Genomic DNA, 46,079 nt, shown 5'->3' with positions numbered 1-46,079 from the left:
ACGCTACGAGCGCAAAGCCGACCACTTCCTCGCCTTCACCAGCATCGCCTGCACCCTCATCTGCTACCGCAGACTCGCCAAATGAGACGACTTCTAACTGATCGTTTCAGAATGAGGTTCGGAGTCGTCTCAAGCAGATGATGCTGCAAGCGAGTTGAAGCAGGCCGAGGTGGAGGTCGGCTCGTATCTCGTAGCGGATGCGGAGGCGTTTGAACTGGTGGAGCCAGGCGAAGGTCCGCTCGACGACCCAGCGGGTCTTGCCCAGGCCGGAGCCGTGGGGTGCGCCTTTGCGGGCGATCTTGGGTGTGATGCCGCGGGCCCGGAGAAGGCGGCGGTACTTGTCGTAGTCGTAGCCGCGGTCGGCGAAGAGCCGGCCCGGCCGGTGCCTCGGGCGCCCGCGCGTCCCGCGGATGCGGGGTATCGCGTCCAGCAGCGGCATCAGCTGAGTGACGTCGTGGCGGTTTCCGCTGGTCAGCGAGACGGCCAAGGGAGTTCCGTGGCGGTCGGTGATCAGGTGGTGCTTGCTGCCCGGGCGCGCGCGGTCGACCGGCGAAGGTCCGGTGTGAGCCCCCCTTTGAGGGCCCTGACATGGGAGCCGTCGACTGCCGCGTCGTCCATGTCCAGCAGGCCCGCGGCCCGCAGCTCGGCCAGAAGGACCTCGTGCAGGCGGGGCCAGACACCGGCCTCGGTCCAGTCCCGCAGACGCCGCCAGGCCGTCACACCGCTGCAGCCAACCTGTTCAGCCGGAACATCCCGCCAGCTCACACTCTTGCACAGCACATAAACGATCCCCTGCAACGCAGCCCGGTCATCCGCCGGCAATCGCCCCGGATACCGATGCCGCCGAGGCGGACGAGCAGGCAACAGCGGAGCCACACGTTCCCACAGGTCATCAGGCACAAGATCAGCAGACACCCAACAGATCCTGCCGACACAACACCCAACTGCCAAGCCCCACAACGAATTTCATTCTGAAACGATCAGTAAGATGCTCAAGCGCCAGATGTTCGGCCGCGCAGGCTTTCGACTTCTACGGAAACGTGTCCTGCTGTCGTGCTGACGTCGATACTCGTCGGTCGACGGTGAGGGCTCTGTGACACCGCTGTGTTCAACAGTCGGATGTCGTACTCGGTCCAGCAATCGGAGATCTCGATGCCGACCTCGCTGTTGCAGCGGGCGCACAGCAAGTTCGGCCCGTTGAGCCCGTCCAGTCTGCAACACCCGTAAAGCCGAGACGGGTCCACATGGGGCCGCAGCAGCACACCGTCCAGCGGGTTGATCACCCAGGTGGCAATCGAGCCGGCGGGACCGTACGAGTCTGGGTCACCGGAGAAGAAACCCACCCGCACTGTCGACGGGCCGTACGTGTAGTGCTCTCTTCCCCTCACTGACGGCAGCGGCTTCCACTCACATTGCTCGAGCGGATTCGACAAGGGAGCAGTGCACGACTGACATCTGAAAACGATCAGCACCCTCGACACCCCTCCAGTTCGAACCGCATCCACTGTTGGCATCCAACACTCAAGCTGGCCGAGAGACCAGATGCAGCTTCACGCGTGGGAGTGTCTAATCAACGGCGGATCTGTTGATCATGGAGACGCCAAGTGAGTGAGATGACGATCGAGCAAGAGCCCGTAGTCGAGTCGGTCGATGCGGCCACGTCGGACGAGCAGTTGATCGCGATGCTGGTTGACCGGGCCCGCAGTGAGGGCCTGCAACTGACCGGTGAGGGTGGGCTGTTGCAGCAGCTGACCAAGCGGGTGCTGGAGTCCGCCCTGGAGGGCGAGATCACCGATCACGTCGGTTATGAGAAGCACGATCCTGCCGGGAAGAACAACGGCAACAGCCGCAACGGCACCCGCGCCAAGACAGTGCTGACCGACGTCGGCCCGGTCGAGGTCAGGGTGCCCCGGGACGTGGCCGGGACCTTCGAGCCGCAGATCGTCAAGAAGCGGCAGCGCCGGCTGACCGGGGTGGACGAGATGGTGCTGTCGCTGTCCGCGAAGGGACTCACGCACGGAGAGATCTCCGCACATCTGGCCGAGGTGTATGGGGCCGAGGTGCCCAAGCAGACCATCTCCACGATCAACGACAGCGATAGTGATACCCGGGTCCCCGGTGGTCGTGGCTCGATCACTGACTGACGTCCTGCTGGACTGTCTTCGCCTTGGTCTGTCCGGCCGCCGGGGCCCGTTCCCGAGGCCCCGGCCGGGTGGATCATGACCTCATAGGAGCCTGGCCAGAGGCCCCATCGCTGTCCTGTCTGCCCCACCCGGCTGGAGCCACCTCCGGTCAGGAAGGCACCTCCAGCATGACAGGAACGGACACCGCGGCAGTCGTCGAACACGTAGTGATCGGTGGGGTGGACTCCCATGCCGACACCGTCCACGTCGCCGTGGTAACCGACCGTGGTGGGCAGATCGCCGATGCCGAGTTCCCCACAACGGCCGCCGGATACACGGCTGCTCTGGCCTTCCTGGCTGCTCACGGCACCGTTGCCGAAGTCGGCGTAGAGGGCACGTCGTCCTACGGGTCGGGGTTCACGCGTGCGGCCCGCGAGGCCGGTCTGACCGTGGTCGAGGTCAACCGGCCGGACAAGGCCGAGCGCCGCAGGATCGGCAAGTCCGATCCGATCGACGCCTATGCCGCAGCTCGTGCAGTCGTGTCCGGCCGGGCCACCAGTGCCCCCAAGGGCGATGCCGTCGCCGGGATCCGGGCTCTGCACAACGCGGCACGCTCCGCGATCAAGGCTCGTACGGCCGCGCTGAACCAGATCGGACACATACTGATCACCGCGCCCGACGGTATCCGCGCGAAGTACGAAGTGCTGCGGGGCGACAAGCGTATCGAGGCCCTTCTCCGGCTCCGGGCCGGCAACGACCCCGTCCACGCCCCGGTCCTGACCGCCCTGCGGACGCTCGCCCGACGCGTCCAGAATCTGACCGCTGAACACACCGCTCTGACCGCGGAGTTGGATGCGTTAGTCACGCAGATCAACCCCGGCCTGCGCGCCGCCTACGGCGTCGGACCCGACACCGCTACGCAACTGCTGATCACCGCCGGCGACAACCCCGCCCGCCTACGCACCGAAGCGTCCTTCGCCGCCCTGTGCGGTGTCGCGCCGGTTCCGGCCTCCAGTGGCAAAACCAACCGTCACCGGCTCTCCCGCGGCGGTGACCGCGCCGCGAACGGGGCCCTCTACCGCATCGCGCTCGTCCGCATGCGCCGCGACCAGCGCACCCGTGACTACGTGGAGCGTCAAACCAAGGCCGGCCGGACGAAGAAGGAGATCATCCGGCTGCTCAAACGCGCCATCGCCCGGGAGGTCTTCCGCCTCTTGACCACCGCAGTCGAGGTTCCCGAGATCGCGGGTGCCCACCCGCCAGGCCAAGAACATCACGCTCACCGCCGCAGCGAACCACTTCGGAGTCTGGCCCGCCGTCATCTCCAACATCGAACGGGGACTCCGCCGCGACGACCCTTTCGCCGACGCCTATCGCAGCTGGCTCGCTGCCGCTTGACCAACGATAGGAGCATCAAGGTGATGGAGGGCATGGCCGAATGGCAGAACCGACCGCTGGACCGCGTCTATCCGGTCCTGTTCGTGGATGCCATCAACGTCAAGATCCGGGATGGCCAGGTCGCGAACAGGCCGATCTACGTTGTCATGGCCGTCACGGCCGAGGGCACCCGCGACATCCTCGGCATCTGGGCCGGGGACGGCGGCGAGGGCGCGAAGTACTGGCTGCACGTTTTCACCGAGCTGAAGAACCGCGGCCTGGACGACGTGCTGATGCTGGTCTGCGACGGACTCAAGGGCCTGCCCGAGGCGGTGGAGACCGTCTGGCCTCGCACGATTGTTCAAACATGTGTCGTTCACCTGCTGCGGAACAGCTTCCGTTACGCAGCCCGCCAGGACTGGGACAAGGTCGCCAAGGCACTCAAGCCCGTCTACACCGCTCCCAGCGAGGACGCGGCGACGGAGCGGTTCCTGGAGTTCCAGGAGGCATGGGGCCGCAAGTATCCGGCGATCGTGAAGCTGTGGTCGGACGCCTGGGCCGAGTTCGTGCCCTTCCTCTCCTTCGACGTCGAGATCCGCAAGGTCATCTGCAGCACGAACGCGATCGAGAGCGTCAACGCGCGGATACGCAAAGCCGTTCGCGCTCGCGGCCACTTCCCGTCGGAGACCGCTGCCCTCAAGTGCGTCTACATGGCGCTGATGAGCCTCGACCCGACCGGCAAGGGTCGCAAGAGGTGGACCATGCGCTGGAAGGCACCCCTGAACGCCTTCCAGATCGCCTTCGAAGGCCGGCTCACCCCGGCCAACAACTGAACCTCAACAACCAAGATCAGCCGTTAAGTTGACACACCCGGGCAAGGAGCTCGTGCTGCTGGCCGTCGCAGGGGTGATTGCCGCATTCATCGTGGCGGTGATCAACGGGAGGGGACCCTCTGCGCGCGGGCTGGCCAAGCAGGTCGGCAGGCTGGCCGGGAGCGAGTGAGCACGGTGGGACGCAAGGAGAAGCCGGTCAAGCCGACGATCGTCACGGAGGTCGGCAAGCTAGCCCGCTTCCAGCGGGAGTGGAGGCGCAGAGCGGGCCGGTCGTACGACGACCTCGCCAAGACCACCGGCGTGCCAGCGACCACGCTGCGCAGGGCCGCCTCGGGCACGTGCGTGCCGCGCCTGAAGGTGGTGCGCGCCGTGGTCACGGAGTGCGGCGGGCCGGCTGACGAAGCCTACGAGTTGTGGAAGCGGGCCCGGTACCACCAGCGCCTGCTCGACAAGCCGCGCGACCCGGGTCGGCCGGAAGGGACTCCGGCAGCGGCCGCGCGGTGGTGAGCCTGACGGTGCGCACGGGATCGCGAAAGATCAGCCGTTCGCGTTTCAAGACCCGGAAGTAGGAGCGCAGCACGGAGTGCAGGCGCCGGGCCGGGCTGCCAATGAGGGCTTCAAGGCCTCCTTGATGTGCTCCGTAGTGACTTCGCGGGGATCGGAGATGCTCGCGTCGATCCAGGCAGCGAGCGTGGGCACGACCTCTCGGGTGTAGTTCTCCACCCTCTTCGCGGCCCGGGCCCGGCTGGGCCTGCTGCGATGTCCCAGAGCTGGCACATGACGCGCCGATCGTTTCCCCAGGCCAAGCCGTACGCACAGCCGCCCAACAGCGTCTCGGCGTCTGCCCGTGACGACGCCGTGAGCCAATCAACTGCGGTGCCCGCAGCCATGGACGGGGACGGGGCACAGGGTCCCTTAGGATTCTCGCGATACATGCGTGAATCCCACCAATCGACGGGATTGCAGGTCACAGCGCTTCACATCTTTGGCCAAGTCAGCACTCAACGACGTGATTGCAGCTAATGAAGCCGCAGTTGAAGCGTCCAGCCTGTCTCACTCAATCTACGTGATTGCAGCTGAAGAGGTTCCCCACGGTCAGTTCAGCACCGAGAATCCACACGGCACGGGGCCGCGCGCAGCAGATCGGGACTCGCCGCAGCAAAGTTCTCCTCCGCAAGGGCATGCAGGGGCAGACTGTCGGGTGCGGTCATCGTGCTGATCTCCTTCGACACTTCGAAGATCAGCCGGTGGCCCGTTCGTCTATGCGGGCACCATCCCGATGCCGGGGCAAACCCCCGGATCAAGTTGAACCCGTACACCACTTCCAAGGACGCAACCAGCAGCCCCGAGCCGGGTTCTCACCGGCCGGGGCTGCTGCGATGCCCTGGTACGTGGCAGCGCGGGTCAGCGGACCATTGCCTGGGCCTGCCTGCCCCGCGTTCCAGCAGCGGCTGCAAGCAGGCCACGGCTGTCAGGGGCGGTGACCATACAGACCTTTGCGCCGAGAGACATCGGGGGAACTGAGACGGCGTTGTGGCCGAGGGCCTTCAGAGCGGTGAGTAGTGCGGCGTCCGGGGCGGACTCGATGACCACCGTGTTACGGCGGCGGGCGCGTGGGCTGAAGGACGCCGGGACGTGGTCGGTGTGGAAGTGCGGGATGTCGGTGGCCTGCTGCAGGCTCATCCCGAAGTCCGCCACCGCGAGGAACGACTCCAGCGTCCACTGATCCTGGCGGTCACCGCCGGGTGTGCCGAATGCCAGATACGGCTTGCCATCGCGCAGCGCCACCGACGGGCTCAGCGTGGTACGGGGCCGCCGACCGGGGGCGAGGGAGTTGGGGTGGCCCGGCACCAGCCACATCGTCTGGCCCCGGGTACCCAGCGGGAAGCCCAGGCCGGGTATGACCGGCGAGCTCTTCAGCCAGCCGCCACTGGGCACGGCGGCAACCAGATTGCCCTCCCGGTCGGCAACAGTCACCGTGCAGGTGTCGCCGGGCTTCAGCGAGGCGCGCAGGGCGGCCTGCGGCACGATCGTGGGCAGACCGTTCTGCAACTGGAGGAACCAGTCGCAATCGATGGACGGCATTGGGTTCGGCTTCATGTCCGGCACGAAGCCCGTCCGGCCGGGCAGCTCCGTGTGCACCGGATCCACGGCCGAAGTGGGGCCGATCAGCGCGCGGCGGGCAGCGACGGTGTCCTGGGCAAGCAGCGCGCCAATGATCTCGCGGCCGTCGGGCACATCGCCGTAGTGAGCTTCCCGGTCAGCGAAGGCCAGCTTCGCAGCCTCGGTCAACCTGTGGATGTATTCGGCACCGCCGAAGTCGTACATTGTCAGGTCAATGCCCGCCAGCAGGGCCAACTGCTGAAGGAAGACCGGGCCCTGGGACCACGGCCCGCTCTTGTGGACCTCGAATTCCCGGTACCTGACGGACAGACTCTCCTCGATCGGTACCGTCCACCCGGCCATGTCCTGCCCTGCGAGCAAGCCGCTGTGGTGCCGCCCGGTCGAATCAAGGAACGGCTGACCGACGAAGGCGTCGATGGCCTCAGCCACAAAGCCCTGGTAGAACGCTCGATGCGCGGCCCCTATCTGGCGCTCCCGGTCACCACCGGCCGCCTCGCCGGCCTCGACCAGGCGCCGCATGGTGTAGGCGAGTTCTGGGTAACGCATCAGGTCTCCGGTGACGGGGGCGTTACCAGCGGCGTCCAGATACATCACGCCGGAGCTCGCCCATTCGCCGGCGAAAAGCGGGCGCATCGAGCTGATGGCGCGGGCCGCGTCGGCCACCAGCGGATGGCCCCGTTCTGCGTATCCGACGGCGTCGGTCATGACGTCGCGCAGCGACTTCGTGCCGAAGTCCGCGAGCATGCGTAGCCAAGCGCCAAAAGCGCCGGGAACTGTGGCTGGGAGCAGTCCGGAGCCCGGTATCTGGGTGAGGCCGAGGTCCTGGAAGTGGGCAAGAGTGGCGGCGGCCGGCATTGGGCCCTGGCCGCTGATCACCGAAGTGCGGCCAGAGCGAGCATGGTGGACGACGATGCACGCGTCGCCGCCCAGGCCGTTGGAGTGGGGCTCCACCACGGCCAGAACGAAGCCGGCAGCCACCGCCGCATCGAACGCGTTGCCGCCGTCGTTGAGCGTGGCCATGCCCGCCGCGGTGGCCAGCCAGTGCGAGGCGGACACCGCACCGTGGGTGCCGAGAAGATCGGGGGGACCTGCGATCATCGGGGGGTACTCCCTGAGTCGTTACGTATCGTGACGACGGGGCGTCCGCCAAGTTCGCCGGCCCGTGCGTAACAGCTGCGGACCGAGGCGACGACGGCCGGGCGGACCCCGAGCCGGTCGAACTCCATGAGGCCGTGGATGGCGGCGCCGCCGGGCGACGAGACCCGTTCCCGTAGTACGACGGGATGCTCGCCGGTCTGCGCGATAAGACTGCTGGAGCCGACAAAGGTCTGCACCGCAAGATGGGTCGCAGTAGCTCGGCTCAGACCGAGTGACACGGCGCCCTCGATCACGGCGTCGATGAAGGAGAACAGTAGCGCGGGCGTGCCGCCGCAGACGATGGCAGCGGCGTCGTGCAACGACTCGGAGCAGACCAGCACTTCACCGGCGTCGGACATCAGTTCCGTGACCTGGGCCAACTGCTCCTGGGAGCAGGCGCTGCCAGCGCTGAGCACCGACATGCTCGCGCCCACCAAGGCACCGATATTCGGCATCACCCGGACCACGGCGGTGCCTGCCGGGAGGTGGCTCGCCACAGCGTCCGTGGTCCAGCCGACAACGACAGACACCACAACTGCGCTTGGCTGCAGATGCGGGGCGATCTCTTTGAGGACTCCGGCGCACTGGGCCGGTTTCACAGACACCAGCACCAGGTCCGCGTCCCGTACCGCCTCCGGATTGGAGGTGATCGCCCGAATCTTGTGCCGATCGGCAAGCGCGGCGAGCCGCTCAGGGCTACGCGCGGTCACCGTGACATGCTGGCGCGGCCGACCGGCGGCCAAGGTGGCCGAAGTGATCGCCTCGCCCATGGTGCCGGCACCAAGTACGGCGAGGGTCCCGTACGGGGAGCTGATGCCGACGCCATCAGTCGGATTCTGGGACACGTGAGGTTACCTCCCGAACTTGGCGGAACGCCAGGGGCAATAGGCTGGTGACGACGAAGGTGACAGTGCAGCCGAGGACCAGGGGCAGGAAGCCGATGCCGTCGATGAGGGATCCCGCAATCGCCATGCCAATCGGCAGTGTGGCGAGCGAGACCACATAGTCCCAGGAGGCGACGCGTCCGATCTCTTCCGTAGGGATGTTGTTCTGCAGCGTCGACTCGTAGAGGACCGAATGGAATCCGACGCCGAGGAATCCAACGGCGACAAGGACGAGAACGAACGGCAGCGGGCTGTCGCCCACGAAGCCCAGGACGCATAGCGGGATGGTGAGCGAGGCCAGCCAGGCAATGACCATTGGCTGCCGGACATTCAGCTTCTTCGACAGTTGTACGCCGACGAACGATCCGACGCCCTGGGCACCAACGATCCAGCCGAGGCCGAAGGAGCCGTGCTTCTCGATTCCACCGACCTGCATGAGCGTCAGGGCGACGCCGAAGGCCAGGCTGTGGACCATGGTGCAGAGCATGCAGATGAGCAACCACCGGCGGCGAGCGACGAGACTGGCACCGCTGGTGAAGTCCCGCAGGAAGGAGCCACCCCTGTCAGAGGGGGTAGTCTCCGCGCGAATGAGCTGGATCGAAGCTGCCGAGATCACGAAAGTGGCGGCGTTGACGCCAAGAACGACGATTGGGCCGCCAACAGCGGCCAGTCCGCCGCCGAGCACCGGGCCGGCGAAGGAGGCCACCGTCTTGGCCCCAGCCATCGACGAGTTGAAAGACAGCCGGGTGTCCGGCGTGGTGACCCGTACCTTCAACACAGACAGCGCCGGGAGGAAGACGCCGCCGACACCCCCGTGCAGAAAGAGCAGGACGAGGGTGGTGCCGATGCGTCCGGGGCTGACGAGGCACCACAGGATGCCCAGAGTGAGCAGGGTACGAGCGAGATCGGAGCCGATCATCAGAGCCTGCGGCCGCGTCCGGTCGGCCAGCACTCCACCGAACAGCGTCGCGATCAGCCGACCGGCACCGAACGCGCTCGCCGCCATGCCGACTTCGGTGGCACTTCCGTTATTGAGCACAATGGCGGCCGCGACGGCGACCGGCTGCATGGCATCGCCAATCCAGGACAACAACTGCCCGCGCAGCAACAGCCTCTGATTGCGTCTGTCTTCTGTCTGATTGCGTTCTGCTGCGTCAAGTACCTGTTCTGATCCCACAGTTCTCATTGCTCCCGGTTGGCGCCGGAGGCGGCTTCACGGCGGAGCCTTGCATACTCGGCCAGTCGTGCATGGTCGATCTTTCCGCGGCTGTTGAGCGGGAACGCCGACGTCGCGATAATTCGCCGAGGCACCATGTGCTGCGGCAGGGCCGTCTTGAGCTGGCGCAGCAGCAGCGTGGTGTCAGCCGGTCCGGTGACGAAAGCCACCAGTTCCTTGTCAAACGCGATTTCGACGGCCACCGCCGCTGCATCGTCCACTCCGTCACAATTCCGCAATGCCACCTCGACGTCGACCAGGTCGACCCGGTATCCGGTGATCTTCACCTGTCGGTCGAGGCGCTGCCGGAAGACCAGCCCTGCCTCGGTACGGCAGACCTGGTCACCCGTGCGGTAGTAGAGGTCCGGGCTGGCCGCTCGCTGGGTAGCGGCGTCAACGAGGGCTCCGTCGCCGCCCAGGAAACGACCCACATTGTCCGCGGCGTCGAGATACGACGTCAGCCGCTGCGGCCCCCGTACGCACAGCTCGCCCTTGGTGCCGCTGACGACTTGATGCCCGTCCAGAAGAACCGCGTCCAGCCCAGGGTTGACGGAGCCGATCGGCACGGTGTCGCACTCCTCGCGGGGCCATTCCCCGGGGGAGCGCGGAAGCTCGTAGTAGCTGCAGGCGACGGTAAGTTCGGTAGGGCCGTAGGCGTTGGCGATCCGGGACTGAGGCGCCGCCCGATGCCAGGCGTCGACGGTGTTCCAAGTCAGGGGCTCACCACAGAACATGCTGTGGCGGAGCGTGGGCATCGAGCCGTCGGCCAGTGCACGAGTCCGGACGGCGAGGGTGACCACGGAAGGTACCGAGAACCAGTGTGTCAGCCTCCGCCCGTTCACATACCTTACCGGCATCCGGCGCTCGGCAGCGCTGGGGACCACCACAGTCGCGCCGCTCACCAGCGTTGTCACCATGTCAAAGACCGACAGGTCGAATGTCATCGCGAACTGGTGCGACGCCCGGTCGCCGACCGTGATCCCGGACTGGTCCGCCGACACCGCGCAATACGCGTCGATCGCAGCGTGGCTGATCACAACTCCCTTCGGGGCACCTGTCGACCCGGAGGTGAACAAGATGTAGGCGGGGTCATCCGAGGTGGGCCCTGGGCGCCCGCGTCCCAGCCGGCCTGCTGCAGCGAGTTCGCGCGGCGTCACCATCTGCACGCCCGGCGGGGCAACCGCGGGCCGGTCGGCCGGGATCTCGCCGACCAGCATCGTCGTGACGCCGGCAAGTCGGCAGACCTCCTTCAGATGCTCTTCCCCACTCGACGGAGCCAGCGGGACCACCGGCCGGCCGGAGGCCAGCACCGCCCAATAGGAGACGATCGAGGTGACGGACGGGGGCATGCAGAGAGCGACCGGACTGCCCCCATCGTCAAGAGCGGCAGTCACGGTGGCGACTTGCTCGGCCAGGTCCCTGTAAGAAACCGATTCCCCGTGATCCTCGATCGCGGGATGCCTGGGCCACCGCCCCACCGACTCTCTCAACCGGTCAACGATCGTCAGGCCAGTCATCCGAGACCCCGCTCGCACTCACGGATCACGTCGGCGAGCCGTCCGGAGGCGAAGAGGACCTCGATGGGGAACTCCACCGGATAAGCGGCCTCGACCACCGTCATCAACTCGACGGCGCTCTGGGATTCTCCACCCAGATCGAAGAAGTTGTCGGTCACGGAGATGTCGTCAGGCGGATCCGGGATGACCTTCCGCACGGCGTCGAGAATGTATGCGGCCAGCTCACTCATGGGCTCTTGTCCCGGACCTCCAACCGCGGCTTTCCGCAAGCTTTTCGGACGCATGTCCGTCCAGTTGTCCTCAATGTATTCCAGACATTTCTGCCGAGTGGACTCTCCGAACGCAATCCGCCACCCGGCAGGCACCTCGGCAAACTTGGGCCACAGCGAGTGCTGCTCCTCAGCATTCACCACCACGAGAAAGCGTCCGTCCACGTCGTCGAAGGGATTCTGACTCACCATCACCATCACCATCCTAATTCTGAAATGGCAGACTTCCGAGTTGGGAATCCGCCTCGAAGCAGAGGAAACCGTCGCCCAGAAACCAGGCAGGCACCCTAGCGAGCACTGCCCGTCACACCCTCCCCAAGAGCTCGGCGCAGACCCTGTCCAGGAAATCCTCCATGGCCTGCGGACCGATCACAGAGCGGTCGTAATGGCAGCGCAATTCGCTCCGATCGTCGAAGACGTTCAAATGCACGACGAGCGGCGCCTGCCGGACATCCGCCGCCTCAGCGGCCCGGGCCGTCATGAGGTGCGGCCCGAGCCGGAGCCCGCGACCTTCGTTGACCACAACGAAGGGCATCGTTCGTAGCGGCTGCGCCAAGGTGCCACGCTCCTGGAGCACGGCCTCCACCATCCGAGCGGGGATGAACTCTGCCCGCATCGCCTGCAGCAGCCGCTTCCGCAACATCGCGGCGTCCCGCGCCTGGTCGCCACCGATGTCGCAGACTACGGGCAGAGTGTTGGCCGTAGTCATCACGGCATCGGGGTCTGGCGAGAACATCCGGCCGCGGAAAGGCGAGCGGACGGCAATCCGACCGGTGCTCTCGGGCGAAAGGCTACGAGCCACCGAGCTCAGGACGAGCAGGAAAGGCGAGACGTGCCGACGGCGTGCGATACGGCCGAGCTCCTCCCGGTCGACCTTCGGCAGCGGGCGGACCGCCGAGCCTGCCTCGCCCGGCCTTTCCGGCGGGGTGTAGAAGGGCCGCACTTGTTCAGTGCCCAATTCCCGCTCCCAATAGGCGAACACGGCATCGGCCGAAGCCTCCGCCCGGCTGCGCTGCCACGCCGCAATCGTCCACGGCGGGGTGCACTCCTTGGGCGTGCCAAGTTCCTCTCCGCGCAGCAGACGGTCATAGGCATCGAGCAGCTCGCACAGCACCCGCTCGAGCGCGGTGCCATCGAGAAATACGAAGTCGAGACAGAACGCAAGCTCGGTGCCGTGTCCTGTGGGGACGACCTCGATCCGCAGGGCGCGGCCGGCGTCGTCGTCGAAGGTCGCGGGGCCGATGGCGATGCCGCCGCCCAGCGGCTGAGCCCGGACCGGTGCCGGGCATGGATCGGCGAACTGCTGCCAGCCTTGGGAACCGTGGCGGTGCGTCGACCGCAGTGCAGGGTGGGCTGCGACCACATGATCGTACGCGGCGCACAGGAGGCCAATGTCAACAGGACCAGTCGTGGAGTAGAGAGTCTTCCCACTGCGCGAGGCCCCTGCCAAGCGGGTGGGCTGGGAAAGGTAACTCTCCTGCCAAAGGGTGACCGGACCGGATTGCCCGTTCATGCGGTCGCCTCTGCGATGAACCGACCGCGGGGTTCCAGCACGCAACCGCGTGCGACCTTCGGCATCAGATGTCCCTGCCCGAATACGACGGTGCGCACGCCCATGGCACACGCCAAGTCCACGCTGTTCAAAAAGGTCTGGTGGTAGAGCGTGCGACGGTGCGGATGCACGCCGAGACTGAGAGCGTGCACGCTCATGTAGTCGCCGAGTAGCGTGACAAAGATGTGCGAGACAGGTACGCCGTCCTGGCTCAGCCGGATGACCCGGTGCTCCCCCGGCCGCCTACGAGACTCAGTGAGCCGCCAGGCAGCGATCCGCGGGTGGTCCGGCGTGCCGTTGCCGGCGCGTACGTGCGCCACGCCTTCGGCGGCCGCCCGGGCGACCTCCGGGGTGAGGTCGACAACGCTGCACTCGAGTCCCAGATCGCGCCGGTCACGGAGGTCTCGGTTCCAGTTCTGGCGGACCTTGCGGTCAGGCAGTCCGGCGATGAACCCGTCTGTGGTGGTGTTCGCAGGGAGTTCAAGAAGCGCGCAGGGTTCTGCAGGACGGGCGACGGCCATGCCATCGAAGCCGGCAGCGAAGGCTGCCTCGTCCTGGGGGCGGACGAAGAGCGCGACGGGTGTGGAGCCGTCCTGTCGACAGTGGACAACCGCCCGGCTGACGAGGTTCCGCACGACTTCCGCGCGGGGTGCCCCGGGGACGGTCCAGACGGCAGACTGCCACTGAGCCTGTCCGCCGCCGACAAGGGTGACGGGGCCGGTGAGACCGTCCAGGCCAAGTTCCCGGCGAGACGCGCGGCTGAGTACCTCGATCCGGTCGAAGCGGACGACGGCCAGGCCGCCAAGGGTCTGGGGGCCGTCGCGGAAGACCGTCTCGTCAAATGCCCCGCGCGCGTCGATCGCGGCAATGGCGGCCTCATCCTCGACGAACCAGCGGCCCGGGTCGCCCCAGGCGGCCGGCGGTGTGCCCGGGGTGGCAGCGGTGACCAGGGAGCCTGTCACGAGAGCGCACCTCTTGGACTCGCGGGTTCCGGGCAGCCGGGTTCTGCAGCGTCTGTAGCCGCCGCGGCCTTCAGACCATGGACGTCGTTCATCGCCAAGTCACCACGAGCCAGCGAGATGACCAATCGGCGGTGGAAGGCGAGATAGGACGGTTCCTGGACGGGGTGGGGGCCGATCTCGCGGGCCAGTTCGTGCAGCTTGACGGAGGCGACCGCAGGGTAGCGGTGGTGCTCGGCGTGGTAGTTGCCGTTCCATTGGAAGAACCGCAGCAGCGCCGGCGCGAGTACGGTCCGGGTGTTCCGGTCGACATCGGGAACGCCCCAAAGGCCGTAGTGCTCGGGCAGGCTGAGCCAACTGATCCATATGTAGCCGCAGCCCAGCGGCAGCCAGTAACCGACCAGCAACGGGAGCGGGACAAGCACGGTCAGCGTCAGGACGAGAGCGAGCCACGACATCAGCACGGTGTTGTCCTGCCGGGCTGCCCGCCGGTGGGCGTCGTTGGTGACGCCGGCCGGGAAGGAGCCAATGACGGTGCGCTTCATCCGGCGGAAGACGCTGGGCCAGAAGGCGATCGCGGAGAAGTCGTGAAGGTATTCACGCAGGTTGGTGAGAACAGTCTCCGGCTCAGTGTCACCCTCGACTCCAGTATGGCGGTGGTGGGTCAGGTGCTGCTGTCGGTAGATGCTGAAGTTGAGGAAGATCGGTGTCGCCCAGGCCACACCCGCCAGCCGGTTTCCCCGTACGGACCGCACATGGGCGCGGTGCACGCAGTCGTGGGCAGCGTTGATGAAGCCGGAAAGGAGGAATCCGGTAACCGGTACGAGGGCGAGCAGCCACCAGGTGAAGGCCATCGCCACGGCTGTGCCCCAAGCTGCCAGCAGGACAGCCACCGTGCCGGCCCGCAGGGCAACGCGGAGGCGTCCGGGGGTGGAGAGCTGCCGCAACCGCTGGATCGCTATCAGACGGTCGGAAGAGTTGTTCATGGTCAGCCCTTCTGCCCGAGGACGACGCGGAAATCCCGCTCAAGACGTTTCGCGGCATCCGGGTCGGCGGCCAGAAGCAGACACTCCGTCGTCCTCTCCAGGGTCGGGTCGTAGCCAACGACCACGATGCCCTCCTCGGTCGCCGGGCTGAATCCGAGTCCGCTATCGGCGAGGATCTGCCGCAGTACGACGAAGTCCCGAGGCGGGACATCGCGCAGGCTCATCAGGTAGTGGCGAGAGGAAAATCCGTCGCCAAGCAGTGCACAGCCGATCAAATGGAGGGAGAGTCCGCCGCCAAGCCGGGCGTTGACCTCGTTGTAGAACATCCGACCGTCCGGCGTGACGATGCCGTCGACGTTGATGTAGCCACGGTAACCAATGCGGGCGCACAGTTCGACGAGCTTGGAGCAGTGCAAGGTGGCCTCGACGAGTTCGTTGCCAGGGAGCCGGGCCGGGAGATGCAGGCCTATCCATTCCATTGCGGGTGGCTCACCGCGGCGGCGGCGGTCGACAGTACCGCTGTCGACAAAAGTGAAGCTGCCGTCGTCGTGGATCAAGAACTCGAGATAGAAGCTGACCTCGTGGTCGTGGTACTCCTCGACAACCAAGGCCGTTTTGACGGAGCCGGTCAACTCTTCCCATAGGGCCTTGGCCTGGAGGTCGGGATCGGCCGCCGCACGATGGGTGACGAAGGTGCCGGCCACACAGTCGATGTCCTTGATGGTCACGGCGGCGTTGCCGCGGCCTCCGCGGTCGTTGTCCCGTTTGACGATGACCGTACCGGTGGCCGGAAGCGACTCGCGCAGAGCCCGGGCCAGCGCGTCGGCGTCATGGACTATCGATCCCACCGGGACCGGCAGCCCGACACCGACGGCAAGTTGCCGGAAATGGCTCTTCCGGTTGAGCAGGTCTGAGCCGTACTCGCTACCGAAGCGGAGCATGTTGCCGAGCGGTATGCCGAGGGAACTGGACAGCCGGCTGACTCCCTCGGTGAGCATGCAGGGTTCGAGGAAGTAATCGGCCGACGCGTGGCCAGGGGCCAGCGCGTCCTGGACGGCCCGCGCCAGCCGTGGGGAGGTGAGTTCCTCGCCAGTCAGTAGTGTGTCGTGGACGACCAGGGTGATGGTGTCCCGATTCACGCCGAGAATCCCGCAGACGTAGGCAAGGAATTCCTCCTCGACGGGGCAGGCGGTGACGACGACGTCGTGCTCGCGCAGCATCCACAACAGCCGGTAAACGGCCCGCGGGAAGGCCACGTCGAGGTTGACAAGCAGGATGCGACGACTCTGCGCGCAGGTGTGGCTCACAGCGCCCCTCCAATGATGGATCTGGATCGGGAGAGCGCCCAGGTCGTGGCCCGGAGGACCAGGTCCGAGAGAGTTCCGTCCAGCTCCGTCCGGTTCTTGTCCAGCCCGTCAAACGCCACTGGCCGGTCGAGATCATGCGTGTCAATGTCGATGAGAATCGCCTTGGCCCTGCGGGCCATCTGACTGATCAAAGCCGTGCGCGGCACAGAGGCCCGGACGGTTAGAAAGGCACAGTCGTATACCGAACCCCACTGCCTCGGGTGGCGCAGGTTCCAGGAGTTCTTCGCCTCGGTGAGGAGTGAGGCGCCGTCAGGCACAAGTTTCCGGGCCACCTCGACATGCACCTTCTGCAGCCGGCGGGTGGCGTCCGACAGCCGTGTGCCGTTCTCTCGGAAATCTGCCTGGCGTCCGCTGAGCAGCAGGCGTATCGGGGCATAGTCCGGGGCCCAGGTGCCGCTGAAGGCCGGGTGCAGCCGGCGCAGACCAGGCCGGATGACGTCGTTGTAGACATCAACGGGCATGCGGCTGGTGTAACTGAGCATGGCAGCGTACGCCTGGACCAGCAGCGTCAGTTGTTCCGCCGCCATATCCCTGTCGACGTGGCCGTTGCGACGGTCCTCCAGCACATCGCCCATGAGCCGCCAGATGATGAAGGACATCTGGTGGCCCGTGATCCAGCGGAACCAGTGGAGCGTCTCCGGATCCGGGTCCAGATCGACGGCTAGCGGCCGGTCGCGAAGGAGCTCCTCCCACATGTCAGTCAACTCGGCGGCCTCGGTCGGGCCGATGACCCAGGGCTCCTCCGGCCAAGGAAGGGCCAGGGGCTCTATTCCGTAGCATTCGTCGCCGTAGTCCCATCCTTTCGAGGAGGGACACGTGAGTGACCAGCGGATCAAGGCGCCATTCATACTGTGCCCTTCGGGAACCAGGAGAACTCGAATTCGAGTCCATTGACATCGCGGAAGTAAAAACTCTCCATGCCGTCGTCATCCACGACGATCTCGGTGGGTTCCTCGTCAGAGGCGAAGTGGAACTTTCCGCTGTCACGCAGCACGAACCACTTCTCGCGCCAAGTCACCATCTCCTCGTGCGAATCGAGGATGAGGCATATGTGCTGGAACTGAATAGCATCCGTTGCCCCGGAGGCCAGTGTGAAGACCGACCGCTCGAAGAGATGGAGCCGTAGATTATGCAACTCGACCTCGGTGAGCCGGATAATTCCCGGAAGACGTTCCTGGGTGAGTTCCGAGAACCTGTCGAGCGTCCAGGTGCTGGTGGCGTTGAAGAATTCTCGGTACCAGTGTATGGCATTGTCGAGATCGCTGGTCTGGACCGCCACATGATGGACGGTCGGCTTTTCGGAAATGGTTGGCATCAGTCGTGAACCTCCGAACTCTTGGCGGCCAGTCGAGAATTGATCGTCACAGCAATAAGCGAGATCGGCTCAAGACGGGTCATGTGGCCGTGAGGAACGGCCGTTTCGGTGAAATGGAGTGACCCCATGACGTATGGCTGCCATGCGTGAATTTTGCTCATGTTGTCCCCGTCGGTCGAGCCAAAAAACAGCACGTCACCGCGGAACACATCCGGTTTTGGCTCGGCAAACAATTTCTTGAGTCCGCAGTAGACCTCAGCCACGTTTTCTCCCTCGCCGCCCAACCAAGCAGTCACCTCGTCGGTATCGGCTCCGGTCCGGCCGAGGGACTGCATGATTTCGGAGAAGATTCCGGCGCTGGTGTCGTGCGTGTGGGTGGCTGCACAGATGTCTGTGCGGCGTGCCACTGCTGTGTCTCTGTCATCGTGGCCGGGCAGACAGTCCATGAGGGCGAGCAGTTCCACCTCGTGGCCCTGCTCCTGCAGCGAAGTGGCCAACCGGTGAGCGATCACGCCTCCCAGAGACCAGCCCAGCAGTCGGTACGGCCCGTTCGGTGCAACAGAGCGAATCCGGGCCAGATACTCTTCGATCAACTCGTCGGCCGTATCGGGCATGTGCGTCGCGCCAGTGAGCCCCGGGGCCTGCAATGCGTAGACCGGGCAGTCCTCCACCAGAGTGCGCAACAAGCCGGAGTAGACCCAGCCCACGCCGGCCGCAGGGTGCACGCAGAAGAGCGGAGGTGCGGCGCCCTCGCGTATGCGCAGCAGCGGAGCGTATGGGTCGCTGGACCGTTCTCCGCCAAGCTCGCTGGCGAGTCCAGCCGGAGTGGGCTGGTCGAAAAGGTCCTTGATGGTCAGTTTGACGCCCAGGAGCTCAGCAGTTCGGGCGGCCAGCCGGAAGACCAGTAGGGAGTGGCCACCAAGTTCGAAGAAGCTGTCGTCTGGGCCAACCTCGTCCAGGCCCAGCACCTCGGCGTACAGATCGCACAAGAGCGCCTCGTCGCGGGAGGCCGGTTCGCGGGCTGACCCGGTCACGGCAGCGGAGAAGTCCGGTACTGGCAGGGCGGTCCGGTCCAGTTTGCCGTGGGCGGTGAGCGGCAGCGCGTCGAGCACCTCGACGCGGGCCGGCACCATGTAATCAGGCACAAGGCGCGCCACCCGTTCCCGTATCTGCGCCGGGTCCAGCCGCAGGCCTGGGGCAGGTACGGCGTAGCCGACCAACCGGTCGTCACCGGCACCGACCCTGTGCACGAGGGCAGCCGCGGCTGCGACGCCAGGAACGTCCAGCAACGCAGCCTCGATCTCGCCAGGTTCAATACGGAAGCCCCGTACCTTCACTTGTCCGTCGGCCCGGCCGGCGAACACCAGCTCACCGTCCCGGCGCCGTCTCACCAGGTCACCGGTCCGGTACATGCGCTGTCCCAAGGTGAACGGGCAGGCCACGAAACGTTCCGCCGTCAACCCGGGGCGCCCACCGTAACCACGGGCCAGCTGAGCACCGGACACATACAGTTCGCCGACCACTCCGGGGGGCACTGGCCGCAGCCACTGGTCCAGCACGTGGAACGCGGTGCCGGGGAACGGGCGGCCGATAGGAACCGGGCCGTCAGCGGTGTCGCCCGGGGGCAGTCGGTACTCACCACAGTTGACGACGGTTTCGGTGGGGCCGTAGGCATTCACCACGGTGACGTCGGGGTTCCAGCGACGCCAGTCGCGCAGGGCCGCACCCTCAAGTGCCTCGCCGCCGGTGATCAGGCACTGCTCGGGGCTGGCAGCGGGGTGCGACTGCAGGATCGGCAGATGGCTAGGGGTGCATTTGAGCAGTGTGGAGCCGGGCAGGGCGGCGGCCCTGTCTGTCAGGGCGGCCAGCACGACCTGTCCGCCAGTGGTCAGCTGGGCGTAGAGGGTGGTAATGCTGGCGTCGAAAGAAGTGGAGAGATGGCAGGTACTGGTGCCAGGGGCACCGGGGTAAGCGGTGCGGGCCCAGCCGACGTAGGCGGCGAAGGCCGCGTGTTCCACGACAACACCCTTCGGACGGCCGGTCGAGCCCGAGGTATAGATCACATACGCGGCGTTACGAGGTGAGAGGATGCCCAGCCGGTCCTCGTCCCTCAGGTCCGAGCCGTCGCCGGCACCCAGGCCCACGCCCGCCTCACGCACCACGACGGACGCTCCGCAGTCACCGAGGACGAAGTCGACCCGTGCCGCCGGATAGCCCGGGTCCACGGGCACGTAGGCGCCGCCCGCCTTGAGAACTCCGAGGAGAGCGACCACCAGGTCCACGGAGGGCTCCAGCAGGATCGCGACCCGTACCTCGGGCCCGACACCGCGCCCCACCAGCTCGCGTGCGAAGCGGTTTGCCCGCGTGTTCAGCTCTGCGTAGGAGAGCGACTCTGTCCCCGACGACACTGCGACCGCGTCCGGAGCCCGCTGCGCCTGGACCTCGAACCACTCGTGCACGAACCCGTCGGCGACGGGTTCACTCGGCGCCGGCGTTGTCTCCTGCTCCTGGGCCTCGAGGAGAGATATTCCGGAGAGCCGTCGGGTGGGCTCGGAGGCGAGGAGACCAAGCAGAGTGACGAAACGTTGGGCGATCGCTTCGACGGTGGCTTCGTCGAACAGGTCACGGGCGTATTCGATGGTGCCGGTGGCACCGCCCGAGAGGGTACCGGGGCGGTTCTCATCAAGCGTGAAGGTGAGGTCGAACTTGGCCCCGGTGATGGGTGCGGGTAGCGGGGTCACGTCCACGCTGTCGAGCTGCAGCGGTTGGGCGTCGGTGCTGTTCATCGAGAGCAGCACTTGGAAGAGAGAGTGCCGGGAGAGGGTGCGGTGGGGGTTCAGTCGTTCGACTACCTGCTCGAACGGCACGTCCTGATGCGCCCACGCGGCGACATCCCAATCCCGGACCCGCTCCACCACCTCCACGAATGACGGATCCCCCGACAAATCCGCCCGCGTCACCACTGTATTGACGAAAAATCCCACCAAATCATCCAACGCCTCATCCGAACGACCCGCCACCGGCGTCCCGATCGGGATGTCAACCCCACCACCCAACTTCCCCAACAACACCGCCAAAACCGCCTGATACACCATGAACGGCGTCGCACCCAACCCACGCCCCAATTCCACCAACCCACCATGAACACTCTCACCCACCACAAACCCAACAACCCCACCCCGAAAAGACGAAACCGCCGGCCTCACTCGGTCAAACGGCAGCCCCAACTCCTCAGGCAGACCACTCAACACCCCCTCCCAAAAAGCCAACTGGCGCTCGACCACGTCCCCCGAACCCAAAAACTCCCGCTGCCACAAAGCAAAATCCGCGTACTGCACCGGCAACTCACCCCACCCGGGAGCACCACCCCCCAAACGCGCTCTGTAAGCCACCTCCACATCCCGCATCAACGGCCCCATCGACCAACCGTCACAAGCCACGTGATGCACCACCATCACCAACACCCACTCGCCCCCGCCTTCACCCACCTCCAGCAGCCACACACGCACCGGAACATCAGCCGACAGATCAAACTCGAAACCGCATACCTCCCGCACACGCCCCTCTGCACCGTCCGCATCAACCTGCTCCACACACACCAACGAACCCACTTCACCAACACCCCGGACTACCTGCTGGGGAACCCCATCCACCTCCACCAACACCGTCCGCAACACCTCATGCCGCTCCACCACATCCCCCACCGCACCTACCAACGCATCCACATCCACATCCCCCACCAACCGCACCACCAACGGCACGTTGTAAGCCGCAGAACCACCCCCCAAACCCGCCACAAACCACAACCGCAGTTGCGCGAACGACAACGGCACCACCCCAGGCCGCACACGCCGCACCAAACCACCACCCGACACCACCCCACGACCCCCCACCACCACCGCCAAACCAGCAGGGGTACGCGCCTCGTAAATGTCCTGGACGGTGATGTCCACACCGGTCCGCTGCCGGATCCGGGCGGCAGTCCGTACCGCGTTGAGAGAGTGTCCGCCCATGGCGAAGAAGTCATCCTCGACTGTGCAGTTCGGGGCTTCAAGAACATCCCGAAACACCTCGAGAACGACCCTCTCATGTTCGGTCTCCGGCGCACGGCCAACGGGGATTTCAGGGGTCGGCAGCGCCGCGCGGTCCAGTTTTCCGTTCACTGTGAGAGGCAGTTCCCCCACCATGAGCAAGATGTTGGGAATCATATAGGCGGGCAGCAGTTCGGTGAGATGCGCGCGCACCGCCTTCTCATCGGGTGCCGCATGCCGCGGAACGACATACGCGACCAGCGTGGAGCGCCCACCGCGCTGCTCGTGGACCAGGCAGGCGGCGTCTGCGATACCTTCATGCGTCAGCAATGCCGCCTCGATCTCGCCCAGTTCAATCCGGAAGCCACGCACCTTCACCTGGGCGTCGGCCCGCCCGACAAAGAGCAGTTCCCCATCGGCCCGGAACTTGACCAGATCTCCGGTCCGGTACATCCGCTCCCCGGACGCGAACGGGCACGCCACGAACCGCTCCGCCGTCAGCCCGGGCCGCCCGAGATAGCCGCGGGCAACCTGCGCGCCTCCCACATACAGTTCGCCCACCACGCCGGGCGCAACGGGCTGCAGCCAGTCGTCGAGCACATAGGCGGTCACCCCAGGGATCGGCCGACCCACGGGCGTCTCCGGGATCCACGCTTCGGGACGCGCGGGCAGGGTGTAACCGGTGGCCATATGGGTCTCGGTCGGCCCGTAGTAGTTCTCGACGACCAACCCGCCGTCACGCCCGGCAAGCCACCGCAGGTCAGCAGAGAGAACCATCCGCTCGCCTGCCTGCGCCACCCGGCGCAGCGCCTGCAGGTTGTCGTCGGCCCGGAGAGCGGATCGGGCGATCGCGTTCAGTACGAGATTGGTGACCAAGGCGTATGACACCTGCCGCCGTGCCATCCAAGCGACCAGGGCGTCCGGGTCCTTGCGCAGCGCCTCGTCCGGCACAAGCAGCGTGCCGCCGCCACAGGTGACCAGCAGGATCTCCATGACGGAGACATCGAACCCACTGGCGGAAAACTGCATCACCCGCTCCGGGCTCTGCTGCGCACGCCACCACCGAACGAGGTTCACCAGCGCCCGGTGCTCCATCTGCACAGCCTTGGGGCGGCCGGTAGATCCCGATGTGAAGAGGGCGTAGCAGAGGTGCTCGGGCCGCAGTGGGCGGATGCGATCGACGTTCGTGAGGTTGTCCACGCCGTGTCGGGCAAGGGTGTCCGGGCCGGGGATCCTGTCGAGGATGAGAGAAGGCCGTACGTCCTCGCACATCGCAGCCCGGCGCTGGGGCGGATTCTGCGGGTCCAACGGCAGAAAAGCGGCGCCGGCCTTGAGTACGGCCCACAGCGCGGTGACATAGTCGATGCCGCGCGGCAGTTCGAGCGCGACAAGCTCCTCGGCGCCCACGCCCTGCGCGACGAGATATCGGGCAAGCCGGTTGGCGGCGGCGTTCAGGTCGGCGAAAGTGATCAAGGTGTCGCCCTCCTCGACTGCCACGTCCAACGGCTGCTCCGCCGCCAGGGTCTCGAGGTATGCAGGCAGGGTGCCGGCCGGGTGGGGCAGGTCCCGTGGCGGCAACACGAGGGCCTGCTCGGCGTCGGTCAACAGCCGTAGCTGTGAGAGCCGCAGACTCGGGTCGTTCGCCAACTCGGTGAGGAGGGTTTCCAGTCGGCGGGCGATCCGTTCGGCGGTCTCCTCGTCGAAGACGTCCGCGTTGTACTCGATTTCGCCAGGGACCCCGGCCGGGGCGCCGTCCGGGGTGAACTGCGGGTCGAAATTGACGTGGAGGTCGAAGCGGGAAACGCCGCGGGGGGCGATGCTGCGGCTGGTGCACTCGACTCCCGGGAGGTCTATGAGCACCTCAAGAGATTGCACGGTCATGGAGACTTGGAAAAGCGGATTCCGGGAGAGGGTGCGGTGGGGGTTCAGTCGTTCGACTACCTGCTCGAACGGCACGTCCTGATGCGCCCACGCGGCGACATCCCAATCCCGGACCCGCTCCACCACCTCCACGAATGACGGATCCCCCGACAAATCCGCCCGCGTCACCACTGTATTGACGAAAAATCCCACCAAATCATCCAACGCCTCATCCGAACGACCCGCCACCGGCGTCCCGATCGGGATGTCAACCCCACCACCCAACTTCCCCAACAACACCGCCAAAACCGCCTGATACACCATGAACGGCGTCGCACCCAACCCACGCCCCAATTCCACCAACCCACCATGAACACTCTCACCCACCACAAACCCAACAACCCCACCCCGAAAAGACGAAACCGCCGGCCTCACTCGGTCAAACGGCAGCCCCAACTCCTCAGGCAGACCACTCAACACCCCCTCCCAAAAAGCCAACTGGCGCTCGACCACGTCCCCCGAACCCAAAAACTCCCGCTGCCACAAAGCAAAATCCGCGTACTGCACCGGCAACTCACCCCACCCGGGAGCACCACCCCCCAAACGCGCTCTGTAAGCCACCTCCACATCCCGCATCAACGGCCCCATCGACCAACCGTCACAAGCCACGTGATGCACCACCATCACCAACACCCACTCGCCCCCGCCTTCACCCACCTCCAGCAGCCACACACGCACCGGAACATCAGCCGACAGATCAAACTCGAAACCGCATACCTCCCGCACACGCCCCTCTGCACCGTCCGCATCAACCTGCTCCACACACACCAACGAACCCACTTCACCAACACCCCGGACTACCTGCTGGGGAACCCCATCCACCTCCACCAACACCGTCCGCAACACCTCATGCCGCTCCACCACATCCCCCACCGCACCTACCAACGCAACCACATCCACATCCCCCACCAACCGCACCACCAACGGCACGTTGTAAGCCGCAGAACCACCCCCCAAACCCGCCACAAACCACAACCGCAGTTGCGCGAACGACAACGGCACCACCCCAGGCCGCACACGCCGCACCAAACCACCACCCGACACCACCCCACGACCCCCCACCACCACCGCCAAACCAGCAGGGGTACGCGCCTCGTAAATGTCCTGGACGGTGAGCAGCACGCCCTTCAGCGACTTGACGCGGGCCGCAAGCCGCAGCGCCAGCAGGGAGTGCCCACCGAGGTCGAAGAAGCCGTCGTCGGGGCCAACGCTGTCCAGACCGAGAACCTCGGCGTAGAGCTCGCAAAGCAACGCTTCGTCCGCGGAGCCCGCCTCGCGGTGTTCCCGGGATGCGGCCGCAGCGAAGTCCGGCGTAGGCAGGGCAGCCCGGTCCAGCTTGCCGTGAGCGGTAAGCGGCAAGATGTCGAGGACCTCGACGCGGATCGGCACCATGTGAGCGGCCAGGAGGCGGCCCACATGGGCGCGCACCTCTGCACCGTCCAGCCAGACGCCGGGGGCAGGCACGACATATCCGACCAGTCGGTCATCTCCAGGACCGGCCCGGTGGACAGCCGCTCCCGCGCCGGCCACCCCGGGGGTCTCAAGCAGTGCAGCCTCGACCTCGCCGAGCTCGATGCGGAAGCCCCTTACCTTCACCTGGTTGTCGGCACGACGGACGAAGCACAATTGGCCGTCCTCGCGGTACCGAACCAGGTCCCCGGTCCGGTACATCCGCTCTCCAGGGGCGAACGGGCAGGCCACAAAGCGTTCCGCGGTCAGCCCGGGGCGCCCGCCGTAGCCACGCGCGAGTTGGACGCCTCCCACGTACAGTTCGCCCGTCTCACCGTTGGCCACCGGCTGCAGGCGCTCGTCGAGCACGAAGTGGGTGACGCCCTCATAGGGGTCGCCGATCGGCACCGCGCCGTCCGGCACATCGCCGGTCGGCAGCAGGTATTCCGAGCAGGTGACAATGGCCTCGGTGGGCCCGTAGCTGTTGATCACCGTCACGTCCGGGTAGCGCCGACGCCAGTCGCGCAGGGCGGCACCCTCGAGGGCCTCGCCAGCAATGAGCAGGAGGTCGGTCGGCGCGACCGGGTCCCCGAGGTGCTTGAGCAGGGCGAGATGGCTGGGGGTGCAGGTGAGCACAGCCGGCCGTGCGCCGGCCGCCGAGGCGAGATCACCGAGCCGCACATGTCCTCCGGAGACCAACGGCCCGTACAGGCCGGGAGCGGAGAAGTCGAAGGCCTGGGAGAGGTGGGCGAGGCTGTCCGCGTCCAGGCCGGGATAGACGGTACGAGTGCGGGCAACATACGCGGCAAACGCCTCATGCTCGACAACCACGCCCTTCGGACGACCGGTCGAGCCCGAGGTGTAGATGACGTACGCAGCGTTGCGGGCCGACAGGGCACACAGCCGGTCCTTGTCCCCCAGATCGGAGCCGTCGCCTTCTCCGGTGCCCAACCCCTGCTCGCGCACCACGACTGCCGCGCCGCAGTCACTCAACACGTAGTCGATCCGTGCCACGGGATAACCCGGGTCGACCGGCACGTACACCCCACCCGCCTTCAGCACCGCCAGCAGCGCGACCACCAGGTCCACCGACTGCTCCAGCAGCACCACCACCCGGACCTCGGGCCCGACACCGCGCCCCACCAACTCGCGCGCGAAACGATTGGCCCGTGCGTTCAGCTCCGCGTAGGAAACCCGCTCATCACCGCACGAGACCGCGGCAGCGTCTGGACCCCGAGCAGCCTGCTCCTCGAACCACGCATGCACAAACCCACGCACAACAACCCCCTGGCACGGTCACGGATTCCTGGATTCGGCAACCGGTCACCCATTCCGGGTGACCGGTTGCGGTCACGGCATCGGCTGATTCACAGCGTCACGGCAGATATGCGTCGACTTCGATCTCGACCATCAACTCGGGCAGCACCAATTTGCTGACTTCGACAATCGATGTCGCCGGTCGAGCGTCTCCCAGGAGTTCCTTGTGTACAGTACCCACGGCCCGCCACGCGTCGATATCCGTGACGAAGAACCGCGTCCGTACAACATCTGCCCAGCCGGCGCCAAGCTGCTCCATCGCCTCGCCCGCCCGGCGCATGGCCTCGGCTGTCTGCGTGGCCATGTCCTTCATATCCCCGCCAGTCATTCCGGCCGCAGTGCATCCGGAGACACAGACCACCGGCCCGAGCCGGACCGCACGCGCATAGCCGAAATCGCGCTCGAACATGCTGCCGGAGTTCACGACCCTCATGCCATCCCCCATGTGTTTTTCCATGACATTGTTCCCTTAATCCGGACTATTCAGTGAGCTTGTGCTGTCCGGCAGCGATGGCCTGTTCCCAGTTCTTACCGTCGAACTCCGCGTACTCGATACTGTCCGCGAAGTCGAGCGATTCCAGGCACCGGGCATTCACGCTGAAGAAACCCTCCGGGTGCGAGCGCGGCCGGTAGAACGGCATGATTCCGCACACCACGCAAAAAGTGTGGTCTGCGACCTTCGTGCCGAACCGATAGGGCTTCAGGAATTCCTGCCCGCGATGCAGGACAAAGAATTCCTCAGGCATCATCAGTTCCTGGTGCCCGGACTTGTAACAGATCCCGCAGTTGCACATGCAGATGGTGAGGTTTGTCGTCAGGGCGATCGAGAACGACACGTTCTCGCAGTGACAGCTTCCGTCCACCCACTGACGCCCGGGGATGTCAGGAAGCGTGTCGTCCGAAGTGGTCACCGTCGGTAGTCCTTTACTCATTTCGATCGGTTCCGGTAGTAGAAGTTCAGAGACGTGTTGCAGAGCACGCCGACACCGGACGTCCGATCCATCGCCGTGAGTAGGGCGTGGATACGCCGGTTCTCCTCAGTCGTCACGGTCTGAACCCGGGAGCTGTGGTCGACATGGGTCACCCCGGGGATCAGCTCTGGCTTCCGGACGCGCTGAAAGAAGAGCATGAACGGGCTCGGCCCCGACCACTCGAAGTACCGCGACACGTCCTCCAGTCGACGCATCGGCGCCACCGGCCGGAATCCCGGGCGCCTGCGGCGAGGCGAGCAGCGACCGGTTACCCAGCGCGCGCGGGCCGATCTCAGCCTTGACATACGCGAATTCGGCGCTCTCCTTCGGGCAGTCGGTCACGATGTCCTGGCCGCTGTAGATGTTCCAGAAAATCCTGGATTCGCCGAAGAGATGCCGCTCAGCGTCAATCGCTGTGCCAATAGCGGAGCCGGTGTTATTCGGCACAGGAGAGATGAAGACGTACTCGAAGAAACCAGTGTCTCGCCACTTTGCGTTCCAGTGGCAGTTGAGCCCGCAACCGCCGGAGATCAGCAACGGATATCCGGCCGTGAAGACCTCCGTGGCCTCGTCGAGGAAGGAATGGAAAATCCGCTCGGAGTGCCGCCAAGCGAGATCCTTGAACTCCTGACATTCCACGCCCACGTTGCAGAAGGGGCTGCCCCGGAAGTCGGACTTCGTTGCGATCAGCTTCTGCTGCTCCGGGGTGTCCATGGGGAGGTCTGAGAACCCGGTGAGCGCCATCATCCTGTCGGCGTTCGAGTAACGGAATTCCCTGTGCTCGTCGGTGGTGGTCGGGTCTCCAGCGGCGAACACGTACTGGTACTTGTTGCCAGGCTCTGCCATGACGGACCGGAGCAGCTCGACCCCGCCGCCGGGCCGGTAGAGATAGAGGTTGCCGATGTTCCCCTCCCATACCAGGCCGTAGGCCTGCTGGTCGGGTGCGAAGGGCGCCATGCCGAAAGCCGACATGAGGTGGGACCGCTCGTGGATGGAGCTGAAGGTGGTGACCTCCTGCCCGAAGATCCGCGACTTCCCGACCTGTGTCTTCTCTTCGGACCAGCCGAAATAGCCGGCGCTGAGCTGCCGATCCGTAGAATGAAACCCCTTGGCCCAGCCTCTGATGCAGATGACGTCAGGGATGCCATCGGTGTGCGCCATGGCCTCGGCACCAGCGGTTGGGGCGATTTCCCCGTACCGCGGGAACGAGTCGTTCTCGCTCTCGTAGGAGAAGCGGAACTCGCCGTCCTCGACGAGCGCCACGGCACCGTCGTGCCCCGGTTTGAAGGAGGGAATCCTCACGGTGTTCCCTTCGACGTGCGCAGTTGGGGAATCTCGAGCAGCCGTTCGGCCATCGCGGTGACGACGGACCCGGCGGCGGCAAAGTTGAGCCGGGCCCAGCCCGGCGCGTCGAACTCTCTGCCATCGGAGGCCACGACCCCGATGTCGCGCAGCAGCGAAGCGGCCGTGGCGGCGGTGTCCGGCGGCAGCCAGGGCCGCAGATCCAGCCAGGAGTAGAAACCGGCCCGCGGCCGAGGTGCGTGTGGCGACAGAACCTCTGTTGCGGCCTGCAGGTGCTGCTGGTTTCGCTCCAACTGGGTTGTGATCCGGGCCGGCCAGTATGCGCCGCCCCGGTAGGCCGTGGTGGCAGCGACCATGGCAAGCGGGGAGATGGCGGGGGAACAGCGGTGGTCTCGTGCGTCCCAGGCAGCCACCACTTCCTCATTGCCGAAGGCCAGGTGAGCACAGGGCAGCCCGGACAGGCCCCAGGCTTTGGTCGCCGAGTGGGCGACGACCGAGTGGGCGGCCGCCTCGGCGCTCACCGCGGCATACGGAATGTGTTGGGCGCCGTTGAGCACCAAAGGTGCCTGGATCTCGTCGGAGAACACCAAGCCACCAGCGGCCTCCACCACCTCGGAGAGGTGGGAGAGTTCCTGCGCGGAGGCGACTGAGCCGGTCGGATTATCCGGGTTGCACAGGACGACGAGCGCTGGTCCACCGTCCATCGCCCGTTCCAGCGCGTCTACCCGGCGGATCCACGCGCCGTCCTTGATCTCCATCGGGATGTGCAGCACCCGGCGGCCGAGTCGGCGGGGGATCTGCTCAAGCGGTCCGTAGCCAGGGGTCGACACCACCACGGGCCATTCCTTCGGCACGCAGTAGCGCAACACGGACCAGTATCCAGGCAGCACGCCCGGTGCTGCTCGAAGAGTCTCCGGTGCCGGGCGCCAGCCGTAGTGCACTGCAGCCCACTCGGCGAATGCGTCGAAGCACTCCCTGGCGGCCTCTGGCGCCGGATACCCGACTCGGCTCCGGGTGACGGTCTCGTGCAGCGCGGAGCGGATCTCAGGTGCGATGCCGAAGTCCATCTCCCCGACTCCGGCGGCGATCACCGTGGTGTCCGACGCCTCGCTCCACTTGAGCAAGGCCCGAACCTCGTCGAACCCGGCAGCCAAAGCCCGGTGGCCGACTACACCCATCGGATGACGCTTTCGCCGAGCCTGCCGAAGAAGTAGTTGATGGCCACTCTTGGCTCAGCAGCCTGATACAGCGTCATTGTGTGCGGAATGGCTCCGTTGATCAGGACCAGATCACCGGCCCGCGGCTGGATGTCGATGAAGTCGTGGCCCTGGAGGCAGCTTCCCGGGTACGGGTAGCCGGAGTGGGCGATGCCCAGTGGCTCCCGAGTCGCGGTGTCCGACATGGCATTCCACAACCGGAGCCTTCCGCCTTCGGCAGGACTCGACGTGTGGAGGTTGACAGCGAGAACTCCGTTGTCGGCAACCTGATGAGGCTCAAAGCCCAGCTGCTGAGGGTCGCGGAGCTGGCCGATGTCGTCGTGGGCATCCAGCAGACCGGTGCCAGGCAACCCCGCCGACATCCGGGCGGTCGTCACCGGCGACCCGTGCCGCACGGCGGGTCGGTTGCGGGCCGTGGGGCTGGTCAGCGGCGCGGCGCTGACCTCGTCATTGAGCCGCTCGACCGAGTCACCAGCCATCTTGAGCAGATAGGCACCGGACTTGCCCCATACCCCGTCTTGCCTCTCCTCGACTTCGGGACACCGCAAGAACGAGGTGGTCAGTCGCTCGGCATCAGCGGCCGACACGAACCCCGGGACCCGGATCGTCGGCACAGTGCCCGCGGCCAGATCTCGCAGGGCCGTCCCGATGCCGTCGATTGCGTAGTGGGCGCAGCGGAACAGGGCGAGGTCGCAGCACTGGTTCATGTGCACCACGGGTCACGCACGATCGAGACGTCCACCTGGCACGGGAGGCTCTCGTGCGGAAGGCGTGAGTCGTGGTCGTAGGACACATGGCCCTCAACGGTGGGTTTGCGGCTGAAGAAGGTCAGCACGTCACGGGTCGCTCGCTGCGTCGGGTCCTCGGCCCAGAGCGGCGAGACAGAGTGCTTCTTCTCGTGGTCGACGACAATGAGGATGTCGAGCGTCTCCCAATGTTGCGCCGTCCCAACTCGGTATTGGGGGTCGATCTCGTCCCAACGCACCCCGTTGACCTGAGCCATCTCGTGCACGTCGGTGATCCCGGAGTCCCGACGCATGTTGTTGCGGCTGAGGAAGGTCGTCATCGACAGATCGACACCATCGCTGTGCACACCCTCCAGCGCGGGCTCGCCGATCAGCTCCGGGGTGGTGATGGTGCGGAGGTCGAAGACGGTAGTGATCCATTGGTCGGACGTGTAGTCGAGCAGCGGCCGGTGCCGGGGCTTCAGCGTCGCGAGTATGAACGCGTTGATCGTCAGTAGGCCCTGGAATGCGGCGTTGGCGCAAAGCCGCGCCTCGAGCGGGTCAAAGACCCGCAATTGCCCCGAGTCGAACCTGTGGAAGTCCTCCTCTGCTGTGAGCACGAACAGTTGGTCCTCGGTCCGATACGCCTGACGCGTACCAAAGTCGGTGCAGAATCGCCCATTGCTCGCTGCCCGGAACGGCAGGGTCGGGTCGGAGCGGAGCAGGTCACTGAGCACGCCAATCTCATCCATGGCCGCCTGAGAGACAGCGAGGCCGGCCAGGATCTCCCGGGTCTCGGCAGCCGGCACGAACGTCCAGCGCTGCCGGTCGATGGTGGCTCGGTGTTCGCTCAGGAGAGGATGAATCTTCCGCTTGACATCCAGCACGAGAACCCTTCCTCACGAGATTCGGGCGACAGGGGCGGTCACGTGGAGGGCGGTCAGGGCGGCCGTCTCCACCGATGTGGTCGGCTCGGGAACAGGGCCGGGCGTGAGCGCGGGCGAGGCGTACGGAACATCGGCAGCCGGAGCCGGGACCACCCGGTGGCAGCGGGGGCCACGGACGTTCTGCCCGGCACGGTCGGCCGGGGCCGGGATCAAGTGCCCACATGAGGCATGGAATTCGATTTGCTGACGGTTCACGCGTTGCCTTCCCTGTACCGCTCGGTGCTGCTCGTCGGCCGGTGACGCGGCGGTCGGCTGAACCGGTTCCGACTCAAAAGAGAAGGCGCCCTAGAGCGTCCAGCCGGCGCCGATGCGCGGCTCGTGAACGATCTTCTTCGCTGCGTGTCTCCCCGGCATCCGTGAAAACACGTAACCCCTCACGTAGGCGGAGACCTGCGGCCGGGACGGCTGTGCGCCCCCGGGAGCGCAAAACGCTTCTCCTTTGCGCGGCGCGACACGTGACAGGAGCCGTCAGGCCGCCGAGCCTGGCGCAGGCTGTCGCGTTCCATCTCCAGCTCACGGACCACTTTGCGCAAGGCCGTGATCTCCGCGTCCCTCGCCGACTCCGCCACCACCTCGGGTCGCTCTAGGCAGTCTTGATCTACTGCCGCAGGGTCTCGTGGTTCACGCCGAGCTCGGCGGCAACGCGTGAGACGGCCCGGCCCGGCGAACGGGCCAACGCCACCGCGTCGGCCCGGAACTCCGCCCGAGTACTTGTAGGTACGGCCAGGACGGCCACCCCCGCACTGAGCGAGTACACCTGGCTGCGGGCGCCCGCCGATGCGGCGAGCGCGGTACGGCTGGCGCTGCTGCTCACCGGGAAGCCTTGCAAGGTGCCCGCGCCGAGGTTCGCCGCGCCCATTGCCAGCAGCTCCTGGTCGGCATCGAGCAGCGGTCCTCACGGGCGGTGAAGGCACGTGCTGTGAGGATCACATCGGTGTAGCCGACAAGGAGAAGGCCCAGCGCCGGCAGCAGCAGGAGGGGCAGTTCGCCAAGGTCCGGTAGCCCGGGGCGGGGCAGCCCTGCGAGGACCTCGCCGATCACGGCGACACCGTCCTCGTCCAGACCGAACGCCGTCACCGCGGCGGTGGCGAGCACGACCACCAGCAGTGGACCGGGAACGGCCTGCAGGAAGCGCGGCGTGGTGAAGAGAAGGACGAGCGCCGCACCGGCGAGGGCCGTCGTGACCAGCTGGGCATCGGGCAGGTCGCCGCGCAGCCAAGAGCGCCGGTAACCGGCCAGTACGGCGATCCCCGGCGCGCTGGGCACCAGGCGCGGCGCCACCACAAGTCGTTCGCTCGGGCGGGACGGGACATGGAGCTCCTTTCGACGCCCCTCGAAGGATCAGTCCGACGGTCGCGGGCCACGACGGCCGGCACCTGCCGCAGCGCCTGTCGTCATGATGCCTCTGGGCGTGGCCGCACGGTTGCTCCCTGAGCGCGGGCGACCTCAATGGGCCCCGCACATGGTGCCGTTCAGCCCACGCACACGGGGTCATCGGCCCGGCGGAACGCGCCGCGCCCCGCCGAAGTCCAGAGCGGCTTCAGCCGCCGACACGCCTCCCTCCGAAACGATCGCCGTCATGTCGTGCGTGAGTCCCTCCCGGAGCCCAGGCTCCATCTCCTTTCCCAAGGAGGCGGGACAGAACCGCCACGGGTCTCCGCAGTCCGTGGCTTCGGTGGATACGCAGGCACGCAACGCGATACAACGCCGCTGTCCCTCTCGTCACTTCACCTGCTGACCAGGCTGCGCTTGTGCCGGCCTTGGCCGATGAACCTCGGCTTCTGCTACGCCACAGGGCCGTGCATGGGCTGGACAGCCCACGTCGCGGCGCGTGCGAGGGCGCCAGAGAGACGCCTCCCGTTGTGTTTCCCGTGCCACCTCGCCGGATGCCCGGCCTCCGGTGACAACCTCGGTGCAAGGTCCCCGCACCCGGTTCCCCTCCGCAGGCCGGGGGCCCGCCCGGCTCGTCCGTCGTTCAGTCGCAGCAGTCGCAGCAGCACTTGCACGGGTTGCAGCAGCCCCCGCCACCGCAGCAGCCGTCACCCGAGTCACCACCGGAACCACCCGACCCCCGACCACCCCCACCCGAACCGCCGCCCGAGTTGCCGCCGCTCGGTCCGCCGAACCAGCCGTCACCCCCGGAACCGTCCCGGCCGGAACCCTCCCGGCCGGAACCGTCCTGGCGAGAGCCGCCGCTGCGGTTGCCGTCGCCGAACTGCCAGGGCTCTCCGTCATCCTGGCCGGCGTCCTCATTGCAGGAGCAGCAGTTGAAGCACAACCTGCAATCGCGGCACAACCGGCGCCACTGGCCACACCGCCGACACTGCCCATCCGAGGGCCGGCCCGAGGCCATCGAGGCGCCCTCCGGGACCGCGCCCGTGAGCACCCCGACGCCGCCGTCCGTGCCCGCGCCGGTCCCCGAAAGCGTTTCCGTCGCCGTACGGCGTCCCAGCCAGGGCAGCATGCGCGGGCCCCGTGCCTTTTGGCGGTGCTGGTGGTGACGATGCCGGGGGTCGAAGACGCGGTCGACAGCACGCTCCAACTCACCGCCCAGCAGCGCCCGTGCCAACCGCCCGTCGACGAACTCGACCTCGGACAAGGCGAGTCGGATCCCATGGACTGCGTCGTCGCAGAGCCGACGCACCTCGGTGCGGTCGGCGCCGGTCACGGTGACCGGGTTCCACGCACCGGCCGCCTCGTCCGCGTCCAGATCCTCCACCGCGTCGAGCAGATGCGCCAGCCGACCGAACAGACGGCCGGCCTCCGCCAGCAGGTCGGCGTTTCCCGGGCGGCCGGCGAGCACCGCGGTGTGCGCGAAAGCGGCGGCGGTTGCCGTCTCCGTAGGTTCCGTGACCGTCAGAAGCGAGTCGCCGGGGCCGGTCAGCCGTTCGATCTCCGACTGCCGTTCGACCGCGCCGAGCAGCACCGCGGTGTCGAAGCCGAGCCGTTCACCGCCCGCGGCACCCGCACGGTCCCAGCCGTGGGCGATCCGGCGCGCCGCCAGCGTCACCGGGCGGCGGCCCAACAGGCCGTCGCCGTCGGCCACATGGTCACGTACTTTCGCCGCGGCCAGCACCAGCGACACCGTCGCCGCCAGCCGGGCCCCCTCGCCCTGCGCCACGTCCGCCGATCGCATCCCGCGCAGCGGACACGGACCGGCGCCTCGCCGCCAGTCGCCGGTACGCTCCGACTGCGCCTCGGTCAGCACCGAGACGATCAGGCCGTCGTAGTTGGTGGCCACCCGCGCGAACTGCCCGTACTCCCCGCGCAGCGCCAGACACAGCCCGCACAGATGCGCCATCCACTCGGTACGCATGCCCTCGCCCAAGCGATGACGGCATGGCCTGATGATTCCGAACATCGAAGCTCTCCCCCGTAGACACAGCTGCCAGGACACACAGCCCGACGGGCAGCAACATCGCACACGAGCCACGACCGCACACGAGTCACGACCCCGCGTGACGCACGACCGCCCGTCACCCAACGGGCGACATGCTAAAGCCTGTCCCGCACAAACGCGCGACCTGCACCTGGCCGACGACACGTTCACGGGGAGAGGCCCAACCTGCCGCAGCGCCCCCACCGATGGACGGCCCGGCTCGATGCCCTGCGCCGGCAACGGTCCCGGCCTGGCCGACACCGGCCCCACGACGCCGTGGCAGGACGCATCGCACGCTCCGGCGATACCGGGCGATGACGCCGGCCACCACGGCCAGGAGCAGCACAACGACCCCCGCCAACGTGATCCGGAGGAACCGGCCAAGACGCACACGGTAGTTCGTCCAGCGGGGCAGCCCACCCCTCCGCCAGGGGAGCGGGGAGGACGGAGCCTTCAGCGGCTCGTCCCGGGCACCGGGACCCGGGACGACCGCCGATCCGGGCCGTCCCGCCCAGGCGGACCATCCCGTACGAGGCGCTCGGAACCGTGTTCCTCGACCAGGCGCTGGTGGTCCTCGTCTGTGCGGGACTCTCTCTTGCGGCGACCGGCTTCAGTCGTGCCCTGGGGACGTCGGGGAGGCGGTGCTACTGAGTCCGCAGGCGAGGTCGTCAGGATGAGTCCCGTCCCGGTGAGGCATCCGTCGATGGTGTCGCTGCGGTGGGGGAAGCCTGCACTCTCACCCTCCCCAGAGCGTGACGTGGACCGGCGGCCGGAACTGGGAGGGCGGGACGCCCGCGCCGGGCGCGCGCATGATGCGGGTCGCTGCGGGGGTGTGCAGGAAGTGCAGGAACGCGTCGCTGGCCGGGGAACGGTGCTCGGGCGGCAGGACGGTGGCGTGCCATGTGGCGTCCGACGGCGTGGCCGGGGTCTCCAGGATGCGCAGCTCGTCACGCCGGATGCGGGGCGACACCAGATGGGCCAACGCCGGTGCCACCCCCGCGCCCTCTGCGGCGGCCGCCCAGGTCGCGGTCTGGTTGGGGAAAACCCACACGTGCCCCTCGGCCACACCGAGCCTGCGCAGCAGCCGCCCGGAGTCCCCGTCCGGATCGGTTCCGGAGGAATCGACCAGCCAGGACCACTGCGGCGGCGGACCGGGTGGCTGCGGCGACCTGGCACCGGTCACCACGACCAGCTGGGTGCGGAACAGCGGCTCGCTGACCAGTTCGCCTCTGCGGGCGGCGCCGAGATGCGGCCCGAGCGCGACGTCGGCCAGCCGGTTCTCCACCAGCACACGTATCTCGTGGCCGGCGGCGACCCCGAACGAGGTCTCGGTCCTGCGCCCCGACCTGCTGGCGAAGGCCTCCACGAGCGACGGGAGCACGAACTCGGCCAGGGTGCTCGTGGCGACGACCCGCAGCTCGTCGGGTGCACCCCGCGCTGCCCGCACCGCCGCCTCGGCATCTGCGCTCAGCGCGACCATCCGCGACGCGACCGGCAGCAGCCGCGCACCGGCGGGGGTCAGACGCATCCCGCCGCCGCCGGTGCGCCGGATGAGCGGATCGCCGAAGTGCGTGCGCAGTGCGGTGAGGGCCTGTGACACCGCAGACTCGCTCACGCCCAGGGTCCGCGCCGCGGCGCCCACCGAACCGAGCCGGGCAACCAGCACGAAGGTACTGAGCTGTGTGACGGTCACTGTCCGATTTTCCCTCGTTCGGGGGGATAAGTGAATACTTATCGACCCATTGCATGGCCGGTGCGGAAGAGCGCAGCATCACTGGACGACGGGCACATCGTTCCAGGAGGGCCCGATGCAGGTTCCGGCTGCTTTCCAGTACGAGCGGGCCACCAGCCTCGAGCAGGCGATCGAGCTGCTCACCCGGTACGGCCCCGAGGCACGGGTGGTGGCGGGCGGTCACAGCCTGCTGCCGATGATGAAGCTGCGGCTGGCCCAGCCCGAAGCCCTGATCGACATCAACGGCCTCGACGAGCTGGCGTTGATCCGGGTGGACGGGCACGAACTGTCCGTCGGAGCGATGGTCCGCCACGCAGAGCTGCTCGCCTCGCCGGTCGTCGGCGAGCACTTTCCCATCCTGCGGGACGCGGAACGGGTCATCGCCGATCCGCTCGTACGCAACCGCGGCACCGTCGGCGGGTCGCTGTGCCAGGCCGATCCGTCGGAGGACCTGTCCGCGGCGTTCTCGGCATTGCGGGCGACCCTTGTCGCCCAAGGCCCCGGCGGCAGGCGCACCATCGGGATCAGGGATTTCTTCCTCGGGCCGTACGAGACCGCCCTGGAAGAAGCGGAGCTTCTGGTGGAAATCCGCGTGCCCATCCGTTCGCACGCCAGCGCCTACCGCAAGGTCGAGCGCCGGGTCGGCGACTGGGCGGTCGTCGCCGCAGGAGCGGTGCTGGAGATCTCCGACGGGGTCATCACCGAGGCCGGGATCGGGCTGACCGCAGTGGGTGCCCCACGGTTCGTGGCCGAGCGGGCGGAGGACTTCCTGCGCGGCGGGCGGCCGGACGACGAGGGCTTCGCCGAGGCGGGGCGGATCGCCTCGCAGGAGTGCAGGCCGACGGCCGACCAGCGCGGCCCGGTCGACTACAAGCGGCATCTGGCCGGGGAGCTCACAGCGCGGGCGCTGCGCACCGCCGCCGCCCGCGCCCAGGGGCAGGAGGCGTGACATGCGGATCACCGTGACCGTGAACGGCGAGCAGCACACCAGGGACGTGGAGCCCAGGCTGCTGCTGGTGCACTTCCTGCGCGACGAACTCGGGCTCACCGGCACCCACTGGGGCTGCGACACCTCCAACTGCGGTGTGTGCGCCGTCTGGTTGGACGGGACGCCGGTGAAGTCCTGCACCGTGCTCGCTGTGATGGCCGACGGCCATGAGGTGCGAACCGTCGAGGATTTGGCGCACGGGGCCGAACTCGACCCGGTGCAGCAGGGATTCGTCGCCTGCCACGGGCTGCAGTGCGGCTTCTGCACGCCGGGGATGATGATGACCGCCCGCTGGCTGCTCGACCACAACGCGGATCCGTCCGAGGAGGACATCCGCAAGGCCATCTCCGGACAAGTGTGCCGCTGCACCGGTTACGAGAACATCGTGCGCTCCATCCGCTGGGCCGCCGAGCACGGCAGCGGGGGGCAGACCGCCGACGCGGACACCGAGCCGGCGCCCGGCCGCGAGGAGGTGCGGGCATGACCACCACCGAGGAACGGCCGGTCGGCCACGGACGGATGCCCCGCAAGGAAGACGCGCGATTCGTGCGCGGCCACGGGACGTACGTCGACGACGTCCGGCTGCCCGGGATGCTGCACGGCGCGGTCCTGCGCAGCCCGCTGGCGCACGCCCGGATCGTGTCCGTCGACACCAGTGCCGCCGAGGCGCACCCGAGGGTCAAGGCCGTGATCACCGGGGAGACCCTGGCCGGTCTCGGGCTGGCCTGGATGCCCACGCTCTCGTACGACACTCAGGCGGTGCTCGCCACCGACAAGGTGCGCTTCCAGGGGCAGGAGGTCGCCTTCGTCGTCGCCGAGGACCATTACGCCGCCCGGGACGCCCTCGAACTGATCGACGTGGAATACGAACCGCTGCCGCCGCTCGTCGACGCCCGCCGGGCGCTCGACCCGGACGCACCGGTGATCCGCGACGACAAGGACCAGCAGACCGACAACCACATTTTCGAGTGGTCCGCGGGCGACAAGGAGCGCACCGACGAGGTCTTTGCAGCCGCCGACGTCGTGGTGGAGCAGGACATGCTGTACCCGCGGGTGCACCCGGCGCCGCTGGAGACCTGCGGCACCGTGGCGGACATGGACGCCATCACCGGAAAGCTGACGGTGTGGTCCACCACCCAGGCCCCGCACGCACACCGCACGCTCTACGCCATGGTGGCCGGCATCCCGGAGCACAAGATCCGGATCATCTCCCCGGACATCGGGGGCGGCTTCGGCAACAAGGTCGGCATCTACCCCGGTTACGTGTGCGCGATCGTCGGTTCGATCGTCACCGGCAAGCCGGTCAAGTGGGTGGAGGACCGCTCGGAGAACCTGATGAGTACCTCCTTCGCCCGCGACTACCACATGCACGGGGAGATCGCGGCGACGAAGGACGGGAAGATCCAGGCCCTTCGGGTCCATGTGATCGCCGACCACGGAGCCTTCAACGCAACCGCGCAGCCGTCCAACTTCCCCGCCGGCTTCTTCGGCGTCTTCACCGGCTCGTACGACCTGGTCGCCGCGCACTGCACCGTGACGGGCGTCTACACCAACAAGGCGCCCGGCGGTGTCGCCTACGCGTGCTCGTTCCGCGTCACCGAGGCCGTGTACCTGGTTGAGCGGATGGTCGACGTGCTCGCGGACAAGCTCGGGACGGACCCGGCCGAGCTGCGGATGCGCAACCTGCTGCGGCCCGGGCAGTTCCCGTACACGACGCAGACGGGGTGGGAGTACGACTCCGGCGACTACCCGAGGGCCCTGCGGCTGGCGATGGACATCGCGCACTACGAGGACCTGCGCAGGGAGCAGGCCGAGAGGCGCGGGCGCGGCGAGCTGATGGGAGTCGGGGTCAGCTTCTTCACCGAGGCCGTCGGTGCCGGCCCGCGCAAGCACATGGACATTCTCGGGCTGGGCATGGCCGACGGTGCCGAACTGCGCGTTCACCCGACCGGCAAGGCGGTGCTGCGGATCTCCGTTCAGTCCCAGGGCCAGGGCCACGAGACGACCTTCGCGCAGATCGTCGCCGAGGAACTGGGCATCCCGCCCGAGGACGTCGACGTGGTGCACGGCGACACGGACCAGACACCGTTCGGGCTCGGCACCTATGGCTCCCGCTCGACACCGGTGTCCGGAGCGGCGGCGGCGATGGTCGCCCGCAAGGTGCGCGAGCGCGCGAGGATCGTCGCTTCGGCGATGCTCGAAGTGAACCCGGACGACCTGGAATGGGAGAAGGGCCGCTGGTTCGTGACAGGAGACCCCGACCAGGGAAGGACCATGGCCGAGATCGCGCTCGCGGCGCACTCCAACCTGGAGTTGCCCGAGGGTGTCGAGGGCCAGTTGGACGCGACCTGCGTCTACAACCCGCCGAACCTCACCTTCCCCTTCGGCGCGTACATCTGCGTCGCCGACGTGGACGCGGACACCGGCCAGGTGAAGGTCCGCCGGTTCATCGCCGTTGACGACTGCGGCAACCGGATCAACCCCATGATCGTCGAGGGCCAGGTGCACGGCGGACTCGCCGACGGCCTCGGCATGGCGCTGATGCAGGTGATCGCCTTCGACGAGGACGGCAACTGCCTCGGCGGGTCGTTCATGGACTATCTCCTGCCCACCTCGGTCGAATGCCCGTCCTGGGAGCTCGGCGAGACCGTCACGCCCTCCCCGCACCACCCCATCGGGGCCAAGGGCGTCGGCGAGTCCGCCACGGTGGGCTCGCCCGCCGCGGTGGTCAACGCCGTGGTCGACGCGCTGAAGCCGCTCGGCGTACGCCATGTGGACATGCCGCTGACGCCCGCCGCGGTGTGGCGGGCCGCGCAGGGCCGGCCGCTGCGCACCGACCTGGCGATCACCTGAGGCCCCTGCGATGACGAACACCGAACTGCTGACCCGCGCGGACGTGCTCCGGCACGGCCGGACCCCGTTCGTCCTGGCTACCGTCGTCCACGCGGAACGGCCCACGAGCGCCAAACCCGGGGACAGCGCGCTGGTGCTGCCCGACGGCACCGTCGAGGGCTTCGTGGGCGGCACATGTGCCGAGACGACGGTCCAATTGCAGGGCCTGCGGGTGCTGGAGACCGGTGAGTCGCTGCTGCTGAGGATCACGCCCGCCGCCGACACCGAGGCCGAAGCGCAGGAGCCGGACGAGGGCTTGGTGACGGTGGCCAACCCGTGCCTGTCGGGCGGGACGCTCGACATCTTCCTGGAGGCCAACCTCCCCCCGGCGCTGGCGTACGTCTACGGACACGCCCCCATCGCCCGCGCTCTGGTCGACGTCGGTCGTGCGCTCGGGCTCGACGCCCGGCCGGCCTCGCCCGGGGAGCCGCTGCCGCCCGATCTGAACGTCGTCGTCATCGCCACGCACGGCCGCGACGAGGAGACCGTGCTGATCGAGGCTGCACGCGCCGCGATCCCGTACATCGGACTGGTGGCCAGTCCGAAGCGCGGCGCGGCAGTGCTCGCCGGGCTGGGGCTCACCGAGGATCAACGCGCACACGTCCACACCCCGGCCGGCCTGGACATCGGCGCGCGGACTCCGGGAGAGATCGCGCTGTCGGTGTATGCCGAGATCATCGCACTGCGGCCGCAGGCGGCCCGAGCCGTGCGCCCGGGTGCGGACTCCACCGCGCCGCAGGCCGTGGCCGAGGACATGGATCCCGTGTGCGGCATGACCGTGGCGATCACGCCCGCCACCCTCTCACTGGACCGGGCCGGCAGCAGGGTGTATTTCTGCGGGCCGGGGTGCCAGCAGGCCTTCGCCGACGACCCCTCCCGTTACGCGCATGCCTGACCTCGACCCCCTCGTACCCGATGTCCCGGCCCTGCGCTCACGTCTGGACGCCGTCGGCTACCTGGCCGACGACGCCCTGACCACGGCGCTGCTGCTTGCCGTGCGCATGCGGCAGCCGATCCTTCTGGAGGGCGAGCCCGGTGTCGGCAAGACCGAGGCGGCCCGCGCGCTCGCCGCCGTGCTCGACACCCCGCTGATCCGGCTGCAGTGCTACGAGGGGCTGTCCTCGGCCGAGGCCCTCTACGAGTGGAACTATCCACGGCAACTGCTGGCCATCCGGCTGGCCGAGTCCCGCGGGGAGTCCCTGCGGGACTCCGACCTGTTCGCCGAGGACTACCTGCTGCCACGGCCGCTGCTCGCCGCGATCTGCCACCCGGGACCGCGCCCGGCGGTGCTGCTCATCGACGAGGTGGACCGCGCCGACGACGAGTTCGAGGCGTTCCTGCTGGAGTTGCTCGCCGATGCCGCGGTCACCATCCCCGAACTGGGCACCCGGACGGCTGCGGTGCCGCCGGTGGCCGTACTGACCTCCAACCGCACCCGGGATCTGCACGACGCGCTCAAACGCCGCTGTCTCTACCACTGGATCGGTTACCCGGACACCGCACGAGTCGCCGCGATCATCCGCAGACGGGTGCCGGAGTCGGCCGAGTGGCTGGCCGCGCGCGTGGCGCACGGGGTGGCGCGCCTGCGTGCCCGGCAGGAGCTCACCAAGCCGCCCGGCATCGCCGAGGCGATCGACTGGGCGGGCGCGCTGCACGCGCTGGGCCTCTCCGATCTCGACGCCGACGCCGCCGACCGCACCCTGGGGGCGGTACTCAAATACGCCGAGGACCTGGAGGCCGTACGCCGGGCCGGACTGGCGGAGCTGGTCGACGCGGAGGCAGGCTCCGATGCCTGACCTGCCGGAACTGGCCGCCTCGTTCACCGCCGCCCTGCACGAAGCGGGGGTCGCGGTGGGTCCCGACCGTACCCGCGGCTTCGCTCGGGCGCTCACCCTGCTGGCACCGTCGACGACGCGCGATCTACGGCACTGCGCGCTCGCCACCCTGGTGTCCGACCGCGAGCAGATCGAGCCGTTCGACGCGGTCTTCCGCGAGGTCTTCGGCGGCCCTGCCGACCGCGGAGCACTACGCGGGCAACCCGGCGACCCGGCGCGGTCGCTCCCGGACGCCGTTCCCGGCCTCGTCGACGGCGCCCGGAAGGCCACCGTGGACGGACGCGGCCGAAAGGCCGACGGACCGCCGCGGGAGGCTCCCGTACGCCTCGTCGCCAGTCCGCTCGACCGTCTCGCCAACCGCGACTTCGCGGACCTGTCCGCCGAGGAACTGGCGCGGCTCTCCGAGGTGATGCGCACCCTGGTGCTTCGCACCCCGACCCGGCCGTCCCGCCGGCGCCGCTCCGCGCACCACGGTGCGCGCATCGATGTGCGCCGCACCCTCTCCTCCAGCCGGCGCACCGGCGGATACCCGCTGCGGCTACGCCGCTTCGAGCCCCGCGCCCGCCCCCGCGACCTCGTCGTACTCTGCGACATCTCCGGATCGATGGAGCCCTATGCCCGCGCGATGCTGCAACTGCTCTACTGTGCGGCCCGCGTCACCCGCGCCGAGGTCTTCACCTTCGCCACGCGGCTCACGCGCCTCACGCCGGCCCTCCGGCGGGCCGGGCCGGACGACGCCCTGGCACGGGCCGGACAAGCGGCCCCGGACTGGTCCGGGGGCACCCGGATAGCGGAGTGCCTGGCCGATTTCAACGAGCGGTTCGGCCGGCGTGGCATGGCGCACGGCGCCGTGGTCGTCGTCATCTCCGACGGCTGGGACACCGGAGGGCCCGCCGCCCTCGCCACTCACATGGCGCGGCTGTCCCGGGTCGCCTACCGCGTCGTCTGGGTCAACCCGCGCACGGCAAGCCCGCGCTACCGTCCGCTCGTGGCCGGTATGGCTGCGGCACTGCCCTACTGCGACACCGTCGTCAGCGCACACAACCTCGTGGCACTGGACGACTTCATCGCGGCACTGTCCGCCCCGCGCCACCGCCGATGACGTCGCCCGGTGCGGGCAGGTGGGGACGCCCGGGGAGCACGATCGGCTCGTTCTGCTTGCTCCAGCCGTCCGAAGTCCTCCAGCAGGAGGGCGAGGTTGTTGCGGCTGGTGAGTGTCCTGCGATGCACCTCCCCCAGCGTGCGCCGAACATGCCGTCCAGCCCGTCCAGGCAGGCCGGGCCGGGTTTGGTCCAGGCCCGCAGCAGGAAGTGCGCGTCCGACTCCCGGACCGCGAGCCGGATGCCACCAGGCGGTGGCCTGCTGACGGAAGTTGCAGACCTCACCGTTGAAGGCCAGCAGGATCCCGCTCTCGCGGTCCAGGTAGGGCCCGGGACGGCCTGCGGGTCGACGATCAGCAGCGTGTTCATGGCCAGCACGGCCCGGCCGTCCGAAGCGGCAGCGTGCATGGTGCCGTCCGGACCGCGGTAGTGCTGGGACAGCCCCATGGCCTGGACCGTGGTCCGGTGCCGGATGGCGTCGCCTCCGACCAGTCCTGCGATTCCGCACATCTGGTTCACCCCCGAGCGTTAAGTCGTGGTGCCTTGGCCGCGGCCGCCGCCGGAAGGAGATCCCTGTCCGTCCCGGCGGTGGCCCGGGCCTTCAATCTCAGCGGGCCGGGGGAAGCGGGGGAGGGCTCGCAAGGGGGCTCACAACTCGCAGACGCGGTTCACTGCGAGCCCACGAGGCAATACCCTCGGTGACCCATCCGCGCTGCTCGACAACGACAAGGTCCGCATCGGGAAGTGACCTTGGCCGCGCAGTAGCGTGGATTGTGGGGCCCCTGCCGTACCCCCCGTCGGCAGGGGCTCCGTCGTGTGCAAACCACACGAACCCCTGCACACACCGCATGCGGACCGATACATTCACTATCCCCCCACACGGCGCCCGCACCGCCACCACGAGGGGACACCCATGACGCAGCCGCACCCCGGCCCGCACCAGCAGTACCCCCAGCAGCCGCAGCAGCCCACATGGGGACACCCCGGCCCCTACCAGCCAGCCCCGCCGCCGCCGAAGAAGGGCATGCCCACCGGCGCGATCGTCGCCATCGTCCTGGGCAGCGTGTTCGGCTTCGTCCTCCTGCTCGGCATTATCGGCGTCGCCCTCGACGACACCCCGAGCGGCGCGGACGGCAAAGGCTCCGACACGTCAGCCGTCGCCCCGGAGAAGAGGCCGGCCGAGAAGTCCGACGCCAGGCCGGCCGAGAAGAAGGACGACTCCCCTGCCGAGTCCAAGTCGGCGCCGGTGAAGATCACGGCCGTGAAGACCACGTTCGCGCCGAGCGTCCTGCATAGCGGCGGAAAGTACACCAGCGTGCGCGTCAAGATCACGAACGACAGTGACCAGGAGATCAGCGTCAACCCGCTGTACTTCGGCATCACCGACACCGGGGGCACGAAGCACTCGGCCGAGCTGGGAGTCGATGAGAACCAGATCGACACCGTGAAGCTCGCGCCCGGCGAGAACGTGTCCGGTGTCATCACCGGCAAGGGCAGCTTCACCCCGAAGTACGTGACCTACACAGACGGGCTGTTCGGCGACGACGTCCGCGCCAACGTGTCTTAACCAGGCGCGGAGCGTGGAGCCCCTGCCGTACACCCACGTCGGCAGGTGCTCTGCCGCGCAGCAGGGCTCCGTCTCGCGCCGCCTTGCCACGGTTGATCCCTGAATTCGCCGATTTCCCTCCCCTGCATGACCATTGAGGTGGAGTATGCCTCGCTATGGGACGAATGCGTGATGTGTGGACGGTTGCGGCCGAGGTGGCCGCGTTGATGCTGCTGGTCGGGTGCGGCAGCGAGGATGAGAAGGCGGACGTGAAGAGTCCGCCTCCGCCGGCCGTACAGACGTCGGTAGATCCGTACCCGTCGGAGACGGAAACCGGGTCCCCGGACACGCCGGCGGGACACCTCGACAAGTTGGCGGACGAGAAGGGCTGGTTCGTCGATGACGCGGGCTCGTTGCCGTCGGCGTACGTGATGCGGATCTGCCGGGCGATGACACGGGTGCACGAGGAGGGCGAAAAGCCTGCGCGGTGGCTGGTGGACGAGGAGATGCCGGACCCGTCACCGCACGAGATCTTGAAGGCAGGGATGCCGAAGCTGTGCTCGAAGTGGCCGAAGGCTGCACTGTCGGCGTTGAAGGGGGATCTGCCGCCGACCGAGGATGAAGTAGAGGCGGAGAAGCGGCAGTCGGAATACAGCGGCGGGACGTACAAGGTGTCGTCGAAGCCCGATGACGGGGAGGGTGATCTGCCGCTGATCCCGCCGGGTACGTACCGGACGACGGACACGGTGGAGGACTGTTACTGGGAGCGGACCTCCCGGTCAGGGGACATCATCGACAACTTCGCCAGGAGCGCGCAGGAGATCACGGTGACGATCGCACCGTCGGACGGGCAGTTCACGACGGAGGGCTGCGGAACGTGGAAGAAGGTGCAGTAGCCGCGGGCGCGGACAGGCCCCGCGCTTGACTGCTGCCGCACTGGCGGCTGTGCGCTGAGTCACGCCTGGAAATGAGTAAGTGGCTGTTGTCTTTCCGGGCTTGAGGGCTGCGTTTCCGCTGGTCAGGCGTGGGTTCGGCGGTCTCGGGGAGTGGTGACGTGTTGAGTTGTCGC

At 67.5% G+C, this 46,079-nt stretch carries 31 protein-coding genes and 8 pseudogenes; 12 read left to right on the top strand and 27 right to left on the bottom strand.

Features of this window, described 5'->3' with window-relative positions; translation table 11 throughout:
* Positions 1 to 106: 106 nt before the first annotated feature.
* Positions 107 to 915, bottom strand: a protein-coding gene (locus ABZ208_RS34385; protein WP_356913365.1) for an IS5 family transposase whose coding sequence is annotated in 2 segments (ribosomal slippage) — positions 107 to 576 and positions 576 to 915 — 810 coding nt in all. Because the reading frame shifts where the segments join, the coding sequence is not laid out codon by codon here.
* Positions 916 to 1,682: 767 nt separating this feature from the next.
* On the opposite strand from ABZ208_RS34385, the pseudogene ABZ208_RS34380 reads away from it, so the two are divergent.
* The 4 genes and pseudogenes from ABZ208_RS34380 to ABZ208_RS34365 form a co-directional block, all read left to right on the top strand.
* A pseudogene (locus tag ABZ208_RS34380) lies at positions 1,683 to 2,093 on the top strand (transposase); the annotation flags it as partial.
* Positions 2,094 to 2,311: 218 nt separating this feature from the next.
* Positions 2,312 to 3,337 (top strand): annotated as a pseudogene (locus ABZ208_RS34375) (IS110 family transposase); the annotation flags it as partial.
* Positions 3,338 to 3,514: 177 nt separating this feature from the next.
* Positions 3,515 to 4,333: pseudogene (locus tag ABZ208_RS34370) on the top strand (IS256 family transposase); the annotation flags it as partial.
* Between the two features lie 165 nt (positions 4,334 to 4,498).
* On the top strand, positions 4,499 to 4,840 hold the full coding sequence (locus ABZ208_RS34365) for a helix-turn-helix transcriptional regulator (protein ID WP_356913364.1): 342 nt from the start codon (positions 4,499 to 4,501) through the stop codon (positions 4,838 to 4,840).
* Positions 4,841 to 5,737: 897 nt separating this feature from the next.
* On the opposite strand, the gene ABZ208_RS34360 is transcribed toward ABZ208_RS34365, so the two are convergent.
* The 25 genes and pseudogenes from ABZ208_RS34360 to ABZ208_RS34240 form a co-directional block, all read right to left on the bottom strand.
* On the bottom strand, positions 5,738 to 7,555 hold the full coding sequence (locus tag ABZ208_RS34360; protein WP_356913363.1) for a gamma-glutamyltransferase: 1,818 nt from the start codon (positions 7,553 to 7,555) through the stop codon (positions 5,738 to 5,740).
* Positions 7,552 to 8,439 carry a pyrroline-5-carboxylate reductase gene (gene proC, locus ABZ208_RS34355; RefSeq protein ID WP_356913362.1) on the bottom strand — a complete coding sequence of 296 codons (888 nt, stop codon included), beginning with the start codon at positions 8,437 to 8,439 and terminating at the stop codon, positions 7,552 to 7,554. Before proC ends, ABZ208_RS34360 begins: the two co-directional genes overlap by 4 nt.
* Positions 8,420 to 9,655, bottom strand: a complete 1,236-nt coding sequence (locus ABZ208_RS34350) for an MFS transporter (RefSeq protein WP_356913361.1) — start codon at positions 9,653 to 9,655, stop codon at positions 8,420 to 8,422. Before ABZ208_RS34350 ends, proC begins: the two co-directional genes overlap by 20 nt.
* A gap of 5 nt (positions 9,656 to 9,660) precedes the next feature.
* A complete protein-coding gene (locus ABZ208_RS34345; protein WP_356913360.1) occupies positions 9,661 to 11,211 on the bottom strand; it encodes an AMP-binding protein in 1,551 nt (516 codons plus the stop codon).
* Positions 11,208 to 11,411 (bottom strand): annotated as a pseudogene (locus tag ABZ208_RS34340) (acyl carrier protein); the annotation flags it as partial. The gene ABZ208_RS34345 and the pseudogene ABZ208_RS34340, both read right to left, overlap by 4 nt.
* Before the next feature lie 57 nt (positions 11,412 to 11,468).
* A pseudogene (locus tag ABZ208_RS34335) lies at positions 11,469 to 11,669 on the bottom strand (MbtH family protein); the annotation flags it as partial.
* A gap of 115 nt (positions 11,670 to 11,784) precedes the next feature.
* Positions 11,785 to 12,993: a hypothetical protein gene (locus tag ABZ208_RS34330; protein ID WP_356913359.1), complete on the bottom strand. Its 1,209-nt coding sequence runs from the start codon at positions 12,991 to 12,993 to the stop codon at positions 11,785 to 11,787.
* Entirely contained in the window at positions 12,990 to 13,994 is a 1,005-nt protein-coding gene (locus tag ABZ208_RS34325) for a hypothetical protein (RefSeq protein ID WP_356913358.1), read from the bottom strand. Before ABZ208_RS34325 ends, ABZ208_RS34330 begins: the two co-directional genes overlap by 4 nt.
* Complete coding sequence (locus tag ABZ208_RS34320; RefSeq protein WP_356913357.1) at positions 13,991 to 14,977, bottom strand: fatty acid desaturase; 987 nt, start codon at positions 14,975 to 14,977, stop codon at positions 13,991 to 13,993. Before ABZ208_RS34320 ends, ABZ208_RS34325 begins: the two co-directional genes overlap by 4 nt.
* A gap of 2 nt (positions 14,978 to 14,979) precedes the next feature.
* Positions 14,980 to 16,284 carry a peptide ligase PGM1-related protein gene (locus ABZ208_RS34315; protein WP_356913356.1) on the bottom strand — a complete coding sequence of 435 codons (1,305 nt, stop codon included), beginning with the start codon at positions 16,282 to 16,284 and terminating at the stop codon, positions 14,980 to 14,982.
* The gene (locus ABZ208_RS34310) at positions 16,281 to 17,048 is read right to left on the bottom strand and encodes a hypothetical protein (RefSeq protein WP_356913355.1); all 768 of its coding nucleotides are present in this window, start codon (positions 17,046 to 17,048) and stop codon (positions 16,281 to 16,283) included. Before ABZ208_RS34310 ends, ABZ208_RS34315 begins: the two co-directional genes overlap by 4 nt.
* Before the next feature lie 140 nt (positions 17,049 to 17,188).
* Entirely contained in the window at positions 17,189 to 17,659 is a 471-nt protein-coding gene (locus ABZ208_RS34305; RefSeq protein ID WP_356913354.1) for a VOC family protein, read from the bottom strand.
* A complete protein-coding gene (locus tag ABZ208_RS34300) occupies positions 17,659 to 26,337 on the bottom strand; it encodes an amino acid adenylation domain-containing protein (protein ID WP_356913353.1) in 8,679 nt (2,892 codons plus the stop codon). Before ABZ208_RS34300 ends, ABZ208_RS34305 begins: the two co-directional genes overlap by 1 nt.
* Positions 26,338 to 26,434: 97 nt before the next feature.
* Entirely contained in the window at positions 26,435 to 26,833 is a 399-nt protein-coding gene (locus ABZ208_RS34295) for a Rid family hydrolase (protein WP_356913352.1), read from the bottom strand.
* Positions 26,834 to 26,855: 22 nt separating this feature from the next.
* Positions 26,856 to 27,287, bottom strand: coding sequence for a GFA family protein (locus ABZ208_RS34290; RefSeq protein ID WP_356913351.1), 432 nt, complete (start codon positions 27,285 to 27,287; stop codon positions 26,856 to 26,858).
* Positions 27,288 to 27,304: 17 nt separating this feature from the next.
* A complete protein-coding gene (locus ABZ208_RS34285) occupies positions 27,305 to 27,562 on the bottom strand; it encodes a carbamoyltransferase C-terminal domain-containing protein (RefSeq protein WP_356913350.1) in 258 nt (85 codons plus the stop codon).
* A 205-nt stretch (positions 27,563 to 27,767) separates the two neighbouring features.
* A pseudogene (locus ABZ208_RS34280) lies at positions 27,768 to 28,061 on the bottom strand (carbamoyltransferase N-terminal domain-containing protein); the annotation flags it as partial.
* A gap of 584 nt (positions 28,062 to 28,645) precedes the next feature.
* The gene (locus tag ABZ208_RS34275) at positions 28,646 to 29,827 is read right to left on the bottom strand and encodes an aminotransferase class I/II-fold pyridoxal phosphate-dependent enzyme (protein WP_356913349.1); all 1,182 of its coding nucleotides are present in this window, start codon (positions 29,825 to 29,827) and stop codon (positions 28,646 to 28,648) included.
* Positions 29,818 to 30,582: a hypothetical protein gene (locus ABZ208_RS34270; protein ID WP_356913348.1), complete on the bottom strand. Its 765-nt coding sequence runs from the start codon at positions 30,580 to 30,582 to the stop codon at positions 29,818 to 29,820. The genes ABZ208_RS34275 and ABZ208_RS34270 overlap by 10 nt, the downstream gene beginning before the upstream one ends.
* Positions 30,570 to 31,478 (bottom strand): 2OG-Fe dioxygenase family protein, encoded by a 909-nt coding sequence (locus tag ABZ208_RS34265; RefSeq protein WP_356913347.1) that lies wholly within the window; start codon positions 31,476 to 31,478, stop codon positions 30,570 to 30,572. The genes ABZ208_RS34270 and ABZ208_RS34265 overlap by 13 nt, the downstream gene beginning before the upstream one ends.
* 12 nt (positions 31,479 to 31,490) lie before the next feature.
* A complete protein-coding gene (locus tag ABZ208_RS34260; protein ID WP_356913346.1) occupies positions 31,491 to 31,733 on the bottom strand; it encodes a hypothetical protein in 243 nt (80 codons plus the stop codon).
* A 403-nt stretch (positions 31,734 to 32,136) separates the two neighbouring features.
* Positions 32,137 to 32,229: pseudogene (locus ABZ208_RS34255) on the bottom strand (transposase); the annotation flags it as partial.
* A gap of 27 nt (positions 32,230 to 32,256) precedes the next feature.
* Positions 32,257 to 32,699: pseudogene (locus tag ABZ208_RS34250) on the bottom strand (SulP family inorganic anion transporter); the annotation flags it as partial.
* A gap of 814 nt (positions 32,700 to 33,513) precedes the next feature.
* Positions 33,514 to 34,899 (bottom strand): DUF5685 family protein, encoded by a 1,386-nt coding sequence (locus tag ABZ208_RS34245; protein ID WP_356913345.1) that lies wholly within the window; start codon positions 34,897 to 34,899, stop codon positions 33,514 to 33,516.
* 754 nt (positions 34,900 to 35,653) lie between these two features.
* Positions 35,654 to 36,610, bottom strand: coding sequence for a LysR family transcriptional regulator (locus tag ABZ208_RS34240; RefSeq protein WP_356913344.1), 957 nt, complete (start codon positions 36,608 to 36,610; stop codon positions 35,654 to 35,656).
* 115 nt (positions 36,611 to 36,725) lie between these two features.
* Between ABZ208_RS34240 and ABZ208_RS34235 the strand changes: the two genes are divergently transcribed.
* From ABZ208_RS34235 to ABZ208_RS34210, 6 genes are read left to right on the top strand one after another with little or no spacing between them, the layout of a single operon-like run.
* Positions 36,726 to 37,598 carry a xanthine dehydrogenase family protein subunit M gene (locus ABZ208_RS34235; protein WP_356913343.1) on the top strand — a complete coding sequence of 291 codons (873 nt, stop codon included), beginning with the start codon at positions 36,726 to 36,728 and terminating at the stop codon, positions 37,596 to 37,598.
* Position 37,599: 1 nt separating this feature from the next.
* Entirely contained in the window at positions 37,600 to 38,121 is a 522-nt protein-coding gene (locus ABZ208_RS34230) for a (2Fe-2S)-binding protein (protein ID WP_356913342.1), read from the top strand.
* Complete coding sequence (locus ABZ208_RS34225) at positions 38,118 to 40,490, top strand: aerobic carbon-monoxide dehydrogenase large subunit (RefSeq protein WP_356913341.1); 2,373 nt, start codon at positions 38,118 to 38,120, stop codon at positions 40,488 to 40,490. The genes ABZ208_RS34230 and ABZ208_RS34225 overlap by 4 nt, the downstream gene beginning before the upstream one ends.
* Before the next feature lie 10 nt (positions 40,491 to 40,500).
* On the top strand, positions 40,501 to 41,424 hold the full coding sequence (locus tag ABZ208_RS34220) for an XdhC family protein (protein WP_356913340.1): 924 nt from the start codon (positions 40,501 to 40,503) through the stop codon (positions 41,422 to 41,424).
* Positions 41,417 to 42,325: a MoxR family ATPase gene (locus ABZ208_RS34215; protein WP_356913339.1), complete on the top strand. Its 909-nt coding sequence runs from the start codon at positions 41,417 to 41,419 to the stop codon at positions 42,323 to 42,325. The genes ABZ208_RS34220 and ABZ208_RS34215 overlap by 8 nt, the downstream gene beginning before the upstream one ends.
* A complete protein-coding gene (locus tag ABZ208_RS34210; RefSeq protein ID WP_356913338.1) occupies positions 42,318 to 43,466 on the top strand; it encodes a VWA domain-containing protein in 1,149 nt (382 codons plus the stop codon). The genes ABZ208_RS34215 and ABZ208_RS34210 overlap by 8 nt, the downstream gene beginning before the upstream one ends.
* On the opposite strand, the gene ABZ208_RS34205 is transcribed toward ABZ208_RS34210, so the two are convergent.
* Positions 43,429 to 43,974: a hypothetical protein gene (locus tag ABZ208_RS34205; RefSeq protein ID WP_356913337.1), complete on the bottom strand. Its 546-nt coding sequence runs from the start codon at positions 43,972 to 43,974 to the stop codon at positions 43,429 to 43,431. The genes ABZ208_RS34210 and ABZ208_RS34205 overlap by 38 nt on opposite strands.
* A 403-nt stretch (positions 43,975 to 44,377) precedes the next feature.
* Between ABZ208_RS34205 and ABZ208_RS34200 the strand changes: the two genes are divergently transcribed.
* The gene (locus ABZ208_RS34200) at positions 44,378 to 45,031 is read left to right on the top strand and encodes a DUF4352 domain-containing protein (protein ID WP_356913336.1); all 654 of its coding nucleotides are present in this window, start codon (positions 44,378 to 44,380) and stop codon (positions 45,029 to 45,031) included.
* Positions 45,032 to 45,186: 155 nt separating this feature from the next.
* Positions 45,187 to 45,906 carry a hypothetical protein gene (locus tag ABZ208_RS34195; protein WP_356913335.1) on the top strand — a complete coding sequence of 240 codons (720 nt, stop codon included), beginning with the start codon at positions 45,187 to 45,189 and terminating at the stop codon, positions 45,904 to 45,906.
* Positions 45,907 to 46,079: the final 173 nt, after the last annotated feature.

This window comes from Streptomyces sp. NPDC006208, assembly GCF_040613775.1.
GTDB lineage: Bacteria > Actinomycetota > Actinomycetes > Streptomycetales > Streptomycetaceae > Streptomyces.
This window is presented reverse-complemented; position numbering and strand designations above follow the sequence as displayed.

Bases quoted from the DNA above. Each gene is read 5' to 3' on its own strand.
- ABZ208_RS34360 (WP_356913363.1), bottom strand. From the start codon at position 7,555: ATGATCGCAGGTCCCCCCGATCTTCTCGGCACCCACGGTGCGGTGTCC.
- ABZ208_RS34345 (WP_356913360.1), bottom strand. From the start codon at position 11,211: ATGACTGGCCTGACGATCGTTGACCGGTTGAGAGAGTCGGTGGGGCGG.
- ABZ208_RS34330 (WP_356913359.1), bottom strand. From the start codon at position 12,993: ATGAACGGGCAATCCGGTCCGGTCACCCTTTGGCAGGAGAGTTACCTT.
- ABZ208_RS34320 (WP_356913357.1), bottom strand. From the start codon at position 14,977: ATGAACAACTCTTCCGACCGTCTGATAGCGATCCAGCGGTTGCGGCAG.
- ABZ208_RS34305 (WP_356913354.1), bottom strand. From the start codon at position 17,659: ATGCCAACCATTTCCGAAAAGCCGACCGTCCATCATGTGGCGGTCCAG.
- ABZ208_RS34295 (WP_356913352.1), bottom strand. From the start codon at position 26,833: ATGGAAAAACACATGGGGGATGGCATGAGGGTCGTGAACTCCGGCAGC.
- ABZ208_RS34285 (WP_356913350.1), bottom strand. From the start codon at position 27,562: ATGCGTCGACTGGAGGACGTGTCGCGGTACTTCGAGTGGTCGGGGCCG.
- ABZ208_RS34275 (WP_356913349.1), bottom strand. From the start codon at position 29,827: ATGGGTGTAGTCGGCCACCGGGCTTTGGCTGCCGGGTTCGACGAGGTT.
- ABZ208_RS34245 (WP_356913345.1), bottom strand. From the start codon at position 34,899: ATGTTCGGAATCATCAGGCCATGCCGTCATCGCTTGGGCGAGGGCATG.
- ABZ208_RS34235 (WP_356913343.1), top strand. From the start codon at position 36,726: ATGCAGGTTCCGGCTGCTTTCCAGTACGAGCGGGCCACCAGCCTCGAG.
- ABZ208_RS34230 (WP_356913342.1), top strand. From the start codon at position 37,600: ATGCGGATCACCGTGACCGTGAACGGCGAGCAGCACACCAGGGACGTG.
- ABZ208_RS34225 (WP_356913341.1), top strand. From the start codon at position 38,118: ATGACCACCACCGAGGAACGGCCGGTCGGCCACGGACGGATGCCCCGC.
- ABZ208_RS34220 (WP_356913340.1), top strand. From the start codon at position 40,501: ATGACGAACACCGAACTGCTGACCCGCGCGGACGTGCTCCGGCACGGC.
- ABZ208_RS34215 (WP_356913339.1), top strand. From the start codon at position 41,417: ATGCCTGACCTCGACCCCCTCGTACCCGATGTCCCGGCCCTGCGCTCA.
- ABZ208_RS34210 (WP_356913338.1), top strand. From the start codon at position 42,318: ATGCCTGACCTGCCGGAACTGGCCGCCTCGTTCACCGCCGCCCTGCAC.
- ABZ208_RS34205 (WP_356913337.1), bottom strand. From the start codon at position 43,974: ATGTGCGGAATCGCAGGACTGGTCGGAGGCGACGCCATCCGGCACCGG.
- ABZ208_RS34200 (WP_356913336.1), top strand. From the start codon at position 44,378: ATGACGCAGCCGCACCCCGGCCCGCACCAGCAGTACCCCCAGCAGCCG.
- ABZ208_RS34195 (WP_356913335.1), top strand. From the start codon at position 45,187: ATGGGACGAATGCGTGATGTGTGGACGGTTGCGGCCGAGGTGGCCGCG.